Below are 57,671 nucleotides of genomic sequence, written 5' to 3' on the forward strand. Positions count from 1 at the left end.
ACCCGCCCGCGAAACGCGTCCCCTGGAATGGAAATCAACGGTTTTCATCAGTTAACTTTATTTTAAAACAAAAAAGACTGTAGGCAAACTCGAATTTCTTCGAGTTTGTCTACAGTCTGAAGCCATGTCATTCGAACATGGCTTTTTCCTATTATGAAATATTTTTCGTTAGTTTTGTGGAATAATATAAATCAGAAATTATTAAACGGGAAAGGAGGAGAATATTTGGACATTCTATTAGAACAAATTCATCGAGATTTGGATTATCTATATTCACAAGGTAAGCACGTAAAGAAAATTAAAATGAATCCCAAGGTTTACGAAAGGATGACAAATAAGCTTACTGGAGTTGAAATCATTAATGAAGCTGTTATTGTATTTGGTATTCCTATTGAGGCAGATGAAAATATCGAAAAATTTGCATTTATTTTAGACGAAGCCACTTAATTAAGGAGTGGCTTTTTTTATATGGAAGATTGGGGAATAAAAAGATGCCCATATTTTAATGCATTGAATTGCAAAAGTTAAGAGTGCTACTTTACAAAAACCTTCCTATTTCAATGTTTTTAAGATATTGGGGGCTTATCACAAAGCGTTTTTACTTGCCCTTCCAGTCTTTTTTTTATACCTTTGTATTATTGGTACGAAGAAAGGTGAGATTGAGATGTTATCAAAAGAAAAATTAGCTCGGATTAATGAGCTTTCAAAATTAGCAAAAGAAGGAAAGTTAACGGAAGAACTAGCAAAGGAACGTACGGCACTTCGCAAGGAATATTTAGACACATTCCGATCGACTATGCGGGATACGATAGAGCATATGAAAGTTATTGATGAAGAAGGCAATGATGTAACGCCTGAAAAACTAAAACAAATAAAATCGCAAAAAAACTTTCTAAATTAGAATGTTTAATAATATGACACATTTCTTATAAAGTATGACATAAATTAATAAACTCTTTAGAAATGATTGTTTTCTTAGGGGAATTTGTCTAAACTATAGGATGTAGAATTATCGTACGAGAAAGGATGTCACATAATGACACAACAGATGGATCAGTTAGCAATTAGCGCAATCCGTACATTATCAATCGACGCAATAGAGAAGGCGAACTCAGGCCACCCAGGTTTACCTATGGGTGCAGCTCCAATGGCTTATACTTTATGGACGAAGCAATTACGTCATAACCCACAAAATCCAAATTGGTACAATCGTGACCGCTTTGTATTATCAGCTGGACATGGCTCAATGCTTTTATATAGTTTATTGCACTTAGGTGGATATGGTTTAGAGATGGAAGAAATTAAAAATTTCCGTCAGTGGAATTCAAAAACTCCAGGGCATCCAGAATATGGCCATACTGTAGGTGTAGAAGCTACTACAGGTCCTTTAGGGCAAGGTATTGCGATGTCAGTAGGTATGGCAATGGCTGAGCGTCATTTAGCTGCAACATACAATAAGCCAGGTTTAGATATCGTAGACCACTATACATTTGCGCTATGTGGCGATGGTGATTTAATGGAAGGTGTTGCTGCAGAAGCGATTTCACTAGCAGGACACTTGAAATTGGATAAGCTGATTGTGCTATACGATTCAAATGATATTTCACTTGATGGTGATCTTGAAAAGTCATTCTCAGAAAACATCCAAAAACGTTTTGAATCTTACGGTTGGAATTATTTAAAAGTTCAAGATGGCACAGATATTGTTGAAATTAATACAGCAATAGAAAAAGCGAAACAAAATACTGGTGGACCAACTATTATCGAAGTTAAGACAGTGATTGGTTTTGGTTCTCCAAATAAATCAGGTAAAGCAGATTGCCATGGTGCACCACTTGGATTTGATGAAGTAGCTTTAACGAAAGCTGCATACGCATGGGAACACGAATCATTCTTCGTTCCTAATGAAGTGTACGAAACATTTAAAACAGCAAGCGAAGTACAAGGTGTACAGGCCGAAGCAACATGGAATGAATTATTCGAGAACTATAAAAACGAATATCCTGAGTTGGCTGCACAATTTGTGAACGCAATGGAAAATAAATTACCAGAACACTATGCTTCTGAGTTACCAGTGTACGAAGCTGGCACTGCAGTAGCAACACGTTCATCTTCTGGTGATGCAATCAATGCTATTGCAAAAACAACTCCGTCATTCTTTGGTGGTTCTGCTGACTTGGCAGGTTCAAACAAAACAACTATTAAAGGCGCAGGTGACTTCTTCGCTGATACTCCAGAAGGTCGAAATATTTGGTTTGGTGTTCGTGAATTTGCAATGGGTGCTGCAATGAATGGTATGGCATTACATGGCGGATTAAATGTATTTGGCGGAACTTTCTTTGTATTCTCTGATTATGTTCGTCCAGCGATTCGTTTATCCGCATTAATGGGCCTACCTGTAACATATGTGTTTACACATGACTCAATTGCAGTAGGTGAAGATGGTCCGACACATGAGCCAGTCGAACATTTAGCATCATTACGTGCAATGCCGAATCTTTCGGTAATTCGACCGGCAGATGCTAATGAATCTGTTGCGGCATGGAAATTGGCTGTAGAAAGCAAGTCAATTCCAACTGTATTAGTATTATCCCGCCAAAACTTACCGGTATTAGACGTAGCGAAAGATGCTGTATATGATGGTGTTGAAAAAGGAGCCTATGTGGTTGCAGCTTCAATAAAAGAAACACCGGATGCTATTTTAATTGCAACGGGTTCTGAAGTAGGCTTGGCTGTAGAGGCGAAAAAAGCGCTACTCGAAGAAGGAATTGATGCATCTGTTGTATCAATGCCGTCTATGGACCGCTTTGAAAAGCAATCTAAGGAATACAAGGAATCGGTATTGCCAAAAGCTGTTACAAAACGTTTAGCAATTGAGATGGGTGCTTCATTCGGTTGGCATAAATATGTTGGCTTTGAAGGTGACGTTCTTGCAATTGATAAATTCGGTGCATCAGCTCCAGAAAAAATTGTTATAAAAGAATATGGCTTCACTGTAGAAAACGTTGTTGCTAAAGTAAAAGCACTTTAATTCAAAGTTTAAATGTCACTTGTCTACTAGGGCAAGTGGCATTTTTTACTTATTTCGTATTCATGCCCACTTATTTAGAGTGCATTCAATTTAATAGCTTATTTTCCATGCAAACTCCCTGTTGAAATGTATTTGAAAACGTGCGATATTGTTGGAGGAATGGTACGATAGTAATTGGAAAACGAAGTAACAGAATAAGGAAGTGAATAATTATGACAGCCGTACAAAAGGACATTGCTACATATGTAGAAAAAGCACTATTTTTATTATCCAGTAAAGCAGATCCTCAAAAATTTCAAACAATGATTCAACAAAATATTAATGATAAACGAGAATCTTCCACTTCAACAATAGACTTTTATGACCGTCTAATGTTAAATATGGCCTACTTCGTTGAAAATAAAATGGCGTGGACAGAACTTGTTCGTTCTACATTTAATGGAGGCGAATTACCGACTGTATCATATATTGAAAACGAATTAATGGTACATCAAATGCAAATTCGTAACAGTGTTGCGGAAAAGATGGATGATTATACGAAAGCCTTCCACCAGCAATATGAAACTTTAAAAGTAGAAGATGAAGATGTAATTTATGATTATGCATATGCATCAGTAGAGCATGCATTACGTGTTGATTTTTTAACATTAGTCTGTGCAAATAAAGCGACAATTTTAGCACAAGGTAATATTGACGAAACGTTAAAAACGATGGACGGTTATGTTGCTTATTTTACCGACCAAATCGTCAATAAAATGACGCTTTCTTAAAAGGAGATACAACAAAATGAATACACCATTTACTTTTTTACACAAAGCCCCTGTAATGAATGCAGAGAAAAAACCTGCAATCTTTTTATTACACGGTTTAGGAAGTGATGAAAATGATTTATTACAATTAGTTAATTCATTTTCAACACAGTGCCATATTTTTAGTTTGCAAGGACCTATTAAACATCGACCTGGCTATGCCTTCTATACTTTCGAAGAGGAAGGTAAACCAAATCGCGCCATTTTTGATAAGGTATTAAAGGGAATTGAAGCATTTATTAATGAAGCCGTTCGAGAATACAATTTAGATGAACAACAAATTTATGTGGTTGGTTTTAATCAAGGCGCAGCATTGGCACAATCCCTTGCAATGGTTATGGGGGATGCTATTCGTGGGACAGCAGCGTTAAGTGGCTATTTGCCGGAGTTTGCTGCACTTGAGTATAGTAAAAAAACGATGAATCATTCTAAAATTTTCATTTCCCATGGTGAATATGACTACGATTACCCATTTGAATGGGCGGAGCATGCAGTGCGTTTCTTCAATGATTATGGCACGAATGTTACATTTAAATCATATCCGGTAGGCCATGGTGTAAGTGAGCAAAACTTACAGGATTTAATCGCATTTTTATCAGAGGATCTACCAAATAATTTAAACTAAAAAACAGCTGACGGGGATGGAAATTATTTCTCGTCAGCTGTTTTTTCTATGTCCAATAATTGTTCGGCATCGTTAATCGACATCGGTTTGTAGAAATAGTATCCCTGGCCAGCAGGGCAGCCGAGTTGCTGAAGCATTACCAGTTGTTCCTTAGTTTCAATACCTTCAGCAATCGCTCGCATTTTAATATTTTTTGCAAGTAGGATAATGGTTTGTACAATCGCATACATGCCGGGTTCATTCATTGAGCTAACAAAGCTACGGTCAATTTTTATTTCAGAAAAAGGCAATTGAGGTAAGTAGCTTAAGGAAGAAAAACCTACACCAAAATCATCAATGGAACATTCAATTCCAAGTGCATTTAATTGATTTAAAATTTCCTTTGCTCTACTCAAATCCACTAATTCAATGCTTTCTGTTACCTCAAGTTTAATATATTGTGGAGGAATATTAAATTGATTAAAAATATTCCTAATATTTTCTAAAAATAGAGGGTCGTAAAAATGATCCGGTGAAATATTAAGAGATACAGGTAATATTTTTTTCCCTTTATTCAAACGATTTTGTAGCCAACTCAAAATATGTTTAAAATTCAGCAAATCAATATCTTTTATTTTCCCGGTTTGTTCAGCTATTGGAATATATTTAATCGGTGAAATAAAACCGAGTCTGCTTGAATTCCACCGGGATAATGCCTCGAATCCTTCCACCTCAAGTGTTGTAAAATTTATTTTCGGCTGTAAATATACTAAAAATTCTTCGTGATGGAGCGCGTATGCCAATTGATTGAAAATCTCCATTTCCTCTATCAGTTGCTTTGTACTGTTTTCTTCATATGCTTCAAAACTATTTCCGCTTCTGTTACGAGCTTTAGATAAGGCAATATCCGACTGATGTATAATTTGATCTACTGTTAAGGATTGGTCGAAATTTGTATAGCCGATCTTTATAGTGATATAGGTTTCTTTATCATCAATTAAATAGGGAATAAGTGTAAGTAACTCAATCTGTTGATAATAAGAGGTAAAACTATCACTTTCTCCTTTTACTCCAAGAACGATGGAATTAGAAAATCGTGAAATGAGAACATCATCTACAGCTAAATACTCGCTCAATCGATTGGCCATTTGACTTAGTAGGTCAGCACCTGCACTACGCCCATATAAATCCACAATTTTGTTAAATTCGGCAGGGTGGATAATTGCAGCAAAACCTGAATCCCCTGTATTTAACCATTTTGAAAATTGCGTCTTAAAATAATGTAAATTCGGTAAATTAGTCTCTACATCATAAAAGGCTAAATGACGCAGTTGAATTTTTTGTTCCGCATATTTAATGGCAAGCTGAATAAGTAGCGTTAATCGATTTAAATAATTGATATCAATTTGCTTTAATTCGGTACTGTCTTGATTAAATAATGTTAAGATACCGCTTATTTCATTTTGTGGCGTCAAAATCAACTTTGTCCAGGAACCTTGAATCGTTCCTAATTCATAATTTTCTGAAATATCGTTATATAGTGGGGTGTCAGTAAAATCTTTTAAGTATATAGCGCTCTTATTGAAGTTGGAATTTGATTTGATTTCAAAAAAGGCAAGTTTATTAATTACGTGTACTGGTAATGTATAGGAACCGATAGATTTAATATCATAGTTTTCATTATATAAATGAATCGTACAATAGACATCCCGAATATAAAAGAGTTCAATTTTTTCCGAAATCAAATTCAATATTGACTGTAAATTACTTTCATGATCGATCGCTTGATATACTTCGTGCTCCAATTTATAAATCATTTTATTTAACGTTTCTTCTGTTGTATCTTCGCAGGTCAATAATATATATTGAATTATATTTTCATTATTCCTAATAGGATGCAATGTAATAGAATTCCAAAAGGCAGAACCTTCTTTATTGTAATGTAAAATCGTTAATTTTTTAGGGGAGCCGGATTTTAAATGTAAATTTAATGCTTCAATCGACTTTTTACTAGTACGTTTTCCGTTTAAAATGCTGATGTTTTGATTAATGATTTGTTCATTTTCAAAAGAAGTTAATTTAAAAAAATAAGGGTTTGCATGTAGAATTGATAGATTCTCATCGTTAATATCAATGATAAGCGTACCTTTCGAAAGTTGGTTACTTAAGGTTTTTAACCAATTAAATAATCGATCTTTTGATAGGGGTATAGATTGATCAATTGTCATAGTTACTGCCCCTTTTTAATTATAAGATTTACTAAAGTATAACAAATTCCCTATAAATAGGAAGTGGATTATTATAATATATAAAAAGTTCTTTTTGGTTGAGTCTTATTTGCTGTTAGAAATAAACTAAAGAATTTTTAACAAAAAAAACTAGTAACGATAGATTACTAGTTTTGGGGATTTGTATTTTATTATCTATTGTCCATTCTGTCGGAGATGTTTTTCTTAACATCGCCAATTTTTTCTTGTGCTTTACCTTTTACTTGATCACGTTTTCCTTCAGCTTGCAGGGATGGGTCGTTTGTATTTCGACCGACTGACTCTTTTACTTCCCCTTTTAGTTTGTTCCCAGTACCTTTTACTTTATCTGAAAATCCATTTGACATAGTATAACCTCCTAAAAGTATTTACATATGTCTATTTCCCTTAACAGGAAAGAATAAACAAAATTTCAATTCATCGTGTAGACCTTGTAAAAGTGGTGAAGGGATTCACTGCCTTTTTGATCAATAATTGTTTGTCCATTTTGATTCATGCTGACAGTTGTTTTTTTCTCCTCTAGCACCCCTTTATGGAAATACAGAACGACCTCAATTTTACTATTTTCAATCAATTGTTGCTTCTCGGCTTCTAAAAAATTCCCCTCTGCAAAAAGTCCATTATCCTGCCATGTACCAGTTATTTTTAATTGTTGCTCGTCCTCATTTTCGTCATAATACCACTGCACATCGCGTAATATAGTTTTAAATAAATCGTTAATTGTAAAAGTTTCATTGTCGAACTCAATTTCGACCGAACGAATGGAATGTACATCGGTAGAAATGGCGGTTGCCGCTTCATTAGCCTTGGAGTTAATACCAGCTGCTGCCTTTTTAACATCACCAATCGTTTCTCCGCAACCTGCTAACAAAATTGCCGTAATTAAAAATAATATAGAACTTCTCATTAGAGTCCCTCCAATGTTGTCATTACTATCATTTTACTAAAATGTGCAAAAGGAAACGCATGAATTTAGTAGTAGAATGTGAAATGTTTGTAACAGATTGGAATTCAAAATGAAGAAAGCGATTTTCCATTAAAAATGTTATTAATTTTTCATCTTGCTGTATCTGTTCATGTATACGATGTTCGATGTTGGGTCACAATAGTTTATAAGTGGATAGTATATGGAATAGAGAGTCGTGAAAAAAGTGGAAAGTGAGTGTTGGAGATGCGAATCGATGATGAGTTACTTGAAAAGCTTGGTAGTTATTTTGTATATCATGAAGTGTATAACCGGTACGGCATTACATTTGAGACTTTTGTAGATCGTTGGACGAGAGGGATTCTTGAATTATAATTTCAATTAAAGAAGTTTGATCAGATGTATAACATTTTGAATTAGTAATACACTCCTCAGTTAAAATTGAGGGGTGTGTTTTCATTTTTGCTGTCCTTTTTTGGGAATTACTATTACGATAGATTTATAAAACCCCCTAAACAAAGGAGCTATGATTATGAAAGTACGCGATATGGGCATTAAGATTGGACAATTACATACAGGAGACAAAAATTGCATTACGGACGTCGAAGGGGTAAAGGTTGGTCATGTTACACTGGATTATCCAATAAATGATTCTGGTGATGCAGCATGTACGGGAGTAACGGCAGTTTTACCGCATACAGGAAATTTATATCGGGAAAAAGTAACGGCAGCAAGCTATGTTTTAAATGGATATGGAAAAACGACCGGTCTAATTCAAGTGGAAGAGCTAGGCTTAATTGAATCCCCAATTATGCTTACAAATACTTTTGGCGTTGCAAATGTTACACAGGGCACGCTCCAATATTTGCTTGAGCAAAATGAAGAAATTGGAATAACGACCGGTACGGTGAATGTAGTAGTTGGTGAATGTAATGATAGCTATTTAAATTCGATTCGACATTTTCCTGTAAAACCTGAGCATGCCATAGAGGCGATTCATAAGGCCTCGAACAACAATCATGCCGAAGAGGGGGCAATCGGGGCGGGCAAAGGAATGATGTGCTTTGGTCATAAAGGGGGCATTGGCACTTCATCACGTGTCGTAAATGATAATGATGGAGAACAATATATAGTCGGTTGCCTCGTATTAAGTAATTTTGGAAAGGCAAATGAATTGCTAAAGGAACGCTACATTACTACTTCAAATAACAGTGAATCGACTATGAGTCCGACTGATGGTTCGATTATTATAATACTTGCAACAGATGCTCCGCTTAGCAGCCGTCAGTTAAAACGTGTGATTAAACGTTGCGGTATTGGATTAGGACGCACTGGTAGCCATTTCTCAAATGGAAGTGGGGATATCGTAATCGGATTTACAACAGCTAGAAAAATTCAGCATCATTACGATGATACTTTGGAAATACGCCAGCAATTGCGTGACGACCAAGAAGTAATGAACTCTTTATTTATGGCAGCAGCCGAAGCGACAGAAGAAGCGATTATTAATTCATTGTCACAGGCAGAAACAACAACTGGCAGACATAATCATATAGTACAAAAACTACTCTTTTAAATAATCAAATACAATTTTCTAAGTGGAAACCTTCTACAATGGCTTGTCTTTTACATTATTATTCTGTGAAAGACTTTTTTCATATAAAAATATAATAAATTTTACAAAAAATGTAACATTACAGAGGGTCATTACATTGATATTAAACTAATAGCAAATTTACAAGAAAAAAACTTCCACAATCGAAATATATGTGATATTTTAAATTTATACTTAAAAGATTGAAAAATCAAAATTTTTAGACATATTAATAATGTAAGTCACTTTTGTTTTTCAAACACATTAAAATTATGTTAGAAAATTATTTTGATGTTCGAATAGGTAGGAGGTATTCATCACTATAAAAAATTATTCTTTTCCCATATCCATAAACGCAACAGCGGAAAAGATTCCTGCTTTAATGGAAAACGGGGATCCTTTAGTGGAAATAAAGCCAATAGTAAATAAATTATATCTCAAGCCACAATATTTTTTTGAAGGTATCCCAAATAGTCTTAATAAAATATATTTGCGGCAGGAAGCTGCAAGTAAATTAATAAAAGCACTTCAGCTAATACCGGAAACGATGAGCTTTATTTTGTACGATGGGTTTCGCCCGCTGCAAGTTCAGTCGTTTTTATATAACGATATTAAAAATAAAATACGATTAAAATTTCCGCAATGGACAATTGAACAAATCGAATACGAGACGTTAAAGTATGTTGCATTTCCAAGCATAGAAAACAGTTCTCCATCGCCACATTTAACAGGAGGAGCAATTGATTTAACGTTAGGCGACGAGCGGGGATATCCGTTGGATTTAGGTACAGCATTTGATGCGACGGAGGAAAAATCGGCTACCGCCTATTTTGAAAAGCATCGTTCGGAAAATGAAGCAGCGCATATCAATCGGCGTATCTTGTTTCATTGCATGACACAAGCAGGATTTCAAAATTACGAAGCAGAGTGGTGGCATTATGATTATGGAAATAGAGCATGGGCGCGGAAATCAAATAAAGACCAATGCTTGTATGGTCCAATTATCGCCACAATTGAACAGAATGAACTAAAGGAGTATAAATTCAGATGAAAGTATATATAAGTGCAGATATTGAGGGAATTACAGGAACGACCGTATGGAGTGAAACCGAACTAAATACTTCTGACTATGTACAATTTCAGCAACAAATGACAAAAGAAGTGCTTGCTGCGATAGAGGGCGCATTTGCCGGTGGGGCTTCAGAAATATTACTGAAAGATGCTCATGATTCTGGGCGTAATATTTTAATCGAAAACTTACCGGAGAACGTTAAAATTATTCGTGGTTGGACACAAGAGCCAATGTGTATGGTTGCTGGATTGGATGAAAGCTTTGATCGCGCAATCTTTATCGGTTACCACAGTGAGGGGGGGAGTGAAAAAAACCCGCTTGCCCATACGTTAAGCCTGCTGGCAGATGTCAAAATCAATGGCGAATATGCAAGTGAGTTTCTAATTAATACATACGCAGCTGCACTGCATGGCGTGCCTGTAGCATTCGTTAGTGGCGATAAAGCATTAACAGAGCACATCTCCCGCCATAATGACGAAATCATAACGTTTGCAACAAAAGAAGGAATCGGTCATGCAACAATCAGTGTTAGCCCACAAACTACATTAAAAGAAACGAAAAGACTGATTGAAGAAGCAATGAAAATAGAACGCAGTAAGCTTCAAATCGAACTGCCCAAACAATTTAATGTAGAGATTATTTATAAAGACCATATAAAAGCATATCGAAACTCATTTTATCCCGGGGCTAAATTTAAAGCGCACAATACCGTGCAGTTTGAAACGACAGATTACTTTGAGGTACTTCGACTGCTGCAGTTTTTAACTTAAGGTGGGTGGTTTTATGAAAATTAAAAAAGTAGACGTTGGTTTAGTTGAAGCACCACTTATTACACCTTTTAAAACAGCATTGCGCACTGTAAATAATATACAAAATATCTTCGTAACTATTTATACTGACAATGGATATATTGGGATTGGGGAAGCGGCGCCTACACACGTTATTACAGGAGAATCGCTTCAATCAATTCGCTATGCAATTGAAGAGGTCATTGCACCGGTCATTATTGGAATAGAAATTGATGAAATTGCCCTGCTTTGTGAACGAATCGATAAATGTATGTATCAAAATACAAGTGCAAAGGCAGCGGTCGAAATTGCTCTTTATGACTTATGGGCCAAAAAATACGATGCTCCACTCTATAAATTGCTCGGTGGATATCGGAGCAAGATTACGACTGATATTACAATCAGTGTAAATGACGAAGAAGAAATGGTGAAGGACAGTATAGCAGCAGTTAAACGCGGGTTTTCTATTCTAAAAGTTAAAGTAGGAAAAAATCCACATAGTGATGTAAACAGTATATTAGCTATTCGAAACGCTGTCGGACCAGGCGTCGTTTTACGTGTTGATGCGAACCAAGGATGGACACCGAAAGAAGCTGTGAAAATTATAGGACAGCTGGAAGATCGTGGAGCTGATATTGAGTTGGTTGAACAACCTGTTCATTATAGTAATATTTCCGGCATGCAATACGTAACGAGTCAAACATATACAAATATTTTAGCAGACGAAAGTGTATTTTCGCCTAAGCAAGCAATCGAAGTTATCGAAAAGCGTGCAGCGGATTTAATAAATATTAAGCTTATGAAAACTGGCGGTATTTCAAAAGCCCAGCAAATTAACTCCATTGCAGAAGCTAATGGGGTGGAATGCATGATTGGCTGTATGCTTGAAACAAAAATTAGTGTTAGTGCAGCGGCACATTTTGCTGCAGCGAATAAAAATGTAACGATGGTTGATTTAGATGGACCGAGCTTATGTGTTAAGGATCCAATCGATGGAGGGCCGTTCTTTGAAGGGGAAAGCATTCAAATGAGCGATGATTCGGGAATTGGGTTTTTAATAGAGGCTTTTATAGCCAAATAAAAATAGAGAATTGGGGGAAAGTTCATGAAAAAATATTTATTTATTGTAGTGAGTATGTTTGCTCTATTATTGGCAGCATGCGGTGATTCTGCAGATTCAGGTGAAACGTCAGAATATAGAACTGTTTATTCTGGCGAAATTAAAACGTTAAACTATTTAAAAACTGCAGAAACTAATGAGTTCGCATTATCTGCAAATCTCGTTGAAGGTTTAATTGAGTACGATGAGTACGGAGTAGTAAAACCTGGCTTGGCTGAAAGTTGGGAATCAAATGATGATGCGACGGTCTGGACATTCAAACTACGCGATGATGTGAAATGGGTAGATCACGAAGGGAAAGAAGTGGCAGATGTTGTCGCTCAAGACTTCGTTGACGGATTAAACTACGTGCTTGATGCAAAAAATGAGTCATCGACGGCATGGATTGCAACTGTTGTTAAAAACGGTGATGCATTTTACAACGGAGAAGTGACAGATTTCGCTCAGGTTGGTATAAAAGCAATCGATGAAAAGACAGTGGAATATACGTTGGAAGGTCAAACGCCATACTTCTTATCAATGTTAAACTACGTATGTTTCTTCCCTGTAAGCGGTGAGTTTTTAGCTGAAAAAGGCGATGCTTTCGGTACAACTCGAGAAAATATTCTATACAACGGCGCATATATTTTAGATAAGTTTGAGCCTCAAAATGAACGTGTCCTTGTGAAAAATAAGAAATATTGGGATAAAGAAACTGTTAAAATCGACAGAATTCGTTATAAGTACAATAAAGAAGCAGCTACTGTAGCACCAGAACTATTTTTACGTGGTGAAATTGATGGTGCAGTTATTCCGACATCCATTTTAGATGAATGGTTAAATAGCGAAGACAAAAAGGATTTAGTACGTCAAAACAACAACAACTTCTATACTTACTTCTATGCATTAAACTTTGATCCACAATATGATGCAGAGTATGAACCGGAAAACTGGAAAGTGGTAGTAAATAACAAAGATTTCCGTAAGTCACTATACCATGCGTTAGATCGTGTATCAGCGATGTTAACGATTGAGCCATACAACCCTCAAGATCTATTGTCGAACACAATTACACCGAAAAACTTCGTAGACGTTGAAGGTGTTGATTACACATTATTAGAGCCTTTAAAAGCTATTACTGAAAATGATTCATTTGATAAAGATTTAGCATTGCAACATAAAGAAGCAGCTATGGCAGCTTTAAATGGTAAAGCAACATTCCCAGTAAAAGTTGTGCTGCCGTATAACTCGGGTTCGCCTGAATGGGCAAACCGCTCACAAGTTGTTGAACAACAGCTGGAAAACTTATTAGGTGCAGATTATATCGATGTTGAGCTTTATGCAGGTCCTGCAACAGGCTTCCTAGGTGAAATTCGTCGTCCAGGTAAGTTCTCTATGATTGAAGCGAACTGGGGTCCAGACTTTGCAGATCCATCCACTTATACAGATCCATTTACTGAAGGTGGATCGTATAACAAACCAGAATTGGCAGAAGGATACAATGGTCAGTACGATAAGCTGGTAGCAGCTGCAAAAGCTGAAGTAGATCCAGCGGTTAGATATGAACTATTTGCAAAAGCGGAAGCATTTTTAATTGAAGAAGCATTTGTAATTCCATACGCTGTTGGTGGCGGTGGCTATGTTGCTTCAAAATTAAATCCATTTGAATCACAATATTCACCATTTGGTGTAACATCCGAGAAATTTAAAGGTCAATCTATCCTAGAAAAGCCAATGAGTAATGAAGAATTTAAGTCTGCTAAGGAAGCATGGGAAAAAGCACGTGCTGAAGCTTTAGCAAATGCTTCTAATTAATTAATTTAGCGCTTTTTAAATGCATGAAGATTAGGAGATGACAGGAATATTTCTGCATCTCCTTTCTTATTTTATTGTAAGGAGGAGACATGTTTGATAAAGTATATCGCTAAACGTTTAGGACAATCAATTTTGACATTATTTATTATTGTTACGATTGTTTTCTCCCTGTTACGATTGATGCCGGATGAAGGCTATTTAGGAGCAGCAGCGGAAAAGATGTCGCTGGAGCAACAAGAAGTTTATTTAACAAATTTAGGTTTACGGGACCCTTTACTAATCCAACTTAAAAATTTCTATATCGGTCTATTTCAAGGGGATTTGGGAAAATCGGTTACATACCGTACTGATGTACCTGTCTTGGACATTATACAAGATAAAATGATGTATTCGATTGTGTTTGGGTTAGGAGCCGTAGCATTATCTCTACTTGTCGGTGTGCCCCTTGGTATATTTATGGCTCAGTTTAAGGGGCGTTGGCTTGACCGTCTCGGAACGGGCTATATTGTATTCGTAGTAGCCGTACCAGCAATGGTCTATTTCTTAATGATACAAATGTATATTTCCGATTGGTTTAATTTACCGATGCTATTTGATGAGTACAATCCTAAGAGCTTTATATTACCGTTATTCTGTTTAGCTTTGGGACCGATTGCTTCCTATGCCATGTGGATGCGTCGTTATATGGTAGATGAGCTTAATAAGGATTATATTAAACTGGCGCGCGCAAAAGGGGTTACAGAGCGTACAATTATGTTCAGTCACGTAATGCGAAATGCCTTTATACCAATGGCACAGTATTTACCTGCAACAATTTTATTTACAATCACAGGTTCGATTTATATTGAATCGTTATTCTCTATACCTGGTATGGGCGGTTTGTTAGTTGATGCGATTCAACGTCAGGATAACAACGTGGTACAAGGGCTCGTTTTAGTGTTCTCTTCGCTGGGAATTATCGGTTTAATTTTAGGGGACATTTTAATGGCGATTGTCGATCCTCGAATTAAGCTAGGGAAAGGAGATAGTGTACGCTAATGGGATTATTTACAAAAGAAATTCAGAATATTTCGGAAAAATCGAATAACCAATTAAATGATCACTTATTTGAATTTGCCACTGTTGATGATGCGAAAGCAGAAGAGACAGCGTATTCAAATTACTCCTATTGGCGATCTACTTTCCGTTCCTTTAGGAAAAATAAAATAGCGGTATTTTTATTAATATTTGTAATCGGTTTAATTTTATTTACATTTATTCAGCCGTATTTACCAGATCAAAAATCACCTACACAAATCTATATTAATGCTGAAACGGGAATGCAGGATCGAAATGTTGCACCGAACGACGAATATATATTCGGTACAAACTCAATTGGTCAAGATTTATGGTCACGTATTTGGGAAGGAACTAGAACGTCGTTATTTATCGGCTTTGCGGTTGCCATTATTGAAGTAATCATCGGCTTTTCAGTCGGGGCATTGTGGGGCTACTCTCGAAAGCTGGAAATGCCGATAACTCAGCTTTATAACATAGTGGACAACATTCCGACTACGATTGTCTTAATATTAATGGCCTACATTTTACGACCGGGCATTTCGACAATTATTATTGCAATGTGTATTACCGGCTGGGTTGAAATGGCGCGATTTTTACGGAACCAAATCGTTATACTACGAGATCGGGAGTATAATTTAGCTTCAAAAACATTAGGAACACCTGGCTATAAGATTATTATTAAAAACCTGCTTCCCTATTTAATTTCGGTAATTATGCTGCGTATGAGCTTAGCGGTACCAGCTGCAATTGGGGCTGAAGTATTTTTAACTTATATCGGTTTAGGTTTACCGGTAAGCGAGCCATCGTTAGGGAATTTAATTAACGAAGGTCGTGTCTTGATGATGTCACCAGATTTACGTTACCAGCTTATTTTCCCGAGTATTGTGCTGAGTGTAATTACAATTGCTTTTTATATTATTGGTAATGCATTTGCAGATGCAGCAGATCCGAAAAATCACGTATAGGGAGGAAGGCGTTAAATGGAACAGGAAAAAATATTATCAATCGAAAATTTAGTCATTAAATTTAAATTACGAGGTCAAACATTAACAGCCATCCGTGATATTTCACTGGATTTATATAAAGGGGAAAGCCTTGCGATTGTAGGGGAATCAGGATCAGGTAAATCCGTTTTAGTAAAATCCATTATGGGACTACTCGATAAAAACGGTTATATTGACTCAGGTCAAATCATCTTTGATGGGCATGATTTATCAAAATTCAAAACAGAAGCAGATTGGCTTAAAGTGCGAGGTAAAAAAATAGCAATGGTGACGCAAGATCCGATGACGTCACTTAATCCGCTAAAAACGATTGGCAAGCAAATTGAAGAAAGTGTTATTTTACATCAAGGATTAAAAGGAAAAGACGCCTATGAAAAAACGTTGCAGTTACTGCGCGATGTTGGGATTCATGAGGTAGAAAGACGCTATGGGCAATACCCGCACGAATTCTCAGGAGGCATGCGTCAACGTATTGTTATTGCAATCGCAGTTGCATGCAATCCCCAGATTTTAATTTGTGATGAGCCGACAACCGCTTTAGATGTAACCATTCAAGCGCAAATTTTACAGCTATTGACTAACTTGCAGGAGAAATATTTGTTGACGACAATTTACATTACGCATGATTTAGGTGTAGTCGCAAAAGTTGCCGACCGAATTGCGGTAATGTATGCAGGGGACATTATCGAAGTTGGCCAAACGAACGAAGTATTTTTCAATGCTAAACACCCGTACACGTGGGCACTAATTTCATCCTTACCCCAGCTAGGAATAAAAGGGCAAGAGCTTTATTCGATTAAAGGTACGCCTCCGAATTTATTTAAGGAAATTAAAGGGGATGCGTTTGCACCGAGAAATCAGTATGCCTTAAAAATTGATTTTGTTGAACGTCCTCCTTTCTTTAAAGTTAGCGATACACATTATGCAAGGACATGGCTTCTCGATCCAAAAGCGCCACAGGTAAGTCCTCCAGAAGTGTTGCTAGCATTTTTCAAAGGGGAGGGACAATAAGTATATGAGTAAAACTTCTAGAGAAAAACTAATTGAAATTAAAAATATTGATATCATTTTCGGTACAGGAAAAAAACAATTTAAAGCGGTTGATAATGTAAGCTTCGATATATATAAAGGAGAAACATTCGGTCTTGTAGGTGAATCAGGGTCAGGTAAAACAACGATAGGGCGAGCGATAATGCGTCTCAACTCAGTTGCAAACGGAGAGATTCTCTTTCATGGTAAACCAATCAATGGGCGCATAACAAAAGAATGGGATCGTGAAATTACACAAAAAATACAAATGATTTTCCAAGATCCTGGTGCTTCATTAAACGAGCGTGCGAAAGTTGATTATATCGTTTCGGAAGGATTAATAAATAATAAAAAGTATAGCAGTGAGCAAGAGCGTATTGAAAAAGTAAAAAAAGCATTAATGGAAGTAGGGTTACTCCCGGAATTCGCTTCTCGTTTCCCCCATGAGTTTTCTGGTGGTCAGCGTCAGCGTATCGGGATTGCTCGTGCGCTTGTGATGGAGCCGGAATTTATCGTAGCGGATGAACCGATTTCAGCTTTGGATGTTTCGATTCGTGCTCAAGTATTGAATTTATTATCTAATTTGCAGGAGGACCGCGATTTAACCTATTTATTCATTGCTCACGATTTATCTATTGTACGCTTCATTACAAATCGTACTGCTGTAATTTATAAAGGGAGAATTGTTGAGCTTGGAGAAACGGAAAAGCTGTTTAACAATCCGCTTCACCCGTATACTCAAGCACTTTTAACTGCTGTACCCGAGCCGAACCCTATTAAGGAACGCCAAAAAAAGCTGCAAGTTTACGATCCATCCGTTCATCAATATGAGATGGATCCACCTGAATTTGTTGAGATTGAAGAAGGTCATTTCGTATTGGCGAATAAAGAGGAACAAGAACAATACAAAGCTGTTCTTGTAGGAAAAGGAGTGTAATCGATGAGTATTGTGATCCCGAAGTCGTTAAAAATGGGGGACACCGTTGCGCTAATAAGTGCATCAGGTGCTACACCGACTGAGCGCTTGCAGCCTGCTATTGAAGCCGTAGAAAAGTTGGGGTTTCGTGTAGTAGTTGGTGAAACTTGCCGTACACGTCATGGCTATTTCGGTGGAGATGATGCATTACGCGCAAAAGAGGTAAATGAAATGTTTGCCAACGCTGAAATTGACGGTATTTTCTGTATTCGAGGTGGGTACGGGGCAACACGAATTTTACCGATGCTTGATTTGGAGTTGATTTCAAATAATCCGAAGGTTTTTGCTGGATATAGTGATGTAACTGCACTGCACACCGTTTTCAATCAGATATGTGGATTTGTTACTTACCACACGCCAATGCCATCGACAGAATTCATAAAGGAAAATATGGATGAATATACTTGGGAATATTTCATTAAAAGTGTTACCAATACCAATTGGAGCGACTATTTACTTGAAAATGCGAAAGACGATCCGCTGGAAACTCTTGTTTCTGGTGCTGCTACAGGGCAATTGGTAGGTGGTAATTTAACGCTTGTCACAGCATCTTTAGGAACACCTTTTGAAATTGATTTAAAGGGAAAGATATTATTTTTGGAAGATATCGATGAAAATGTACAACGTATTGACCGTATGTTAACGCAACTCTCAACGTCGGGGAAACTAAATGAACTGGCGGGTATTTTACTTGGTGGTTGGACAGATTGCGGACCAATGGATGCGAAAAATCCGGAAAATAATTTGGATTTAATTACTGTATTTGAAGAAATTTTGGCTCCATTAAATATCCCAATTTTAATGAATGTCACATGTGGTCATATGTTGCCGACAATGTCATTACCACTTGGAAAAACAATTACGATGGATGCAACGAATAAAACGATACGAGTAGTCGGGTAAACCGGATGAAAAATCAAATTGAGAAATTAATTGAGCAATGTCCTTACAAAGTACATATCGTTGTCGAGGACTATAAAACATCCAGCCCTGCATTTCAATTACGTGAGCAGGAAGTATTTAGTAGCGCAAGTATTATTAAAGTACCTATATTAATGGCTATTTTGGTACATTTACAAAAAACGAACGGTGACCTGCAGCAGATAGTGGAAATTGCAGACGAGAATGTCGTTGATTTTAGTGTCCTTACAGAACAAGAGCAAACGAGTGCTACACTGTATGAGTTATTGTTATGGATGATTATTACAAGTGATAATACTGCGACAAATGTATGTATCGATTTTTTAGGTATGGATACGTTGAATAATTACTTTAACGAATTCGGACTTAAAAATACGCGTGTGCAACGTAAAATGATGGATTTTCAACGGCAAAAGCTAGGAATGGATAATGTAACGAATGCTTCTGATATACAGCGTTTGTTCCAGCAAATTTATGAAGGTCATCTACTTTCAAAAAAATGGAATGATATAGCAATCGATATATTATGTCGTCAACGCAGTCATGAGTCACTTAAGCGTTATATTGTCGATCATGTAAAAATGGCTCATAAAACAGGTGGTCTTGATACAGTCGATCATGATGCAGGCATTGTCTTTACGAAAGAATGCGACTATTTTATAGGTGTGTTTATATCTGAAGTTGAAGATAACGATAAGGCAAAGCAATATATTGGAGCAATTTCGAAAGTTGTGTATGACCATTTTACGAAATAGTGGGGAGGGGAAATTTTGAACGCAGTAGTGAAAGTAATGATAGCAAATCTACACGAGAGTACAGATGTAAATTCGGAGTTAACCGATGAAGCACTTTATGGAATGCCAGTTCAGGTGTTGGAGGACATCGAAGAGACATGGGTAAAAATTCGAACGTTTTATCGTTATGAAGGCTATACTCTAAAAACGAATTTGCACATGGGAAGTGAAGATTTACTTTCATGGGTTGATGCGGATTATGTTGTAATTCAAAACTTTGCCGATGTGCTAGTTAGACCGAAAATTCAAAGCAGTAAAATTATTACGTTAACGCGCGGTTCGTTTATTCAGGTTGTGCTGGAAGCAGATTTGGATGCTACTTGGACAAAGGTAGTGTTAGTAACAGGTGAAGTTGGCTATGTCCGTTCCGAATGGATTCAAAAGCGTGTAAAAGTGTACACGACAGATGAATTGGCTTTCCGTGAGCAAGTTGTTCAGGATGCGTTTCGATATATTGGTACACCGTATCGCTGGGGTGGAAAATCTCCTTTAGGCATCGACTGTTCAGGTCTTGTATCCATGGCATATATGTTGAATGGTGCATACATTTACCGGGATGCAAAAATATTGGACGGTTTCCCAATACGTAAAATTGAAAAGGAAGGGCTAAAGCGCGGCGATTTAATTATGTTCCCAGGTCATGTTGCATTGTATATTGGGGAAGGCTTGTACATACATTCTTCGCTCGGTGGCAATGAAGTGAATGTCAATAGCTTAAACCCGCAGCATGCAGAGTACCGCCACGACTTGGCAACGACGATTACTGAATATGGGAGTATATTTTAAATCAACAAGAGGCGAGTTAAAAGTGTTTGCTTTTAACTCGCCTCTAATTTTGTGCTGATTTTTAAAAGTTCTTTTGAATCCATTCGTTTGCTTCTGTCCAATTATAAACACGAACAACGTTATTCGGTACGCTCATTTGATTGTAAGGCGTATCGAAAAGGATGACAGGGATTTTAAGTTCCTCAGCAATTTCCACTGCATTATCATGTTTATCCTCAAAAAAGGCCTCTACACGATGCTTTTTTGCCACTTCTATTTTGTTGTGACTACCGATACATTCGATATGATCGTAAGGTACTTTGTAGTTTTCGAACCATGTTTTCGTAATGTCAAAAACATTTTCCCCACGTGCCGAAATATAATAAAGCTCATATTGCTGTTGCCAAGCCGACAATATATGCTGTGCATCGGCAGCCAGTTCACTCACTTCATACAGGCGGGGTTCATTTTCTTTAAACCAAGCTTGAAATTGTGCGCGATCAACTGGATATGGAAACCCGCTTAAAAAATCATATTCCGTTACATCCTGTAGCGTCATATTAATATTGTATTGTTTATTAATATGTGGAATTAATGTAGCAGGACATGTAACTGTCCCATCAATATCAATACCAAATCGATGCTTTAAGTTTGTCATTTCCATTGCTCCATTTCTTTATACGTTTGCTTCTGCTTCGCGTTTTTCCGCCATTTCAGCCGCTAATTTATCGATTTCTTTTTTTAGTTCTTCCACCATTGTTTCTTCTGGTACTTTTCGAACTGTTTTTCCTTTCATGAATAACAGTCCTTCACCGCGAGCACCAGCTATTCCGATATCTGCTTCACGTGCTTCACCAGGTCCGTTTACTGCACAGCCAAGTACAGCTACTTTTAATGGAACACTTAGTTTTGAAATGTATTCTTCCACTTCATTAGCAATCGAAATTAAATCGATTTCAATACGACCACATGTCGGGCAAGAAATTAATGTTGCCATATTTGAAGCTAGACCAAATGATTTTAGTAATTCGCGCGCAACTTTAATTTCTTCAACAGGGTCAGCTGATAAAGAAATACGTAGTGTATTACCGATACCTTTAGATAAAATGGCACCTAACCCCGCAGCGGATTTTACTGTTCCGGCAAATAATGTACCAGACTCTGTAATTCCTAAGTGTAGCGGGTAGTTAAATGCTTTAGAAGCTTTTTCATAGGCTTCGATCGCAAGGTTAACGTCAGACGCTTTCATTGATACGATTATGTCATGGAAATCTAGATCTTCTAGAATTTTGATATGGTGTAACGCAGATTCAACCATACCATCTGCAGTAGGGTAGCCGTATTTTTCAAGGATATGGCGCTCTAAAGAACCAGCATTTACACCAATACGAATTGGAATCCCTTTCGCTTTAGCAGCATTTACTACGGCTTCTACTTTTTCGCGTCGCCCAATATTCCCCGGGTTAATTCGAACTTTATCGATACCACCTTCAATGGCTTTTAATGCTAATTTGTAATCAAAGTGAATATCTGCAACTAAAGGTATATTGATCTGTTTTTTTATTTCCGGTATTGCATCAGCTGCACGCTCATCTGGAACTGCAATACGTACAATTTGACATCCAGCTTCTTCTAAACGTTTAATTTCAGCAACAGTTGCTTCAACATCATGTGTTTTTGTCGTACACATACTTTGTATTATGACTTCGTTATTCCCACCAATTGTTAAGTTACCGACACGTACAGGACGTGTTTTCGTACGGTGAACGATTTCACTCATGAAAAATTCTCTCCTTCTCAGGCTTGTTAATGTTGTTACATCACCTAAAAGATATAACGATATGTAAGCCGTCACTGTTCCTTATTTTATCAGTGTATGAAAAGAAGAACAAGGAAGAAACGTTACGAATTCATTTTGTGCAATTTTCCTTCGCATGAGAGATAATTGGTACGAACACTGTGTCACCTGGAACAAGTGGCTGTAAATTCAAATGTGGGTTCAATTTATAGAATTGTGCAAGTCTTTCAGGGAAAGTTGTTTTAACTGGAGAGGGAGTTGCTGAGAATAGGCTGTAAATTGTATCATCTTGTTGGATTTTTACGACAACATAGCTTTCTTGCAGGATTTCATCACAGGACTGTGTAGAGGCGTAAAAGGATGTTAAAGGCAGAGTGCCTTCTTGTAAATCTACTTTAATGACAAATGCAATTAATAAAAGCACAATGGAAGCTATTAAAAAGCGCAAAAAAATCCTCCTTATCTCTACAATTTAACTCACAAACACAGGTAGTTAAACTATATGATTCATAAGGAGAATTTATTATTTTTCAATCGGATATTTCGTTAAGGCAATTATAATAAATAGCATCGTAATAAAAATACTAATAAGGGTAGCAACTGTTGATGAAATAGGAAATAAATTTCCGAACATCGTGATAAATGTTCCCCATGTACTTGCAAATACAGCGGTCCGCCATACTTGGCGATATTCTCCACGACGCTTCATCGGCTTAATAAAAAACTGCCCTGCAAGCGCAAATAAACTTACTTTCACAAAATAGATTGAAGTATTTAAAACGAATAAAAAAATAATGGCAATAGGATAAACAATCCATTGAATATCTTGAGCATACAGTTCGATTTCAGAGTAACTGAAAATCTCGTCTGTTCCACCATTAATAAATTGACCGAATGAAAATGCTGTTATTAGCGTAATCATTAAAAAGGCATATTGCATTACTTTTCCTATTGAAAGAATTCGATAAGGTCCAAGTTTTCTAGGGTTGGTTAAGCTATGAATAAATAGCTGCATGTGCGAAATTTTCATATGTATGTGGCTCCTTTAAACAGTAGTTTAACATGAACAAAATGTTATTTGAACTTGATAAGTTAAAATTGAATCTTTTCGTTGTTTTTTTCGTATAATTTGTGAATACGCTTTTAAAGGATGTGGAACATATAGATATCATTGCATGGGTACTAATTATAGCTTTATTTGTGATCGCGTTTATCGGTTTAGTCTATCCGATTATACCTTCTGTCATATTTTTACTAGGCGGATTTATTGTTTATGGTTTATTTTACGGCTTTGGAGAATTACCTTGGTGGTTTTGGGTAATTGAGCTTTTATTTGTAGTTTTGCTATTTGTTGCTGATACGATTTCCAATTTAATAGGTGTCAAGAAATTTGGAGGTTCTAAAGCAGGGATGTGGGGGAGCACTATCGGTCTATTAATTGGACCATTCGTCATTCCATTTGCGGGAATTATAGCAGGACCCTTTATTGGTGCTATCATTGGTGAATTGATAGTTACTCGCAGTAATTTACAGCAGGCCATTCAAGTAGGCATTGGCTCGGTAGTGGGATTTTTAACTTCTGTTGTGACAAAAGGAATAATACAGGTGGTCATGATTGTAATATTTATTATTGCGATTTAATAAGGAGCAAATATTTGTAAATCTTAACTTGTATCGCTTACACTAGTATTGAATAAGATTACAGACAACAGGCAATGCAAGAAATAGATGGTTGTCAGTCAAAAGACTGAAATGTTATTATTACAGTTTTTTTGATTGAATGACGAATCATTTTTTGATAACCTAGTATTGTAATCAACATTAATTATATGTTCCAGGGAGGAATAGAAACATGGCTTTCAAATTACCAGAATTAACTTACGCTTACGATGCATTAGAACCACATATCGATGCAAAAACAATGGAAATTCACCATTCAAAACACCACAATACTTATGTAACAAACTTAAACGCAGCGGTAGAAGGTACTGAATATGCTGACAAAGACATCAACGAGTTAATCGCTAACATTGATGCTTTACCAGCTGACAAACAAACTGCTGTACGTAACAACGGTGGCGGACATGCTAACCACACATTATTCTGGGAATTAATCGCTCCAGGCGGTTCAAACACTCCAGTAGGTGAAGTTGCTAAAGCAATCGACGCTAAATTCGGTTCATTCGACGCTTTCAAAGAAGAGTTTGCTAAAGCTGCAACAACTCGTTTCGGTTCAGGCTGGGCTTGGTTAATCGTTGAAGGTGACGGTGTAGCTGTTACTTCAACTCCAAACCAAGACTCTCCAGTAATGGAAGGTAAAACACCAATCCTAGGCTTAGACGTTTGGGAGCATGCTTATTACTTAAACTACCAAAACCGTCGTCCAGACTACATCGGTGCATTCTGGAACGTAGTGAACTGGGACGTAGTAGAAGCTAAATTCCAAGCTGCAAAATAATTAAAATTGAAATTCAATTTTAATTACTTCTGCACCGAAAGCAATGCGACAGGTGCAAAATAATTATCTGAAAGATACGCATGGGAAGTATTATCGCTTCCCATGCGTTTTTTTATTGATTTCTTCCACATTAGTTTATTTTATATTATCTTTTGCAATGTTTCTTTTAAGCGGGAAAAGTCATAAATATATTGATTTAAAGTTTCAGGTGAAAGTACATAATCTTCTTTATGCCACTGGAGGAGCAGGCCAATGATGGAGTTTGCAGTATAGCTTGCTAAGTATTCAAGCTGCTGGTCTGACATGTGCTCCGTCTCTTTGGTATGTGATTCGATAACGAATAAGCGAATCGTCTTTAATAATTTGTGATAGTAAAGCATAGGTGTTTTTTCATCAAAAACAATGCGGTAAAAAGCTTCATACTTTTTGACGTGGTGAAAAATTTGAATCATTTCAGGTGTTAGCATAGCTAAATTATCTTTAGTAACATCATATGGAAAATCATAAGAAAGTTTTAAATCTTTAACGATATCATTAAAGTAGCGTTCAAAGACTCCGTGTACGTTTTTATAATGCAAATAAAAAGTTCCACGATTAATTTCAGCAATGCGACATATTTCTGCAACCGATATATTTTCTAATGATTTTTGATTTAATAAAACTATTAATGCCTTTTGTAGGTTGTCGTGTGTTTTCTTTACACGTAAATCCAAAATATTTCCCCCTTTAATGAACATAAAATTAAAAAAGTGTTGAATAATAAACTAAAGTTCATATAACTGTCGTTTGTGCATTTTTTTTCTTTCAATTATAATTTTTATTGAACAGATGTACAATAACTTCGATTTAAAAGGAGAGATTTAATTGAAATTACAGAATAAAGTAGCGATCGTTACAGGAGCTGCATCTGGTATGGGGAAGGCAATTGCTGAAGCATATGCTAAAGAAGGTGCCAAGGTAGTTGTTTCCGATTTAAATGAAGAAGGCGCAAAAACTGTTGCAGATGAAATTACGGCAAATGGTGGCACAGCATTTGCAATCGGAACAAACGTAATAAAAGATGAAGACTTACAACAATTATTTGATACAACAATTGAAAAATTTGGTCAATTAGACATTTTAGTAAATAATGCTGGAATCATGGATGGTTTTGAGCCAGTAAATGAAATTACGGATGCTCGTTGGGATATGATTTTTGCTGTAAACACAACGTCTGTTATGAAGTCGATGCGTATAGCAACTGATATGTTCCTTAAACAAGGACATGGTATCATTGTAAACAATATTTCTGCAGGTGGTTTAAATGGAGGCCGCGCAGGCGCTGCCTACACAGCTTCAAAGCATGCAGTAGTTGGGTTAACGAAAAATACAGCATTCATGTTCTCGCAATCAGGCATTCGTGTAAATGGTATTGCACCGGGTGCTGTTATGACAAATATTCAACAATCAATGCAAAACATAAGCCAGTATGGTGCTGGGCAACAACAAAAAGGTTCTGCGTTGATTCCACGTGTTGGTAATCCGGAAGAAATCGCAAACTTAGCAGTCTTTTTAGGCTCAGAAGATTCAAGTTTCATTAATGGTCAGATTATTACAGCTGATGCAGGTTGGACAACTTACTAATAGTTTTTTTTAAGCAGTTTTGGAACTTCGGTTTCAGAACTGTTTTTTTTTGAATTTATATCCTCTTTTGAAGAGGATAGTACATATAAAGCAATCGTGTCTGAATAAAGTGTAAAGAGGTGAGGAATAAATGAGCATGACGTATAAAAATATATTGGTCGCTGTGGATGAGTCAAGTGAAGCGAAGATTGCATTTAAAAGAGCGGTGCAAGTTGCAATCAACAATGTCGGCAGTAGGCTATATATCATTCATGTAATTGATACTCGTTCCTTTGCGTTTTCAGAAGGATACAATTTTGATTTAGCGGATCAATATGCTAAAAGTAAGAAGGATATGCTGGATGGATATGAAGAAATTGCAGTACAATTAGGTTATGACAGTATATATAAAATAATGGAGTATGGGACACCTAAGGAAATCATAGCAAGGGATTTTCCTAAGCAAAAACAAATTGATCTAATAATTTGCGGTGTCACAGGTAAAGGAGAGCTAGCACGTTTTTTCCTGGGCTCTGTATCTGAAGCAATTGTACGAACTGCAAAATGCGATGTACTTGTTGTAAGAAATCTATAAATGATTTAACGGGTTGTAAGGACAGGGATTATCTTACCTAATCCTTAACTTATTAAATATTTTTTGCGAATGAAGGCTGTGTTAAATGTCATTTCGACCTTTAGCATAGCCTTCATCTTTCCTATGAAACTTTACGACAATAGAACCGTCTAAAAGATGAATGATATAAATCTGAACTCTTTTTTCAATAGGTTTTCAGTGTTATACTAAAAGGCATGACTAAGCATTCATGTACAATCTACATAAAGCAAGAGAGGGGAGTTTCAGTTGCGCAAAATTATGCCAAATCGTCAGCAAAATCCGAAGGCAAAGCAACGGTCAAGTTTAACGTTTCGAATGAACATCCTTTTCTTTTCCATATTTGTTCTGTTCTCTGTACTAATTTTTCGTCTAGGGTATTTACAAATTGTTAAAGGTGAGGATTATGTGCGTGAATTAGAACGTACTGAGGAAGTACGTGTTAATACAAGCGTACCGCGTGGGAGGATTTTTGACCGTTATGGTCGCATATTGGTTGATAATCAGCCTGAAAATGCAATTACTTATACAAAAATGCAAACGACAAAATCTGCTGAAATGCTTGAAATAGCAGAAAAGCTTGCACATTTGATCGAGCAGCCTACTGATAAAGTAACATATCGAGATAAATTAGACTTTTGGATTTTACGTAACCAAGAAGATGCATTAGCAAAAGTATCACAAGAGGAAATGACGAAGTTCAGAAACGAAAATGAAGAGCTGGAGACAAAAGAAATCAACCAAGAATTCGATCGTCGAATACGTGAACGAATTACAGATAAAGAGCTTGAGCAACTTACTGAGTTCGATTTAGAAGTTCTAGCGATTTATCGTGAAATGATGACAGGGTATAATTTATCTCCACAAATTATTAAAGGGGAAAGTGTTACACCTGAAGAATTTGCACGGGTTTCTGAACAATTGGCTGATTTACCTGGTGTGAATACAACAACGGATTGGAAGCGTGTCCGCCAATCACCTTTAGCCATTTTAGGACGTACAACCGTACCAAGTAAAGGTGTTCCGAAATCAAAACTAAACTTTTATTTAGCAAGGGATTATTCCCGAAATGATCGTGTAGGCGAGAGTTATTTTGAAGCCCAATATGAGGAAATTCTACAAGGTGAAAAGTCAGTTGTAAAAAATATTACGAACAAAAAAGGTCAAGTAGTTGAAACGGTGACGACTTTTGATGGTTTGCCAGGGAAGGATTTAGTAACTACATTAGATGTAGAACTTCAGCAAAAAGCAGATGAAATTTTAGAGCGTCAGCTACTGGATTTAAAATCGAAAAATGGGTCGGAATTATTAGATCGTGCCTTTTTAGTGGCAATGAGTCCAAAAACAGGTGAACTATTATCTGTTGTAGGCAAAAAAATAGAAAAAGATAAAGAGACAGGCAAACCTTATATTGTCGATTATTCATATGGTACATTTACAACTGCCTATGAAGCAGGGTCAACAGTAAAGGCAGCAACTGTATTAATGGGCTATAACGAAGGAGTTATAAAACCAGGAACAAGAATGCTCGATTCTCCAATGCGTATCGGGAATATTACATTAAATACACTATTTAATAAGCATGGTAGTGTCATATTAGATGATTTAACAGCATTAGAACGGTCTTCCAATGTTTATATGTTCAAAATTGCCATGGGTATTGGCGGTCGAACGTATTCACCTGGTATGCGCTTTAGTCTAGCTCCAGGAACGCTGCAAACGATTCGTAATGAGTATGCACAATTCGGTTTAGGCGTGCCAACAGGTCTTGACTTGCCAGGAGAAACAGTTGGTTATCAGGCAGAGCCGGATACAGATGTAAAATTGCTGAACTTAGCTATTGGACAGTTTGATACTTATACAACGATGCAGTTGGCGCAATATATTTCTACAATTGCAAATGGCGGGTACCGTATTCAACCACGAATGCTGAAAGAAATTCGTAACCCTTCAAAAGATGGGAAATATTTAGGCCAAGTGGTTGAAGAAGTTTCACCAACGATTTTAAACAAAATTGAAAATAGTGAAGCAGAAATTGCTCATGTTCAAGAAGGTTTGCGTCGGGTATACTTTGGAGTAAATGGCTCAGCTAAACGTCAGTTTGAAACAGCTGATTATACAGGAGCGGGTAAAACAGGTACAGCAGAGGTTGTTTATTATGGTCCACAACGAGATAAATGGAAAACAAATACGATTAATATCGTACACGTTGGCTATGCACCATTTGAAAATCCTGAAATTGCCTATGCCATCATTTATCCATGGGCAACTACAATCTTCAATAATAATTACTTGCCACATGCAAATTTAACAGCACGTGAATTAGTTGATTCCTATTTTGAGTTAAAAAACAAATATGCAGAAGAGGGTCTATCTACTAGTAAAGTAGAAAAATCAATTATTAAGCATTCAGATGAAAAACTGGATGAAGATGAAGAAGTAGAAACAGTAAATGAATAAAAAAGTTCCCGTAGTTTCATACTACGGGATTTTTTAAAGGAGAAATATAAAATGAAGAAAAAGATTTTGCACACAGTCGTCATTGTTGGTGCCTTAAGCAATGCAGTGATTTTAGCCATTATGGACATGCCACCTTGGTTAATCATTTTAATGTCAGTAATCTACGTCGTTATTTTTGAAGGACTTCTTCTATTATTAGAACCAAGACTAGTACGCGCAGAAAGAGAACGTAATGTAAAAGCATACCCTTATTTAAGGGAGCTGGTGGATGCAAAAAAAGCTACTGTCACGTTGCGAGATGGCACAGTTCTTTACAATGTAACATTTGAAGGGTATGCGAATCCGAAAGACGCAAAAACAATTTTATTACATGTACATACTGTAAAGACAAAAAAGGATAAATCTACATTTACGGAACATCCTGTTAAACTAATTAACATAAAGAGTGTAAAAAAAGTTCAATAATAAGAAAATGAGACAATTTGCAGAAAATAATGCAAATTGTCTTTTTTATTTACAAAGCTTTACGGTCAATTAACGAATGGAATATATTTGCTCAACAAATTTTCATTATAGTTGGAATTGTAAGAAAAAACATTTTTAAAACAAGCGGAGGAATTACAAATGAAAAAGTGGCAGTACTTAACATCAACAGCTTTACTTAGTTCAGCAATTCTTTTAGGAGCATGTGGCGGGGAAAAAGATGAATCTTCTACATCAGCAGAAACGCAAACAGAACAGGCTGAGTCAGGAAGTGCACAAATATCAGGTAATGTAGTAGGCGATGGCTCGTCAACAGTAGCTCCAATTACAGAAGCGTTAGTTGAAGAATACGCAGCAGTACAAAAAGATGTACGTGTAGCAGTTGGTGTATCCGGTACAGGCGGCGGATTCGAAAAATTCATTAATGGAGAAACGGACTTCTCTAACGCTTCCCGTCCAATTAAAGATTCGGAAGTGGAAGAGCTTAAAAATGCGGGTGTTGAATACACGGAATTTGAATTGGCTTACGATGGTTTATCGGTCGTAGTACACCCGGAAAATACATGGGCAAAAGATTTAACGGTTGATCAATTAAAGCAAATTTGGGTTGAGGACGGAACTACAAAAAAATGGTCTGATATCGATTCATCTTGGCCGGCAGAAGAAATTGTTTTCTATTCACCGGGCTCCGATTCAGGAACTTATGATTACTTTGATGAAGTTATTTTAGATGGGGAAGACATTGTAAAATCTGCAACATTATCTGAAGATGACAATGTATTGGTCCAAGGCGTAACAGCAGATAAAAATGCGATCGGTTACTTCGGTTATGCATATTACCTGGAAAACAAGGATAAATTGCAAGTTGTTACTGTGAATGGTGTCGAACCTACGAATGACACAATTGAAACTGGTGACTATTCTCCATTGTCCCGTCCACTGTTCATTTACGTGAAAAACAGTGCGATAAAAGATAATGAAGCAACTTATGATTTCATTAAGTTTACTTTAGAGAATGCCGGAGAAATGGCGGAAGTTGTTGGCTATGTAAGTTTACCGTCCGAAAAGTATGATGAGAGTTTAGAAGTATTGGAAGGCTTAAAATAAGAGAAGTGAGAAATAGTGTGGGGTGGCTCTCATGCCCCTCACGTTTTTTGATGAAAATAAACAGTAAAATGTATCATTGAATTTTGGAAGGAGTTTTCGCTCATGGCTCTTAAACAACAGGAGCAAGCAAGTGTCCAACAATTAATCGAGCGTTCGCGCAATCGCAAAGGAAAGAAAGTAATTGAAAAGTTAGTGCCGATAGGGTTATTTCTGGCAGCGACGATTTCGGTTCTTACAACGTTTGGGATTGTATTTACATTAATTTTTGAAACGATAGAGTTTTTCACGCGTGTGTCGATTATGGACTATTTATTTGGTACAGAGTGGCTACCATTCTCGGGAAAAGAGCCGTTGTATGGAATCTTGCCGTTAATAATAGGGACTTTTAAAATTACATTTATCGCTGTTTTAGTAGCAATTCCATTTGGTTTAGGTGCAGCAATTTATTTAAGTGAATATGCTTCAGAGCGTGTACGAAAAATCATTAAACCTATTTTGGAGGTGCTTGCAGGCGTTCCGACAATTGTTTACGGTTTCTTTGCTTTAACGTTTATTACGCCAATTTTGCAAGCACTTATTCCGAACCTTAAAATTTTCAATGCAATCAGTCCAGGCATTGTAGTGGGCATTATGATTCTACCAATGATTACGTCAATGTCAGAAGATGCGATGAGCTCGGTACCCCGTTCAATTCGTGAAGGAGCGTTAGGTTTAGGTGCAACAAAGTTCGAGGTAGCAATTAAAATTGTATTGCCTGCAGCATTATCCGGTATTATCGCTTCCATTGTACTGGGTATTTCCCGCGCAATAGGAGAAACAATGATTGTTTCCTTAGCAGGCGGATCTACACCAAAATTCGACTTTGGGTTTACAGATTCCATTCAAACTATGACAGCCTATATTGTTCAAGTAACTACAGGTGATGCAGGTTACGGAACGACAATTTACTACTCGATCTATGCAGTAGGATTCACATTATTTATATTTACATTGATGATGAATCTACTTGCATCCTACATTTCAAAACGCTTCAGAGAGGAGTATTAAAATGCGCTATATACAGGAAGACCTAGTCATGAAGCGAATGAATAAACGTCTCATTTCAAATAAAGTGTGGAAGTTCATTTTTTTTATTGCCACAAGCTTTGCTCTTGTGTCATTAGGGATGCTGCTGTATCGGATTATATCGCAAGGAATAGGCTTTTTGGATTGGGAGTTCATTACAAACTTTGCTTCTCGAATCCCTGAAAATGCAGGAATTAAAGCCGCTTTAATCGGTTCACTCTGGCTAATGAGTGTTGTGGCACCTGTATCAATTATTTTAGGCGTGAGTACAGCCATTTACTTGGAAGAATATGCGAAGCAAAATAAACTAAATGATTTTATACGAATGAATATTTCCAATTTAGCGGGTGTCCCTTCCATTGTATTCGGTTTACTTGGATTGACAATTTTCGTACGATTGTTTGGTTTTGAAAAAAGTATTTTAGCGGCTGGGTTGACGATGAGTTTATTAATACTGCCGGTTATTATTGTAGCGGCTCAAGAAGCGATCCGAGCAGTACCGAACGAGCAGCGGGAAGCTTCATTTGGAATGGGAGCGACAAAGTGGCAAACTATTGTCCGTGTTATAATTCCAGCGGCGATTCCTGGTATTTTGACAGGTAGTATTTTGGCATTATCCCGTGCAATTGGGGAAACGGCCCCATTAGTCGTAATTGGAATCCCAGTAATTTTACAATTTTTGCCGACTGGCTACCTGGATACTTTTACGGCATTGCCGATGCAAATTTTTGACTGGGCAAAGCGTCCACAGGAAGCATTTCAATATGTTGCATCAGCAGGCATTATCGTATTGATGGTTGTGCTATTGACGATGAACTCGATAGCAATCTTTATTCGAAATAAGTTCCAAAAACGTTACTAGGAGTGAAATGGAATGGTACAAATTTTAACTGAATTTAATGGAACGAGGCATGCTGTGCATGAAATTAATAGTAAATCCATTGTTATGCAATCAAATAATTTTAACTTATGGTACGGGAGTAACCATGCTTTAAAAGATATTAATTTAAATATGCAGGAGAATGAAGTGACAGCCATTATCGGTCCTTCAGGCTGTGGGAAATCTACGTATATCAAAGCTTTAAATCGCATGGTGGAACTTGTACCTATCGTACGTACAGCGGGTGAAATTAGTTATAGAGGACGTAATATTTTTGCAAATGGTTATGAGGTGGAAGAACTACGAACAAAAGTCGGCATGGTTTTCCAAAAGCCAAACCCATTTCCAAAATCGATTTATGATAACATCGCTTACGGTCCGCGGATCCACGGTATTAAAAACAAGAAAATTTTAGATGAAATTGTGGAAAAGTCATTACGGGGGGCAGCCATCTGGGATGAAGTGAAAGACCGTTTAAACGAAAATGCATATGGTTTATCGGGTGGTCAACAGCAGCGTATTTGTATCGCGCGGTGTTTAGCAATTGAACCTGATGTAATTTTAATGGATGAACCGACGTCAGCGCTTGATCCAATTTCGACTTTGAAAGTAGAGGAACTTGTGCAGGAAATGAAAGAACAATATTCGATTGTAATTGTCACACATAATATGCAACAAGCTGCTCGTATTTCGGATAAAACTGCATTCTTCCTAAATGGAGAAGTGATTGAATTTGATCAAACAGATACGATTTTCTCGACGCCGTCAGATCAGCGTACAGAAGATTATATATCAGGTCGATTTGGATAGGGAAGGGGTTTTGTGAATATGATTCGGGAGCGATTTGAACATGATTTAATTGCGGTACAACAAGATTTAATGGAAATTTGTGATTTAAGTATAGATTCGTTGCAAACTGCATTTAAAGCGTTTGTTAACAAAGATATTGATTTAGCTCTTCAGGTAATAAAGACGGATTTAAAAATTAATCGGTTGGAAGAAACAATTAATGACCGTGTTATTTTACTTATAGCAAAGCAACAGCCTGTTGCTACGGATTTACGAAGATTAATCGTAGTAATTAAAGCAGCTACCGATATGGAACGCATAGGAGATCATGCGGTAAATATTGCAAAGGAAACAATTCGAATCGGAAAAGAACCATTTGTATCGAGTATTGAGCCAATTGAGGAAATGTTCCATAAATCGATATTAATGTTACGTCAAATTGTCGAGGCATTTTTGGAAGAAAATACGACAAAAGCAAAAGAAATTGCACAGCTTGATGACGAGGTTGATGAGTTGACCGGCAATACAATCAGTAATTTAATGAAATTAACGGTTTCCAATGAGCAGGTGTCACAAATAACGAGCTTATCTTATGTATGCCGTTGCATCGAACGCTCAGCAGACCACGCGACAAATATTGCAGAGCATTTATTCTATCTCTTAAAAGGCAAGCACTATGAATTGAATAACTAATTTTTAAAGTATAGGGGGGTGACTTCTTATACTTTTCTTTTTATGCAGAAAATAGTCAGGAATAGAGTTTTATCCTGCAATTCATAGCTAAATAATTCATGTATTACTTGGATACATGTTACAATAAAGGTAATACGATAAGCGTCTGTTATGCTTATAAATTCAAAGGAGTCTGAAACATGTTAAAAACAATTGTATTTGATCAGTTAAAACTAGCAATGAAAAATAAGGACACATTGGCTAAAGGTGTCTTAACACTTGTAAAATCTGCATTGGATTCAGCCGAAAAAGAAAAAGGCTCTGAATTAACACCGCTAGAGGAAACGGCAATCATTAACCGTGAGATTAAACAGACGAATCAGTCACTGGACGGGGCAAAGCAAGCGGACCGTGCAGACTTAATCGAAAAAGAAGAAGCAAAATTAGTGATCTTAAAAAGCTTCTTACCAAAACAGCTAACTGAAGAAGAGATTGTCGCAGAACTTCAGGCAGCCGGTATTGTAACTGGCATGAATATGGGGGATGCAATGAAAATTGCAAAGCCATTATTGGACGGCAAAGCAGATGGCGCAACAATTTCAAAAGTTGTAAAATCACTGATTTCTTAATTTGAATTATATGTTGGAGTGTCTAAAGTTTTATTTTAGGCGCTCCTTTTCGCTATGTTTTTATATTTCCATCCCTTACAATATAAAAAAGGGAAACTGATAGGGGGAAAATCATTTTGAATTTACATGATCAAATACAATTATACGTACCTTTTAATGAACAGGAAGAAACAGATAAGGATATTATGTTGCGTGCAATGGTAACTTTATCGGATGTACTTACACGAAATAATGAAGTGCTGCACTTTACTGCTTCAGCCTTTGTATTTAATCCTGCCCGTACACATGTTTTAATGGTTTACCATAATATTTACAACTCATGGGGGTGGACTGGCGGTCATGCAGATGGGGACCCGAATCTATTTAATGTAGCAAAAAAGGAACTTATGGAAGAAGCAGGACTTACAGAAGTAAAGCCTATTCAAAAAGAAATGATTTCCCTAGATATATTACCGGTTATCGGACATATGAAAAATGGGAAATATGTCGCTGCGCATTTGCATTTTAATGCAACATATGTGTTTGAAGTTGCGGATGACGCATCTCTTAAATCAAAACCAGATGAAAATAGCGCGGTAGGATGGATTGCCATCGATGAAGTAGCTCAAAAATGTTCGGAGCAGCATATGATACCGATTTATGAAAAGATAATTGAAAAAGTTAAAAAAATAGAAGGTTAAATGCAAATAGATGTGTTGATTGTTCATACAATCAGCACATCTTTTTCTATACCGTGCCATTGTATGACGGTTTTAAATTAAATCAACAGGTCTAGTTCTTAGGAATTCCTGGAATCTGCGAACTTCACGATAGGGTAGTAACCGTTGCTGATTTCGATAATCCTCTACATCCATTTGGAATGGTTCAATTCTTCCTTTTTGAAAATAGATGAGACGCTGGAAGGGATTAATCGCAATTGCTTTCGAATATTTTCCAAATAAAGTCAAATTATGGCCCTTCATAAAATAGAGATTTAAAATAGCGCGATTATGAGCGATGGCGTGTGGGGTATCACATCGATACCAAACATCTTTAAAGGTTATTCCCAGCAATACCGCATACTCAATATTATCATCATTAGGAACTTCGATATAACCTGTTGGATGATTGTTTAATAATTTGTATATTGTTATTGTGGGATCGAAGGCATTCAATTCATAATATATGATTGGAATAGGTGTTGATTTACTGCGATTTCTTACCATTAAGTTTGATGGAGGACGTTTTGAACATAAAAAAAGATTATTTTTCGCATAATAGGAAATATCTTTTCCAATTACTTGTTGGTGCTGCGAATTTTCATAAACAACAGCATAATATTGATTATAAAATTTAACGATACGATATAATTCGTTGTCATAGCTCGTCGAGTAGATGTATGATAGACAATCTTCCATTGTCTCAAAACCATCATAAAATGAATAACTTTTATAAATGGATAATAACCAATCCCGGCATAAGCTATCTTCTGTTACAAAGCCATACGTATCGTCTGATATGGCACGGGAAGTTGCCAGCTTTCCGTTAAATGGACGTAAAAAACGGATGGCTAGTAACTGTGTCACTAACCGAATTTCGTAGTCCACTTGAGAAATATTTGGTAGCAAATCAATCTTCCTTTCATCGAGCTAATGCTGATTAATAGAAATGCCTATTTAATAGGTAAAAATAATTATAACACATGTATAAATATCATAAGGAATAATTTGCCTATGTATTGTTTGCTGTAAAATTACTAAAAATGTCTGAATGGCTCTATGATTTTGAAAAAAATTCACAAAATCAAACTACATATGCTAAAATAACGTTGTATAAACAAAAGGGAGGCTGTTTTTAAATGGCAAAAAAAGTGAAAGAATATACAATTAATCCTGATCGTGTGGAAGAAGCATTATTAGTTCAAAATCGTATGCTTCTTGAATTATTAGTTCAAGTGTTAGATGAGCAATTGGTAATTGAGCGTCCAATTTTGCATGAACGCTTAGCTAACCTAGTAGAGCTTTCAAACCATGACCGCGAGTTAAAAGATACATTACACGGTTTAACTCAAAAATTATAATTACATACTAAACGGTATGGTACGGCATCCTTAATTATGGATGTCGTTTTTTTATTCAAATTTGCATTGTTCTTAACACAAGTTAGTTGGACTTTGTCAGTTAAAATTACTACTTTTTCATTTTATTTTTCGCTATACTATCGATATTGATTTGAAAAACAGGTGGAGGAGTTTCGCATGACAAATGATAGGACTGTTTTAACAGATGAAATTCTTCATTTTCTATATCGTAATGCATCATTTCAGGCTTTAGAAGAAGAGCAGCAACAAATACTTTTAGCTAAATTTAAGCATGAACCATTGTTTAAAGAAGTAGTTGAAATTTCCATTGCTCTTGAAGAAATGATTGAAGAAGTAGAGGCAACGCTGCCCAAAATACAGGATAAGGACTTTTTATTTCCACAAGAACAGCAAAAACTATTACTGAAGAATCGAACAGTAACGTGTGGAAATGTATTGTACGTTCCTTTTGATGAAATGGAAAATCTATACTCACCTATGATTGTGATTGTACAGCAATCTGACTCAATGAGTGAGTATGAAAGCTTTAGTAAAGGAACAATTCTGCCCTTGTTTAACCTTTGTGCTTTGCAAAAGAGGGATCTAATTATTCTTCCGTTTAGTCATACAATAGCTGAACCTCTTATCTTTAAAAAGGGAGCTCTGCAGATTACATTGTTTGAACGCTTCTTATACAAACATTTAAATGGTAATGCACAAATTGTCCCAGCTTTACAGAAGGCACTTGATCTATTTGACCAGGACAAAATCAATAATCAACGCGATTTAATGATCATTACGGACAATCAGTTTAACGATTTCCAACCATTAATTGAATCGGATTTCACGGAGCGTTTACGCGAACTGTCCATAGATATATCTGTTATAGCAATGAGTGAAACTGACTTTGAAGTACAGCCTATACCATTTGCAGATAAAGTATTTTTTGCAAATGAATAAGTATTGAAATGACGAATCCGAAATGGGTTCGTTTTTATTTGGGTATTTTTATGTGAAGCAAGGAATTTCCAGCAGATATGCGGAATATTAAATGGAGGGGTACATAAATAGAGAGAAATGGAGTGTTACGATGTATACAGCTTATTGTAGAACATTTCAAAGTTCGATGCGTAATGGTATGAAGCTGATGAACTGGAGAAAGCCTGATTTACTGCAAGGCGAAAACAGTATATTGAAATTACCGGTACTTATCCAGAAGTTAAATTTGAAGACTGTCCTGATTATTACAGATGAAGGGATTAATAAGCTCCAATTGATGGATTCATTATTAGTAGAACTGCATGAGCAAAATATTGAGTACGTCATCTACAGTAAAACTGTGCCAAACCCGACATTCACTAATATTGAGGAAGCATTGGCACTTTATTATTTGCATGATTGTGAGGGGATTATTGCCTTTGGAGGGGGATCGCCGATAGATTGTGCAAAAGCGGTCGCGGCTCGTATCGCACAACCTACAAAATCTATTCCTGATTTAAAAGGCTTATTTAAAGTAAGAAAAGAAATACCGCCCTTCTTTGCAGTTCCTACAACGGCCGGTACTGGAAGTGAGGGAACGATTGCAGCAGTTGTTTCAAATAGTGATACACATGAAAAGTTTGCCATTATGGATCCTGTACTTGTACCGCATTATGCTGTTCTAGATCCTGTATTGACTGTTAATTTACCGCCACACATCACTTCTACAACAGGAATGGACGCATTAACACATGCTGTAGAAGCCTATATAGGAAAAAGCAATACTGAAGAAACAAGAAAATATGCCAGAGAAGCTGTTATTCTTATTTTTAAGCACTTGTTAAGGGCATATGAGGATGGGTCCGATATGAAAGCGAGGGCTGAAATGCAACGCGCCTCTTATTTAGCAGGGCTTGCATTTACACGCGCCTATGTTGGTTATGTTCATGCAATCGCGCATACGTTAGGTGGCTTTTATCAAATTCCCCACGGCTTTGCAAATGCTGTAATTTTACCGCATGTCCTGCGTTTTTACGGGGATAGTGCAACAAAGCCATTAGCCGAACTTGCCAATATTGTAGGAATCGGGAATATTAATGATAATGACGAAAGAAAAGCTCAGCTATTTATAGAGGAGATTGAAGCATTAAATCTAAAAATGAATATACCTTCGAAAATAAAGGGAATCACCAACCGAGATGTGCCATTAATGGTCGAGCGTGCTATACAGGAGGCGAATCCGTTGTATCCTGTCCCACGAATTTTAAATGAAGATGAATTGTTTTATTTGTATCAAATAATCCAGGAATAATTAAAAAGGGCTGTGTTAAAGTCAATTTGGACTTATAACACAGCTCATTTTTCTTATTGTTCAAGTTGGGCATCAAAGTAGTTGAGTAAACCTTGATAAATTCCAAGTGTTGCTTGTTCTCGGTAGTAATCTGTAGTAATTGCTCGTTCTTCAGATGGATTACTTAAATAGCCTAGCTCCAATAAAATAGCGTTTTGACGGTTTTCACGCAATACTAAATAATCACCAAAGCGTGCTCCGCGGTCTTTAAGGTCAACTTTGGATGCGAGTCCTGCATGAACATATTCGGCAAGTTCCTGCTGATAGCTATTCGTATAATAAGTTGTAAAGCCACTAACAGAACTATCTTCAATTGCATCATAGTGAATGCTGATGAATGCATCGGCATTTGTCTGATGCGAAACAGCGACACGTTTTCGCAAGTCGACAAACACATCGGACTCACGTGTCATCACAACATTTGCACCAGCAGCTTGCAGTTTAGATCTGAGCAATTCTGTTGTCATGATGTTAATATCTTTTTCATCTGTCCCACGAGCTCCTGTAGTCCCACGATCATTTCCGCCATGACCGGCATCCAGTACGATCGTTACGCCTTTTAAAGTCCCTTTTTTTCGATCTTCTAACTGTTTTGTATTGTTTTGATAAGTTTGGCCTGTTGCACTACTCTCAGTTACAACCCAGTTTGCAACATAGGCTGTTCTCCCATCATTTAATTCGATTTTATACCAATCGCCTTCATTTCCCACAATCGGATATGTATTACCAGCATCTGCACGAGTCGCGACATTTGAAGAAGTGGATGCAGATTCACGTAAATTTGTCCCGTTATAAATTACTGTGACAAAGTTATTCGCCTCTTCTTGTTCTTTTTCAGAAGATTGTTCAGATTTCAGCTGTTTTGTAAATGTTCCATAAAAGCTATAAATCCAACCCTTATCTCCTTTTTTATATTCAATTTCAACCCAGTTATGATCCCGGCTAATTACTTTAAATTGCTGGCCATTTGTTGCCACGCCAAGTTTTTTTGCGGTTAAATCAGGTTTTTTCCGAATGTTTACGGCATTTACATTAATGGTGAATGTATTTGGATCAAATTGCTGAGGTGATACACTCGACTCTTCATTGTTGGTGTTCGAAGGTGTAGAGGGTGTTTCCAATATCGTCTCTTCTTTAATCGTCACATATTTTTCAAATACCCAACCGACCAGTTCTCCATTTTGAATTTGAATCCAATCTTGTTCTTGATGTAAAAATTTACTCTCCGTCCCGGAAGAAAGCTTTGTTAATACCGAAGAAGATAATGACGGACCAGCACGAAGATTTAAATCATTTACTTGAGCAATGACCGTTTTTTCGGATTTAGCAGCCGATTTACTTTCGACTGATTTGACTAGCCATGCTGCAACCCATCCTTCAACGTCACCATATTTGACATGTTGCCAATCTCCTTCTTTTTGTATCGACAGCAACTCTGTTCCTTCTTTTAATGTCTCAAGCACAGGGTAGGAAAGTCCAGGACCTTCACGCAAATATAATTTTTCTGCTTTTACAAATAAGTGCTCGCCATTTGCCGATACTTGGTTATTGGAAAAATTATACGGGAGAATGTTTGTAAATAATAATAAAAGTGATAGACCTATTAATATTTTGCTTTTATTCATAGCTTCCTCCTTTTAATTGGTTTGTACTTTTACAATGCTAAAAATATATACTCCTCTATTATAAAAGTAAATATGACAAAAAATATAGCGTTTTATTGAAAATGGTTGACAACTTGACATGACATCATTAAGATTAGTGTTAATTTAACAAAAGTAACATTGCCAATGACCAAAAAAGTAGCGGTTGCCAATGCTGAAAAGAGAGGGAAAGACATGGGCTGTAATCTTTCCTACAGTATGTAACAGGTGAACAACAGTTGAGAGGCGTTTCCTCGAAAAAATTTCTAGTAGGGGAAGACGGAATCGGCCGTTATCCGAATACGAGAGGATGTAGAAATACATCAATTAGGGTGGAACCGCGGAAGATGATAATAGCTTTCGTCCCTTGCATTTTTTGCAAGGGGCGGAAGCTTTTTTATTTTCCCCGAATGTTTGGTCAAATAAGAGAGGAGTCCTTTTCATGAATTTTAAAGTACCTAAAGGAACACAAGACATTTTACCTGGTCAATCAGAAAAATGGCAGTATGTAGAGCGTGTCATTAGAGATTTATGCGATAAATACCGTTATAACGAAATTCGTACACCGATGTTTGAATCCACTGAGCTATTTCAACGTGGCGTAGGTGATACAACTGATATTGTCCAAAAAGAAATGTACACATTTATGGATAAGGGAAATCGTTCGTTAACATTACGTCCGGAAGGCACAGCATCGGCAGTACGTGCCTATGTCGAACATAAAATGTTTGGTCAAGTAGACCAACCTGTAAAACTTTATTACACAGGACCAATGTTTCGCTATGAACGTCAACAAGCGGGCCGCTACAGACAATTTGTACAGTTTGGTGTTGAGGCAATCGGTTCAGCCGACCCTGCAATTGATGCCGAGGTAATGGCACTTGCAATGGATGTTTATACAACACTCGGTTTAAAAGATTTAAAATTAGTTATTAATTCATTAGGTGACAAAGATACACGTGATGCACACCGCAGTGCATTAATCGCGCATTTCACACCAATAGTGGGGGAGCTTTGCAGTGATTGTCAAAGCCGTCTGGAAAAAAATCCTTTACGCATTTTAGATTGTAAAGTTGATTCAAAGCATCCAGCGATGGCAACGGCTCCGGCATTAACGAATTATTTAACGGAAGGATCTGCCGAATACTTTACTAAAGTAAAACAATATTTAGATGTATTAGGGATTTCCTATGAAGTGGATCCAAACTTAGTGCGCGGCTTGGATTATTATAACCATACAGCATTTGAAATAATGATTACTGGAGATGGTTTCGGATCAATTACAACACTTTGTGGTGGTGGCCGCTATAACGGGTTAGTGGAAGATATAGGCGGACCAGAATCACCAGGTATTGGTTTTGCCCTTTCAATTGAACGCCTATTATTGGCGCTTGAAGCGAAAAACATTGAATTGCCTACTGAAAATGAGTTAGATATGTACGTAGTAGCAATGGGTGAAGAGGCGAAATTAAAAGCTGTAGAGCTCGTAAGTACATTCCGTGCAAAAGGCATTTCAGCAGATATGGATTATTTGGACCGCAAGATGAAAGCACAAATGAAAGCTGCTGACAGAGCCCAAGCAAAGTTTGTCATTGTGCTAGGTGAGACAGAGCTGGAAGAACAAGTAGTAAATGTAAAAGCAATGAAAACAGGTGATCAGACGAAATTGGAATTCGGTCAGCTTGTACATTACGTTTTAGAAAACAAATAGTTGGAGGAATTATAATGGCACAAAGAACACATGCATGTGGCTTAGTAACTGCTGCGGAAGCAGGGCAGGAAATTGTTTTAAAAGGTTGGGTACAAAAACGACGTGATTTAGGTGGATTAATTTTCGTGGATATGCGTGACCGTGAAGGAATCGTACAAGTAGTTTTCGGTGATCAAGCGAAGGATGCATTGGAGATAGCGGAAAAAATCCGTAATGAATATGTAATTGAAGTAAAAGGTAAAGTTGTTTTACGTGATGCGTCACAAGTAAATAAAAATATGCAAACAGGCGAAATTGAAGTGGTGGCTTCTGAGTTAACAATTATTAACGAAGCAAAGAATCCTCCGTTCGCAATTGATAACAATGTTGAAGTTTCGGAAGAGTTACGCTTAAAATATCGTTATTTAGATTTACGTCGTCCAGTAATGTATGACACATTTAAAATGCGTTCAGATGTAACACGTACGATTCGTAACTTCCTGCAAAATGAAGGTTTTCTTGAAGTGGAGACACCAATCTTAACTAAGTCGACTCCAGAAGGTGCTCGTGACTATTTAGTTCCATCTCGTGTTCATGACGGTGAATTTTATGCGTTGCCACAATCACCACAGTTATTTAAACAGCTACTAATGGTAGGTGGATTCGAGAAGTACTTCCAAATTGCCCGTTGTTTCCGTGATGAGGACTTGCGTGCTGACCGTCAACCTGAATTTACACAAGTGGACATCGAAACTTCATTCTTATCAATGGATGAAATTATTGAGATGAACGAACGTCTTTTAACACAAGTTATGAAAGATGTGAAGGGAATTGATGTTGTAACGCCATTCCCACGTATGAGTTATAAGGAGGCTATGGATCGTTTCGGTTCAGACAAGCCAGATGTACGTTTCGGATTAGAGTTAAAACAACTTTCTCATATCGTAAAAGACTCAGCGTTCGGTGTATTTGCAAATGCTGTAGTTAATGGCGGAGAAGTGAAAGCAATCAACGTAAAAGGCGCGGCGGCAAATTACTCTCGTAAGGACATTGATGCATTAGGTGAATTTGCAGGACGATATGGCGCGAAAGGTTTAGCCTGGTTAAAAGTGACAGAAGAAGGCTTAAATGGCCCAATCGTAAAGTTCTTTGAAGGTGATGCAGCGAACGGGATTATCGAAGCAACTGAAGCACAAGCAGGCGACTTATTATTATTCGTTGCAGATAAATCTTCTGTAGTAGCAGATGCACTTGGTGCATTACGTTTAAAATTAGCAAAAGAATTAGGCTTAATCGATGAGTCGAAATTCGAATTTTTATGGATTGTTGATTGGCCATTATTCGAATACGATGAGGCGGAAGGTCGCTATTATGCAGCGCACCACCCATTCACTCGTCCATTCGATGAAGATTTAGAGTTAATGAATACAAACCCTAAAGAAGTTCGTGCACAAGCATATGATATCGTATTAAACGGTTATGAGCTTGGTGGGGGATCATTACGTATTTATGAGCCTGATTTACAAGCGAAAATGTTCGAACTTCTAGGATTCTCTGAAGAAGAGGCACGTGCACAGTTTGGTTTCCTATTGGAAGCGTTTGACTACGGTGTTCCTCCACATGGTGGTTTAGCAATGGGTCTTGACCGTTTAGTGATGCTACTTGCTGGCCGCACTAACTTACGTGATACAATTGCATTCCCTAAAACAGCAACGGCAAGCTGTTTATTAACAGAGGCTCCATCACAAGTTTCAGATGCACAGCTAGAAGAGTTAAGTCTTCGCGTCGCTTTGAAAAAATAATAAAACAAAGGACTCGACAGCTTGAAAAGAAGTTTAAAGCTGTCGAGTTTTTCTAAATATTTCAAGTGAAATAGTACATTTTTATTATTTTGAACTAAAAATGATATTTTAATTGAATTATCAGAAATTTGATGTTAATATCTATTTAACACGAATCCTAAAGTGTTCGTCGCTAAATTTGTTACTTAACACTTTTGACCGAACATTAAATCGTTGGGAGCTACTTATTACCGTAGCGGCAAACATGCCCCATTTGGAGCGGGACGTTTAAAGTTACGACTAGTGCACCCCCTTGCTATTCATGCGGGATCAAAACGATGTTGTTTAGCAAGACGGCACATTTGGGATTCGTATTTAATTTCTCTACTCTTCGACTAATAAGTTAGAAGGGTATTTTTTTTGTTGAAAAATACACTATTTTATTTAACTGGAAGATTAAATTAAAACTTTATCAACACTCGAATACTTTTAATATGTTGCTTGCATATAAGAATTGTTGTCGTTATAATGCCTAGTAGAATGATAAAGATTGAGGGGTAAAATTAAATGTTACATCAATTTTCACGAAATGAGCTAGCTATCGGTACAGAGGGCTTACAAAAATTAAAAAATACAACAGTCGCAATTTTAGGTGTAGGAGGGGTGGGCTCTTTTGCAGCTGAGGCATGTGCACGCAGTGGTATCGGTCGAATAATTTTAGTCGATAAAGATAATGTCGATATAACAAATGTAAACCGTCAGTTAGTTGCGTATTTATCAACAGTAGGGAAGTCAAAATCAGCAGTTATGAAAGAACGCATTGCAGATATTAACCCAGAATGTGAAGTAATTGATATGCATATGTTCTATACGGAAGAGACATATGAAGAGTTTTTTGCACAGGGGATTGATTATGTTATTGATGCATCCGATACAGTCATGTACAAAATTCATATTATGAAGGAATGTTTAAAGCGTGATATTCCAATTATCTCAAGTATGGGTGCAGCTAATAAGATGGACCCAACACGTTTCCAAATTGCCGATATTTCGAAAACACATACTGATCCACTTGCAAAAGTAATCCGTACTAAGCTCCGTAAAGAGGGTATCAAAAAGGGTATTACAGTTGTGTTTTCTGATGAATCACCTATTGTTGTACGTCCAGATGTCGCGCAATATGTAGGGAAACCTGAAGCAGAAATTCGTAAAGCAAAATTACCGCCTTCTTCAAATGCATTCGTACCATCTGTTGCTGGTTTAATTTCAGCAAGCTGGGTAATCAATACCATTTTAAAAGATGTGGAAATTAACCGCGTTCAAGGATAGTATAAGGAAAAAGCTGTGTAAAAAGTCAAAATGACTTTTTACACAGCTTTTTTTCGTAAAGGATGTCTACTGAGATGTCCTTTCGGATACCTATATATTTATTGAATTATTTTTAATGCTTGTTGATAAGTTTCTTCAATATTTTTCGTCACATCGTCTTGATCTTTAGAAATTCTCTCTAAAACGTTGCATAGTTCATCAATGGAGCTAGTACTTTGCTCAATAATTGCAGCGAATTCGTTTGTTGCAACTTGTACTGATTCGCCATTTTTTTCTATCGATTTTACGCTTGTTGAAAACTGAGTTAAATTTTGCTGTAAATTATTCATAGCTTGAAATAAATTCGTGAAAGTATTATTAGAATTTTCAATCATTTGAACTTGGATTTCGACATGATTTAATCCATACGTTAATCGATCAAGAGCAAGTTTATTATACGAATTGACCTGTGCTAAATTTTCATCAATCTTTAGTACAGTATCATCTGTCAAGCTTGCCAATTTACGGATTTCCTGTGCAACTACCGCAAATCCTTTTCCATGTTCGCCTGCACGCGCAGCTTCTATAGAGGCATTCAATGCCAATAAATTGGTTTGTTCCGTAATTTTATGAATTGAATAAGCAAACTGATTCGTTTCATTTATTTTATCTGATAAGGACATAAATGTCATATTAAGGTCATTGAAAAATGCAGTAAACTGATCAATTTCCTGCTTGAGCTTTGTCATGGAATTGACTCCATCTACAGCACTCACACTTCCATCTTCCGCTTCAGTGACAATTTTATTAAGCTCTGTAACGATGGAGTGTAGCTCTCTATTCGTTAAATCGGTGTTTTGAACAATGGATTGTACGTGATCGGATTGTTTATGTGCCCCGGTTCTCACTTCTTTTAGAGAAGCCAACATTTGTTGATGTGCAGCACTCGATTGATTAGTACTGTCTGTTATAAGTTCAAGTTTCGAAGTGATACCTTGCACGGAAGATTCCAGAAGCTGATGCAATTGTTCTTCATGAACAGCGCGCTCGTTTGCCTGAATCATATAATTCTCAATATTGCTGAACATTTTTTTATTTTGTCTCACTTGTAGAAGAATAGCGACAAACATTAAGGTTTGAACTACGAAAACATTTGCTGGATCAACGGCAAAACCTTCAGTATCCATAGTGAAATTAAATACCAAACCAAGAGTAGAGGCAATATATCCTGCGCACAGAACTTTTATTCGATTGTGGACACTACTTAAAATTAGTACAAAAATACTTAAAATAATTGTCGCTAATGTTACTTTATTGGTAATGATTGTACCGTACACAGTCAAGACTGACGCGATGATAACGACGTATGGAAAATAAGGATGCAATACTACTACTTTTCGTTGGATAAAGTAACATATAAGTGTAATAGTCAAAGGGATAATTAACGATAGAGCGACTCCGATGGGACGATCAATAATAAGTTGGGCAACGCTGCCTAAAAAAGCGGCCATCCCGTAGACAATCATTAAAATTGTGTTTTTTTCTTGTAAATCTTTTGCATTTAATTGATGAATCATAATATCACCTTTCCATAAAATGTCGTTATTTTACAACAAATTACATGCTTTTATTAATTTATACAGTATTTTCCTCACATTGTCACGTCTTTTTGAATGACTATTCATTTCATTTTTTTGGTTATTATTATTGTGATAAAATAATAAGAAGAGTGTGAAAGGGGACTACCACAATGCCAATTCTACAGTTGGAGTACCGGGGGCTTAATCTATACGATTTGGTGGATACAGTAGAAATCGCGATTGATGCCGATTTACAAATGATTCACATTTATGATACGCAGCAAATTGTAGAACCTGAGTATGATTTTTCAACGAAAAGTTACATGTTAAGTGAAGGGTTTTGGAAGATGGCTAAAACGATAAAAGAAAAACAATTTTTTCTTGAAAATGAAGAAAGTAATCTGGAAATGTGGATTACACCTTTTAAATGGGTTTTTTATAGTTCTAATCAATTAATTAAAGTTTTTGAAGATGGAAAGATTAAAGTACACTCTATAGCCACATGTTCTGAAGATATGCTATTGTACGAAAAGTACTTTTCTCGTCTGAAGGGCGAATTTTTCAATGGCAAATGACATAATATTCTATTAAAGGGGTTAATAATGGCAAAAATATGGCAGGATTTAAGTTAATTCTTCGTTTTTGCAGTATAATACCTTTTTTTTGTTATAGTAAAGATACGTATTGATTATAATGCATGGGGATGCAAGGAGGACAATAGAATGACAATTGAAATGAAAAATGATTTATTGAATTTACCTAGTCTACAATTGAAAATGGATAATATCGTTTTTGATAATATTGATACAAAGCCTAATTGGTCAAAAGCTTATGAACAGCTTGACGAGCTATTGCAGAAGGTAGCTTTCAATTTTATTAATTATATTGCAAAAAGCAATGGAGAAATGCCACCATCAACTACTTACTGGACTTTATATATGGACATTACTTCAAAACTTCTTTATTTTACTGGTTTAGCTCATTCGAATTTAATTGCAGAAGATGATGCGGATGCACGTGCACATATTATTGAGCTTTATCATATTAGCGCAGGCTGCATTCCAAATGCCCTTTTGGAAAATAATGAAGAATTAATTTCTGAAATTAAAAAGAGTATCCAGCAATTAAGTGGTCAAGAAGAAGTAGAGTTGCAAGTTGCAGAAAATTTAGAAAACTGCATGGAAAAATTTTATGCTTTTACGAAGTCCTACGAATAAAATAATGAAAGAGCCATTTTCTTAAGCTGAAAATGGCTCTTTTTATAATTATGAGTTAGAATACCGCAGATTAACTTTTTGTTTCATTGCGGAATGATTTTAATTTTTCATAAATTGCAGCCATTCTTTTTTCTTCCCCAGCAATGACAGGTTGATAAAATTCCAACCCTACTAGTTCATCCGGTAAGTATTGCTGTTGAACCCAGCCTCCAAATGTTCCAATTGGGGAATCGTGTGGGTATTTGTATCCGACATGACCGAGGGTTGCCGCTCCCGCGTAGTGTGCATCTTTAAGATGGTTCGGAATAGCACCTGTTTTTCCATCATGGATCGCAGCTATTGCTTTGTCGAGCGCTTTATAGGCTGAATTTGATTTGTCAGAAAGACACATTTCCACTACAGCCGTTGCGAGGGGGATACGGGCTTCAGGTAAACCGAGCTTTACGGCTGCCTCAGTTGCTGCCTGTACATTTGCACCTACACTTGGATTTGCAAGACCGATATCTTCATACGCCATGACGAGAAGTCGCCGGCATACTGCAATTAAATCTCCACTTTCCAATAAGTGGGCTAAATAATAAAGTGCTGCATTTGGGTCACTGCCGCGGACAGACTTTTGAAGGGCTGATAATAAATTATAGAAATTCGAACCCCCTTTACCCCCGAAAACACCAATCCGTTTAGCGAGTGCCTCTATCGCATTATCATTTAATTCAGTAACTCCATCCACTTCATCTGAAGCATAATATACAGATTCAAGCAATGTTAAAGCTTTCCTCGCATCGCCGTTTGAAGCATTTGCAATATTTTCGATTTGTGTAGTTGTTGCTTCTATTTTTTCATTCCCTAATCCACGTTCTTTATCTTTTAATGCCATGTGAAGTAACTGTTTTACATCTTCTATTGTGAGCCGTTCCAACTGTAAAATTTCCCCACACCTTGAACGAATGGCTGGGTTGACATCGTGAAATGGATTTTCAGTTGTTGCACCAATAAGGATAATTGAGCCGTTTTCAACATGCGGCAGCAATGTATCCTGCTGTAATTTGTTGAAGCGATGTATTTCGTCGAGAAACAAAATGACCTTTCCGCTCATCCGTGCATCCATCACAACTTGTTCAATGTCTTTTTTTCCGGCATGAGTTGCATTTAAAGCGAAAAAAGGGAGCTTTGTACTACCAGCAATGGCATTTGCGATTGAAGTTTTTCCTACTCCTGGAGGACCATATAGCAGCATTGACGGAATATGGTCTTTTTCAATCATTTTAAAAAGTGGTGTATGTGGGCCAATAATATTCTGTTGTCCGACAATTTCCCGAATGGTACGAGGTCTCATTTTATAGGCGAGCGGTTCGTTCTGCACAATTGTTCGCTCCTTTACTTTTTTATAGAACATAAACTTTATATCATTTATAATAAAGTATTTCCGAGTGGTTTAAAAGGAGTTATGGTATAATAGATGTTATAAATGGACTAGAAAATAGAGGTGTTACAATGAAAATTTCAACAAAAGGTCGTTACGGTTTAACAATAATGATAGAACTTGCTAAACAATATGGAGGAGGACCAATTCCTTTGCGTCAAATTGCAGCAGACAAAGAGTTATCTGAAGCATACTTGGAGCAGTTAGTTTCTCCACTCCGTAATGCAGGACTTGTAAAAAGTGTACGTGGCGCTTATGGCGGTTATATGTTAGCACATAAGCCAAACGAAATTTCAGCTGCAGATGTTATTCGCGTATTGGAAGGTCCGATTCAACCGGTCGAAGGAATTGAAAATGAAGAGGCTCCTCAACGTGAATTGTGGATGCGCATCCGGGATGCAGTAAAAAATGTTTTGGACACAACTACAATTGAAGATTTAGCGAAATATACAAATAATGAAGTATCTGACGGCTATATGTTTTACATTTAGTGTTATTTAAAGGAGTTAGTTAGTTTGAAAAATACAATTTACCTCGATCATGCAGCCACGTCACCAGTAGCACCTGAAGTCATTGAGGTGATGGCCCGTGCAATGGCGGAGGAAAGTGGAAATGCATCAAGTATTCATACAGTAGGACGCCGTGCACGTAAAGCACTGGATGAGGCGAGAACAAGCTTGGCTCAAAAAATCAACGCGAAATCGTCTGAGATAATTTTCACAAGTGGAGGTACAGAAGCCGATAATATGGCTATTTTTGGTACTGCCTATGCCCGCCAACATGAAGGGAAGCATATTATTACCACTCAAATTGAACACCACGCCGTTTTACATGCATGTGAAAAGCTTGAAAAAGAAGGCTTTACGGTGACTTATTTACCTGTCGATCGCACAGGCCGAGTAAGTGCAGATCAAGTAAAGGCTGCTTTACGTGAAGATACGATATTGGTAACGATTATGTATGGCAACAATGAAATTGGTACGATTCAGCCAATCGCTGAAATTGGAGAGGTTTTAAAAAACCATATAACAACATTCCATACTGATGCCGTCCAAGCTTTTGGCTTAGAGAAGATTGATGTTGAAGCACTTCATATTGATTTATTAAGTGTTTCTGCGCATAAAATAAACGGTCCAAAAGGCATCGGTTTTTTATATGCAAAAACAGGTGTAAAAGTTTCAAGCTTACTGCACGGTGGTTCTCAAGAAAAAAAACGACGCGCAGGAACGGAAAATGTACCGGCTGTTGTAGCATTTTCAAAGGCTGCAGACTTAGTCGAAGAAGAGCTTCAGCTGCGCAAAGAAAAATATAATAATTTTAAAAATATTTTAATTGAACAGTTCAGAGTGGCAAATATCGATTTCCATATAAATGGTCATCAAACAGACGTGTTGGCACATGTGTTTAACGTGACATTCCCAGGAACAGATGTAGAGTCATTTTTAATCAATCTGGATATGGCTGGAGTACTTGTATCGAGTGGTTCTGCATGTACAGCAGGTTCGATCGATCCATCCCATGTATTAGTGGCAATGTTTGGACAAGATGCGCCTGAGCTTCGTAGTTCCATTCGTTTCAGTTTTGGGTTAGGATTAACAGATGAGTTAGTGCGAGAAGCAGGTAAGCGTACTGCTGAAATTGTGAAACGTCTAACTTCGTAAATATATAAGGAAGACTTCGCGCCTTTTACGCGATTTGTCTAAGAAAAGGTGAATAGTAAATGGTAGAAACAAGAGATCCATCTCAAATCAGAGTTGTAGTCGGTATGAGTGGTGGAGTAGATTCATCAGTTGCCGCTTATTTATTAAAGCAACAAGGCTATGATGTAATCGGTATTTTTATGAAAAACTGGGATGATACAGATGAATTTGGCGTATGTACAGCGACAGAAGATTATGATGATGTAATCGCAGTATGCAACCAAATCGGCATTCCATATTATGCGGTCAATTTTGAAAAACAATATTGGGACAAAGTATTTACGTACTTCCTGGAAGAATATAAAGCAGGTCGTACACCGAATCCGGATGTTATGTGTAATAAAGAAATTAAATTTAAAGCCTTCTTGGAGCACGCACTGGCACTTGGCGCGGATTATTTAGCGACAGGCCACTATGCACGTGTAGCACATGACGAAAACGGTGTGAAAATGCTTCGAGGCATTGATAATAATAAAGATCAAACGTATTTTCTGAATCAGTTAACTTCAGATCAGCTTGAAAAGGTCATGTTCCCAATCGGACATTTACCGAAGCCTGAAGTTCGTAAAATTGCGGAAGAAGCAGGTTTAGCTACAGCGAAGAAAAAAGATTCAACAGGTATCTGTTTCATCGGTGAACGTAATTTTAAAGAATTTTTAAGCCAATACCTTCCTGCACAGCCAGGCAATATGGAAACATTTGATGGTGAAGTAAAAGGTACACACGATGGTTTAATGTACTATACATTAGGTCAACGTCACGGCCTTGGAATCGGCGGAGACGGCGAACCATGGTTTGTTGTAGGTAAAGATTTAACACGCAATGTATTATATGTTGGCCAAGGCTTCCATCACGATGCACTGTATTCCGATGCATTGACTGCCGTAAAAATGAGTTTTACAGGGGAAGCGAAAACGGGCACATTTAACTGCACGGCTAAATTCCGCTATCGTCAGGAAGACTCACCGGTAACCGTAACAATGCGTGAAGACGGTACAGCTTATATTGAATTTGCCGAGCCGGTTCGAGCAATCACACCAGGACAAGCTGTTGTTCTGTATGATGGAGAAGAGTGCCTAGGTGGCGGTACAATCGATGGCGTGTTTAAAAATAGCGAAAAGTTAACATATGTAGGGTAATTTACGGTAGACGTTCATAATAATTGAGCGTCTATACTTTTGTTTTGAGGTGGAATAATGGATACAAACTATAATGAAATTGGAATTAAAGCATTTCAGGAGAAGCGTTATGAAGAAGCTGCACAAGCTTTTACCCAAGCAATTGAATCAAATCCAAATGATGCAATAGGTTATGTGAATTTTGGTACACTCCTTGCAGCTATGGGAGATATCGAAAGATCAGAACGATTTTTCCAAAAAGCGATAACGGTTGATGAAAAAGCGGCCACGGCATATTATGGCTTAGCAAATCTATATTATGAAGCAGAGCGTTATACGGAAGCTGCAAAACTGTATCAAAAGTCGATTGATTTTGGTATAGAAGGAGCAGATGCGTATTATATGTTGGCGAAATCCTTTGAGCGTGAGCAACATTTTAAATTGGCATTGCCATATATGCAGCGTGCTGCAGAGCTTGCGCCAAAAGATCTGCAAATTCGTTTAGCTTACGGCATATTACTTTGTACAATGGAAATGTTCGATTTTGCAAAACCAGAATTGGAGTTTGTAATTGAAGAGGATTGGAATAATGCAGATGCACACTACAATTTGGGTGTATTATATGCAGTTTCCACGACAGATACAGACAAAGCAAAATATCATTTAAAACAAGCTTATACATTACAGCCAGAATTCGAACAGGCGAAATATTTATATGATATGATTTGCCAACGTTCAAATTAAATAGTGTCTATTTCTATAAAAAATATAAAGGAGTGGTGATTGAAGATTATTTTTCATTCATCACTTTTTTTGACTTAATAATGATAAAGAAATGAAATATATATTATGAAAACATTATGATATGATGGATTAAACTGACAATTGTTTGAGGTGATAACATGCAAGCTAAATTAGATAAATCAGACTGTATGTTTTTAATTTCGGATGAGAAGTTAAATCAATTTCAACAAATGATTGATGAACTTGATTTATTTACACTTGTACTTCCATTTGTTGAAGAATCTTACCAACGTTCTATTTGGATATTGGATATTTGGTATTCAATATCTAATGAAGAAATCAATCGTATATCCAATCCGGAAAATACAATGATCTATCCATATAGGAATTCAATATTAGGGATTATTAAAACTTTACCAATAAAACGTTATATACAGCTTGCTCTTTATGAGAATGAAAGGTTAGCATTTTTATGTGCTATTTATATTTATAATGAGTTAGATGATTTTATTTCTAAGAAAATGGCTATAAAAGAAGAAGTTAAGGAAAACTTTGATGCACTAAAGAAATATAGCAATAAAAGTTTAAGACCCTTTTTTGACTCGAAATATATTGAATATGAGAATTATCCCAAAAAATTAGCTATGTTGCAGAATACTGTCGTAAATGAATTGCACGAAATACATAAAAAATATGAAATACCATTGTCTTGGACTTTCGAAAAAGCAATTGATGATGCAAGCAAAGTTTATGAAGCGGTGTTCGGGCTAATAAATGATTGGGGTGGACGTGTTCCATGATTATTTCAAATCAAATAGAACATTTAAAAAATTTGTATAAAGACCTGAAATTTTTGGAAGTTATCCAATTTGGAACAATTACGTTACCTATTACGCTCCAAGAAAAACGGTATGATGATGCACTGATCTGTTATCAGTATCTAGCTTCTGCTTACTATGAAAACGGAAGCTATGAAAATTTCCACGTTGTTATGACAGAGTATGAAAAGTTATGTTTAACATATGGGAAAGATGAAAATAAAATGTATTTTTATTATTTATATAGCCTTTTACAAGTTATTGTTAGAGACTTTGATGCAGCGGTAGAAGCAACAAAAAAATCAATCAAATATGCACATTTTTTAAAGTATCATGACCTAATTGTGGTGAATTATTATAATATTGCTGCCCAATTAGTCCATAAAAAGGAATTGGAAAAAGCAAGAATAGGAATGAGCTTGGCGAAGTTTTATAAAAATAACATTTGCGAATCAAATATCACGATTGTTAGAGGGTATATAGGGGCGCTCTATTATTTTGCAACAATGGGCAACAATGAGGAATTTCAAGAAGTAAAGCAGGTTTTTTTAAAACTTATAAAAGATAGACAAACATTTTATGATGCAAAGATTTCGTTTGCAGAAGCAATCTTAACATTAAACTTAGGGCAACTAGAGGAAAGTGTTATATTTTTTGAATATGCATACCTTCGATTTAAAGAGCAACAAAATATTATGTTTTTAATAAATATAGAAGAATATATTAATAATTTTAATCTAGGTGAAAAATTTCAATATACAAAAGAGCTAAGAGAAATTATTAAAAATTCACATCGAAAACCGTTGGATATAAATAATGTTAAAAGTGTATTGTCAGATTTATTTGAAGATGATGCTTCCACCTTATCTATCAAGTATCCAAATGTCATTTCGAAAGAGCTAATCGTACAGCATGTTGAACATGCCCTTCAAAATAATGAAACACTGTATTGTTTCCATTGGTGTTTTATTACGGATGAAATTGAAGAGTTATTTGGTAAGTTATTCGTAGAACAGTTGTTGTTTACATTATTTGAAACGGTTTATCACTTCATTTTTAAACATAATGCAGAAGTTAATGTCCTATCCAAAAATGAAGGAGAGGCATTTATAAGGGGTATATCAGAATCGGAATTTTTCGAACTGTTAATGGAGTTAGAAGAGAAGCTACAATCAAAAGTAGTACATTCTAAAATGGGGATTTTGGAAGTACCGATACATTTTGGTTTTATACATTCAAATCAATTGCCAGAAAAGCAAGCTTCTTATGAACAATTAACAGCTCATGCTGATGCAAGCCTGTATTATGCAAAGTCACACGGGCAACTTTATATTTATAATTAATTCGAAATAGTTTGAAAAAAATATATTTAAGCTTTACAATATAACGTATAGTAAAAGCAATGATGAAAGAAGAGTAGTAAAGTTTCGTTTTCTAGAGAGCTAACGGTCGGTGGAAGTTAGTAAACACACTTTATGAATGGAATTTCTAGCTGCACGAAGGAAATGTCGTGCCGTAGCTCTCACGTTACGAGATTTGAGTGGACTAATTTTTTTAGTCAATAAAGGTGGCACCACGGCTCTTTCGTCCTTTAATAACGAAAGGGCCTTTTTGTATGCATTTTTAGTTGAGTTGAGGAGAGATGAGCATGGTAGTTGAGATGAGAAGTTATGTAGTAAAGCAAATAAATGGAGATACGTATACACCGATTTCTATTTATGAATCAGTGCAGGGGACAAAAAAAGTATTATTTGAATCGAATGCTAAATTTAAACATAATGGGCGCTATTCATTTATTGCATTTAATCCTGTAGGGGAGTTAAAAGGTGATGCAACAACGAGCACATTCCGTATTCATGACGAGCCTTTAGCAACCGAGCAACTCCCTGTTCTGGCAAAGTTAAAAGAATTACTGCCGATTTGTAATGAGCAATTTCCGTTTGCCTTTTTCGGTGGAGCAATTGGCTATTTCGGCTATGAAACAGCCTTCCACTTTGAAAATATAGGGGAAATTGTAGGCGACAACTATAATATGCCAGACGTTCATGTATATTTTTATGAAACATTTATTGTAATTGATCATTTATTGCAGCAAATTTCGATTGTTGCACTCGATCTTTTTGAAAAAGGCTATTCCGCTGAACAAATGCAGCAGAAAGTGGATGTAATTGAACAGATGCTTACTAAAGCAACACAGTTAATACCTAATAACCCTGTTGAAGTGAAATTTTCGCCAACGATTAAAAAGGGCAGCTTTATCGAAATGGTAGAAACTGCGAAAGAACATATACGTAAAGGTGATATATTTCAAGTTGTTTTATCACAAACTTTTGAAGCGGATTATAGTGAAAATCCATTTTCGCTTTATCGGAAATTACGTACGTCAAATCCATCTCCTTATATGTTTTATATTGATTTTGACGATTATACGATTTTAGGAACATCACCTGAAAGCCTAGTAAAAGTTCAGGATGGTATTGTGACGACGAATCCGATTGCAGGAACGAAACCTCGTGGGAAAACACCACAAGAAGATGAAGCATTGGCGACATCGCTTTTACAGGATGAAAAGGAAATTGCCGAGCATAAAATGTTAGTCGATCTTGGACGAAATGATGTCGGTCGCGTTGCACAAATCGGAACGGTGCAAGTGACGAAATATATGGAAATCGAAAAATATAAATTCGTTATGCACATCGTGTCGGAAGTGTCTGGCAAATTGCGAGATGATGCACATTTAGTCGATGTTCTTGCATCAAGCCTGCCTGCTGGAACTGTTTCAGGAGCGCCGAAAATTCGAGCGATGCAGATTATTAATGACTTGGAGCGTCGCAAACGCGGCATATATGCTGGGGCAATAGGTTATTTATCCACTTCAGGCAATATGGATTTAGCACTTGCGATTCGGACGATGATTGTAAAAGATGGGAAAGCCTATGTTCAGGCGGGTGCCGGTATAGTGTATGACTCAGTGCCGGAGAAAGAATACGAAGAAACGTTAAATAAGGCAAAGGCATTGCTGGAGGTGCGCTCATGATTTTACTCATCGATAATTATGATTCGTTTACGTATAATTTGTATCATCAAATTGCAGAGTTTGGTGAAGAAGTAAAGATTGTTCGGAATGATACTGTAACAGTTAATGATATTCGT

General features: G+C 36.7%; 59 protein-coding genes, 1 other RNA gene and 2 other annotated features (1 of these 62 running past the window's edge). Of the genes, 48 read left to right on the forward strand and 12 right to left on the reverse strand.

Annotated elements, in window-relative coordinates:
• The first annotated feature begins 225 nt into the window (after positions 1-225).
• From SNE38_RS15055 to SNE38_RS15075, 5 genes are all read left to right on the forward strand, one after another.
• The gene (locus SNE38_RS15055; RefSeq protein WP_191704961.1) at positions 226-447 is read left to right on the forward strand and encodes a lactate dehydrogenase; all 222 of its coding nucleotides are present in this window, start codon (positions 226-228) and stop codon (positions 445-447) included.
• Positions 448-664: 217 nt separating this feature from the next.
• A complete protein-coding gene (locus tag SNE38_RS15060; RefSeq protein WP_191700270.1) occupies positions 665-901 on the forward strand; it encodes a DUF896 domain-containing protein in 237 nt (78 codons plus the stop codon).
• Positions 902-1,036: 135 nt separating this feature from the next.
• Positions 1,037-3,031 carry a transketolase gene (gene tkt, locus SNE38_RS15065; protein WP_336046813.1) on the forward strand — a complete coding sequence of 665 codons (1,995 nt, stop codon included), beginning with the start codon at positions 1,037-1,039 and terminating at the stop codon, positions 3,029-3,031.
• A gap of 212 nt (positions 3,032-3,243) precedes the next feature.
• Entirely contained in the window at positions 3,244-3,801 is a 558-nt protein-coding gene (locus tag SNE38_RS15070) for a DNA helicase (RefSeq protein WP_225223876.1), read from the forward strand.
• Positions 3,802-3,817: 16 nt separating this feature from the next.
• On the forward strand, positions 3,818-4,465 hold the full coding sequence (locus tag SNE38_RS15075; RefSeq protein ID WP_191704963.1) for an alpha/beta hydrolase: 648 nt from the start codon (positions 3,818-3,820) through the stop codon (positions 4,463-4,465).
• A 23-nt stretch (positions 4,466-4,488) separates the two neighbouring features.
• Here SNE38_RS15075 and SNE38_RS15080 read toward each other — a convergent pair whose 3' ends face one another.
• From SNE38_RS15080 to SNE38_RS15090, 3 genes are all read right to left on the reverse strand, one after another.
• Positions 4,489-6,672: an EAL domain-containing protein gene (locus SNE38_RS15080; protein ID WP_336046814.1), complete on the reverse strand. Its 2,184-nt coding sequence runs from the start codon at positions 6,670-6,672 to the stop codon at positions 4,489-4,491.
• Between the two features lie 191 nt (positions 6,673-6,863).
• Positions 6,864-7,058 (reverse strand): CsbD family protein, encoded by a 195-nt coding sequence (locus SNE38_RS15085; protein ID WP_191704965.1) that lies wholly within the window; start codon positions 7,056-7,058, stop codon positions 6,864-6,866.
• Between the two features lie 65 nt (positions 7,059-7,123).
• Entirely contained in the window at positions 7,124-7,618 is a 495-nt protein-coding gene (locus SNE38_RS15090) for a 23S rRNA methyltransferase (protein WP_336046815.1), read from the reverse strand.
• A gap of 264 nt (positions 7,619-7,882) precedes the next feature.
• Between SNE38_RS15090 and SNE38_RS15095 the strand changes: the two genes are divergently transcribed.
• The 13 genes from SNE38_RS15095 to SNE38_RS15155 all read left to right on the forward strand — a co-directional run bounded on the left by SNE38_RS15095 (position 7,883) and on the right by SNE38_RS15155 (position 20,573).
• Positions 7,883-8,011: a hypothetical protein gene (locus tag SNE38_RS15095; RefSeq protein WP_263617074.1), complete on the forward strand. Its 129-nt coding sequence runs from the start codon at positions 7,883-7,885 to the stop codon at positions 8,009-8,011.
• Between the two features lie 157 nt (positions 8,012-8,168).
• Positions 8,169-9,212, forward strand: a complete 1,044-nt coding sequence (locus SNE38_RS15100; protein ID WP_404829037.1) for a P1 family peptidase — start codon at positions 8,169-8,171, stop codon at positions 9,210-9,212.
• Positions 9,213-9,612: 400 nt separating this feature from the next.
• Positions 9,613-10,281, forward strand: a complete 669-nt coding sequence (locus tag SNE38_RS15105; protein WP_225223877.1) for a M15 family metallopeptidase — start codon at positions 9,613-9,615, stop codon at positions 10,279-10,281.
• Positions 10,278-11,072 (forward strand): M55 family metallopeptidase, encoded by a 795-nt coding sequence (locus tag SNE38_RS15110; RefSeq protein WP_191704969.1) that lies wholly within the window; start codon positions 10,278-10,280, stop codon positions 11,070-11,072. The genes SNE38_RS15105 and SNE38_RS15110 overlap by 4 nt, the downstream gene beginning before the upstream one ends.
• A gap of 13 nt (positions 11,073-11,085) precedes the next feature.
• A complete protein-coding gene (locus tag SNE38_RS15115; RefSeq protein WP_191704970.1) occupies positions 11,086-12,171 on the forward strand; it encodes a dipeptide epimerase in 1,086 nt (361 codons plus the stop codon).
• Between the two features lie 24 nt (positions 12,172-12,195).
• Complete coding sequence (locus tag SNE38_RS15120) at positions 12,196-14,004, forward strand: peptide ABC transporter substrate-binding protein (protein ID WP_336046817.1); 1,809 nt, start codon at positions 12,196-12,198, stop codon at positions 14,002-14,004.
• A gap of 93 nt (positions 14,005-14,097) precedes the next feature.
• On the forward strand, positions 14,098-15,042 hold the full coding sequence (locus SNE38_RS15125; RefSeq protein ID WP_191704972.1) for an ABC transporter permease: 945 nt from the start codon (positions 14,098-14,100) through the stop codon (positions 15,040-15,042).
• Positions 15,042-16,028, forward strand: coding sequence for an ABC transporter permease (locus tag SNE38_RS15130; RefSeq protein WP_191704973.1), 987 nt, complete (start codon positions 15,042-15,044; stop codon positions 16,026-16,028). Before SNE38_RS15125 ends, SNE38_RS15130 begins: the two co-directional genes overlap by 1 nt.
• A 15-nt stretch (positions 16,029-16,043) precedes the next feature.
• Positions 16,044-17,078, forward strand: a complete 1,035-nt coding sequence (locus tag SNE38_RS15135) for an ABC transporter ATP-binding protein (RefSeq protein WP_191704974.1) — start codon at positions 16,044-16,046, stop codon at positions 17,076-17,078.
• A 4-nt stretch (positions 17,079-17,082) separates the two neighbouring features.
• On the forward strand, positions 17,083-18,033 hold the full coding sequence (locus SNE38_RS15140; RefSeq protein ID WP_191704975.1) for an oligopeptide/dipeptide ABC transporter ATP-binding protein: 951 nt from the start codon (positions 17,083-17,085) through the stop codon (positions 18,031-18,033).
• Positions 18,034-18,036: 3 nt separating this feature from the next.
• Entirely contained in the window at positions 18,037-18,975 is a 939-nt protein-coding gene (locus tag SNE38_RS15145) for a S66 peptidase family protein (RefSeq protein ID WP_191704976.1), read from the forward strand.
• Positions 18,976-18,980: 5 nt separating this feature from the next.
• Positions 18,981-19,748, forward strand: a complete 768-nt coding sequence (locus SNE38_RS15150) for a serine hydrolase (RefSeq protein WP_191704977.1) — start codon at positions 18,981-18,983, stop codon at positions 19,746-19,748.
• Between the two features lie 15 nt (positions 19,749-19,763).
• Positions 19,764-20,573: a C40 family peptidase gene (locus SNE38_RS15155; RefSeq protein ID WP_191704978.1), complete on the forward strand. Its 810-nt coding sequence runs from the start codon at positions 19,764-19,766 to the stop codon at positions 20,571-20,573.
• 61 nt (positions 20,574-20,634) lie between these two features.
• On the opposite strand, the gene SNE38_RS15160 is transcribed toward SNE38_RS15155, so the two are convergent.
• The 4 genes from SNE38_RS15160 to SNE38_RS15175 form a co-directional block, all read right to left on the reverse strand.
• Positions 20,635-21,210 carry a hypothetical protein gene (locus tag SNE38_RS15160; RefSeq protein ID WP_191704979.1) on the reverse strand — a complete coding sequence of 192 codons (576 nt, stop codon included), beginning with the start codon at positions 21,208-21,210 and terminating at the stop codon, positions 20,635-20,637.
• An 18-nt stretch (positions 21,211-21,228) separates the two neighbouring features.
• Positions 21,229-22,332, reverse strand: coding sequence for a flavodoxin-dependent (E)-4-hydroxy-3-methylbut-2-enyl-diphosphate synthase (ispG, locus tag SNE38_RS15165; protein ID WP_191704980.1), 1,104 nt, complete (start codon positions 22,330-22,332; stop codon positions 21,229-21,231).
• 130 nt (positions 22,333-22,462) lie between these two features.
• Positions 22,463-22,798 carry a hypothetical protein gene (locus tag SNE38_RS15170; protein WP_191704981.1) on the reverse strand — a complete coding sequence of 112 codons (336 nt, stop codon included), beginning with the start codon at positions 22,796-22,798 and terminating at the stop codon, positions 22,463-22,465.
• Positions 22,799-22,873: 75 nt separating this feature from the next.
• Positions 22,874-23,380 carry a DUF1189 family protein gene (locus SNE38_RS15175; protein ID WP_191704982.1) on the reverse strand — a complete coding sequence of 169 codons (507 nt, stop codon included), beginning with the start codon at positions 23,378-23,380 and terminating at the stop codon, positions 22,874-22,876.
• A gap of 131 nt (positions 23,381-23,511) precedes the next feature.
• Between SNE38_RS15175 and SNE38_RS15180 the strand changes: the two genes are divergently transcribed.
• Both SNE38_RS15180 and SNE38_RS15185 read left to right on the forward strand, forming a co-directional pair.
• On the forward strand, positions 23,512-23,991 hold the full coding sequence (locus SNE38_RS15180) for a DUF456 domain-containing protein (protein ID WP_191705030.1): 480 nt from the start codon (positions 23,512-23,514) through the stop codon (positions 23,989-23,991).
• A 211-nt stretch (positions 23,992-24,202) separates the two neighbouring features.
• Positions 24,203-24,808 carry a superoxide dismutase gene (locus SNE38_RS15185; protein ID WP_191704983.1) on the forward strand — a complete coding sequence of 202 codons (606 nt, stop codon included), beginning with the start codon at positions 24,203-24,205 and terminating at the stop codon, positions 24,806-24,808.
• Between the two features lie 140 nt (positions 24,809-24,948).
• Here the strand turns inward: SNE38_RS15185 and SNE38_RS15190 are convergent, their stop codons facing one another.
• Positions 24,949-25,521: a TetR/AcrR family transcriptional regulator gene (locus tag SNE38_RS15190; protein ID WP_225223878.1), complete on the reverse strand. Its 573-nt coding sequence runs from the start codon at positions 25,519-25,521 to the stop codon at positions 24,949-24,951.
• Positions 25,522-25,672: 151 nt separating this feature from the next.
• Between SNE38_RS15190 and SNE38_RS15195 the strand changes: the two genes are divergently transcribed.
• The 11 genes from SNE38_RS15195 to SNE38_RS15245 all read left to right on the forward strand — a co-directional run bounded on the left by SNE38_RS15195 (position 25,673) and on the right by SNE38_RS15245 (position 35,788).
• Complete coding sequence (locus tag SNE38_RS15195) at positions 25,673-26,431, forward strand: SDR family oxidoreductase (protein WP_191704985.1); 759 nt, start codon at positions 25,673-25,675, stop codon at positions 26,429-26,431.
• Positions 26,432-26,561: 130 nt separating this feature from the next.
• Positions 26,562-27,005, forward strand: coding sequence for a universal stress protein (locus SNE38_RS15200; RefSeq protein WP_191704986.1), 444 nt, complete (start codon positions 26,562-26,564; stop codon positions 27,003-27,005).
• Positions 27,006-27,272: 267 nt separating this feature from the next.
• Positions 27,273-29,483 carry a peptidoglycan D,D-transpeptidase FtsI family protein gene (locus SNE38_RS15205; protein ID WP_191704987.1) on the forward strand — a complete coding sequence of 737 codons (2,211 nt, stop codon included), beginning with the start codon at positions 27,273-27,275 and terminating at the stop codon, positions 29,481-29,483.
• 51 nt (positions 29,484-29,534) lie between these two features.
• A complete protein-coding gene (locus tag SNE38_RS15210) occupies positions 29,535-29,948 on the forward strand; it encodes a response regulator (protein WP_191704988.1) in 414 nt (137 codons plus the stop codon).
• Between the two features lie 159 nt (positions 29,949-30,107).
• Positions 30,108-31,073 (forward strand): PstS family phosphate ABC transporter substrate-binding protein, encoded by a 966-nt coding sequence (locus SNE38_RS15215; RefSeq protein ID WP_336046818.1) that lies wholly within the window; start codon positions 30,108-30,110, stop codon positions 31,071-31,073.
• A gap of 102 nt (positions 31,074-31,175) precedes the next feature.
• Complete coding sequence (gene pstC, locus SNE38_RS15220; protein ID WP_191704990.1) at positions 31,176-32,120, forward strand: phosphate ABC transporter permease subunit PstC; 945 nt, start codon at positions 31,176-31,178, stop codon at positions 32,118-32,120.
• A 1-nt stretch (position 32,121) separates the two neighbouring features.
• Entirely contained in the window at positions 32,122-33,000 is an 879-nt protein-coding gene (gene pstA / locus SNE38_RS15225) for a phosphate ABC transporter permease PstA (RefSeq protein ID WP_191704991.1), read from the forward strand.
• A gap of 84 nt (positions 33,001-33,084) precedes the next feature.
• Positions 33,085-33,828: a phosphate ABC transporter ATP-binding protein PstB gene (gene pstB / locus SNE38_RS15230; protein WP_225223881.1), complete on the forward strand. Its 744-nt coding sequence runs from the start codon at positions 33,085-33,087 to the stop codon at positions 33,826-33,828.
• Positions 33,829-33,846: 18 nt separating this feature from the next.
• Complete coding sequence (gene phoU / locus SNE38_RS15235; protein WP_191704993.1) at positions 33,847-34,500, forward strand: phosphate signaling complex protein PhoU; 654 nt, start codon at positions 33,847-33,849, stop codon at positions 34,498-34,500.
• A 179-nt stretch (positions 34,501-34,679) separates the two neighbouring features.
• Positions 34,680-35,108 carry a GatB/YqeY domain-containing protein gene (locus tag SNE38_RS15240; RefSeq protein ID WP_191704994.1) on the forward strand — a complete coding sequence of 143 codons (429 nt, stop codon included), beginning with the start codon at positions 34,680-34,682 and terminating at the stop codon, positions 35,106-35,108.
• A 116-nt stretch (positions 35,109-35,224) separates the two neighbouring features.
• Complete coding sequence (locus SNE38_RS15245) at positions 35,225-35,788, forward strand: NUDIX hydrolase (protein ID WP_191704995.1); 564 nt, start codon at positions 35,225-35,227, stop codon at positions 35,786-35,788.
• Between the two features lie 72 nt (positions 35,789-35,860).
• On the opposite strand, the gene SNE38_RS15250 is transcribed toward SNE38_RS15245, so the two are convergent.
• Complete coding sequence (locus SNE38_RS15250) at positions 35,861-36,715, reverse strand: hypothetical protein (protein ID WP_191704996.1); 855 nt, start codon at positions 36,713-36,715, stop codon at positions 35,861-35,863.
• A 230-nt stretch (positions 36,716-36,945) separates the two neighbouring features.
• Here SNE38_RS15250 and SNE38_RS15255 point away from each other — a divergent pair, with 230 nt between their 5' ends.
• From SNE38_RS15255 to SNE38_RS15265, 3 genes are all read left to right on the forward strand, one after another.
• Complete coding sequence (locus SNE38_RS15255; protein WP_191704997.1) at positions 36,946-37,167, forward strand: phosphate-starvation-inducible protein PsiE; 222 nt, start codon at positions 36,946-36,948, stop codon at positions 37,165-37,167.
• A 177-nt stretch (positions 37,168-37,344) separates the two neighbouring features.
• Complete coding sequence (locus SNE38_RS15260) at positions 37,345-38,127, forward strand: vWA domain-containing protein (protein WP_191704998.1); 783 nt, start codon at positions 37,345-37,347, stop codon at positions 38,125-38,127.
• A 130-nt stretch (positions 38,128-38,257) separates the two neighbouring features.
• A complete protein-coding gene (locus SNE38_RS15265) occupies positions 38,258-39,457 on the forward strand; it encodes an iron-containing alcohol dehydrogenase (protein WP_336046819.1) in 1,200 nt (399 codons plus the stop codon).
• Positions 39,458-39,510: 53 nt separating this feature from the next.
• Here the strand turns inward: SNE38_RS15265 and SNE38_RS15270 are convergent, their stop codons facing one another.
• The gene (locus SNE38_RS15270) at positions 39,511-41,121 is read right to left on the reverse strand and encodes an N-acetylmuramoyl-L-alanine amidase (protein ID WP_191705000.1); all 1,611 of its coding nucleotides are present in this window, start codon (positions 41,119-41,121) and stop codon (positions 39,511-39,513) included.
• Between the two features lie 156 nt (positions 41,122-41,277).
• Positions 41,278-41,510: a binding site (T-box leader), on the forward strand.
• Positions 41,511-41,581: 71 nt separating this feature from the next.
• Between SNE38_RS15270 and hisS the strand changes: the two genes are divergently transcribed.
• The 4 genes from hisS (at position 41,582) to SNE38_RS15290 (ending at position 45,939) form a co-directional block, all read left to right on the forward strand.
• Complete coding sequence (gene hisS, locus SNE38_RS15275) at positions 41,582-42,850, forward strand: histidine--tRNA ligase (RefSeq protein ID WP_191705001.1); 1,269 nt, start codon at positions 41,582-41,584, stop codon at positions 42,848-42,850.
• 14 nt (positions 42,851-42,864) lie between these two features.
• Positions 42,865-44,631: an aspartate--tRNA ligase gene (aspS, locus tag SNE38_RS15280; RefSeq protein ID WP_336046820.1), complete on the forward strand. Its 1,767-nt coding sequence runs from the start codon at positions 42,865-42,867 to the stop codon at positions 44,629-44,631.
• Positions 44,632-44,782: 151 nt separating this feature from the next.
• A non-coding RNA gene (ssrS, locus tag SNE38_RS15285) (6S RNA) lies at positions 44,783-44,983 on the forward strand.
• Between the two features lie 194 nt (positions 44,984-45,177).
• Positions 45,178-45,939: a tRNA threonylcarbamoyladenosine dehydratase gene (locus tag SNE38_RS15290; RefSeq protein ID WP_191705003.1), complete on the forward strand. Its 762-nt coding sequence runs from the start codon at positions 45,178-45,180 to the stop codon at positions 45,937-45,939.
• Between the two features lie 98 nt (positions 45,940-46,037).
• On the opposite strand, the gene SNE38_RS15295 is transcribed toward SNE38_RS15290, so the two are convergent.
• The gene (locus SNE38_RS15295; RefSeq protein WP_191705004.1) at positions 46,038-47,495 is read right to left on the reverse strand and encodes a methyl-accepting chemotaxis protein; all 1,458 of its coding nucleotides are present in this window, start codon (positions 47,493-47,495) and stop codon (positions 46,038-46,040) included.
• A gap of 173 nt (positions 47,496-47,668) precedes the next feature.
• Between SNE38_RS15295 and SNE38_RS15300 the strand changes: the two genes are divergently transcribed.
• Together SNE38_RS15300 and SNE38_RS15305 are read left to right on the forward strand one after the other, a co-directional pair.
• Positions 47,669-48,073 carry an aminopeptidase gene (locus tag SNE38_RS15300; protein WP_191705005.1) on the forward strand — a complete coding sequence of 135 codons (405 nt, stop codon included), beginning with the start codon at positions 47,669-47,671 and terminating at the stop codon, positions 48,071-48,073.
• Between the two features lie 147 nt (positions 48,074-48,220).
• The gene (locus SNE38_RS15305; protein WP_191705006.1) at positions 48,221-48,715 is read left to right on the forward strand and encodes a GTPase; all 495 of its coding nucleotides are present in this window, start codon (positions 48,221-48,223) and stop codon (positions 48,713-48,715) included.
• A 70-nt stretch (positions 48,716-48,785) separates the two neighbouring features.
• Here SNE38_RS15305 and SNE38_RS15310 read toward each other — a convergent pair whose 3' ends face one another.
• Positions 48,786-50,078: a replication-associated recombination protein A gene (locus SNE38_RS15310; protein WP_336046821.1), complete on the reverse strand. Its 1,293-nt coding sequence runs from the start codon at positions 50,076-50,078 to the stop codon at positions 48,786-48,788.
• 131 nt (positions 50,079-50,209) lie between these two features.
• Between SNE38_RS15310 and cymR the strand changes: the two genes are divergently transcribed.
• The 8 genes from cymR to SNE38_RS15350 form a co-directional block, all read left to right on the forward strand.
• Positions 50,210-50,629: a cysteine metabolism transcriptional regulator CymR gene (cymR, locus tag SNE38_RS15315; protein ID WP_191705008.1), complete on the forward strand. Its 420-nt coding sequence runs from the start codon at positions 50,210-50,212 to the stop codon at positions 50,627-50,629.
• 24 nt (positions 50,630-50,653) lie between these two features.
• Positions 50,654-51,799, forward strand: a complete 1,146-nt coding sequence (locus tag SNE38_RS15320; RefSeq protein WP_191705009.1) for a cysteine desulfurase family protein — start codon at positions 50,654-50,656, stop codon at positions 51,797-51,799.
• A gap of 59 nt (positions 51,800-51,858) precedes the next feature.
• Positions 51,859-52,977 (forward strand): tRNA 2-thiouridine(34) synthase MnmA, encoded by a 1,119-nt coding sequence (gene mnmA, locus SNE38_RS15325; RefSeq protein WP_191705010.1) that lies wholly within the window; start codon positions 51,859-51,861, stop codon positions 52,975-52,977.
• A 57-nt stretch (positions 52,978-53,034) separates the two neighbouring features.
• Positions 53,035-53,700: a tetratricopeptide repeat protein gene (locus SNE38_RS15330; RefSeq protein WP_191705011.1), complete on the forward strand. Its 666-nt coding sequence runs from the start codon at positions 53,035-53,037 to the stop codon at positions 53,698-53,700.
• Between the two features lie 158 nt (positions 53,701-53,858).
• Entirely contained in the window at positions 53,859-54,500 is a 642-nt protein-coding gene (locus SNE38_RS15335; RefSeq protein WP_191705012.1) for an ATPase, read from the forward strand.
• A complete protein-coding gene (locus SNE38_RS15340; protein ID WP_336046822.1) occupies positions 54,497-55,861 on the forward strand; it encodes a hypothetical protein in 1,365 nt (454 codons plus the stop codon). Before SNE38_RS15335 ends, SNE38_RS15340 begins: the two co-directional genes overlap by 4 nt.
• Positions 55,862-55,911: 50 nt before the next feature.
• Positions 55,912-56,113: a binding site (T-box leader), on the forward strand.
• A 53-nt stretch (positions 56,114-56,166) separates the two neighbouring features.
• On the forward strand, positions 56,167-57,555 hold the full coding sequence (gene trpE / locus SNE38_RS15345; RefSeq protein WP_336046823.1) for an anthranilate synthase component I: 1,389 nt from the start codon (positions 56,167-56,169) through the stop codon (positions 57,553-57,555).
• Positions 57,552-57,671 carry the 5' end (the start) of an anthranilate synthase component II gene (locus tag SNE38_RS15350; RefSeq protein WP_336046824.1) on the forward strand. Its footprint extends 462 nt past the window's final position, so only the first 120 of its 582 coding nucleotides appear in the window; its start codon is at positions 57,552-57,554; the stop codon falls past the right edge of the window. Before trpE ends, SNE38_RS15350 begins: the two co-directional genes overlap by 4 nt.

Source organism: Solibacillus ferritrahens (assembly GCF_037027585.1).
Taxonomy (GTDB): Bacteria; Bacillota; Bacilli; order Bacillales_A; family Planococcaceae; genus Solibacillus; species Solibacillus ferritrahens.

Excerpts from the sequence above, each read along its gene's own strand:
- SNE38_RS15060 (WP_191700270.1), top strand. The coding sequence starts at position 665 with ATGTTATCAAAAGAAAAATTAGCTCGGATTAATGAGCTTTCAAAATTA.
- tkt (WP_336046813.1), top strand. The coding sequence starts at position 1,037 with ATGACACAACAGATGGATCAGTTAGCAATTAGCGCAATCCGTACATTA.
- SNE38_RS15070 (WP_225223876.1), top strand. The coding sequence starts at position 3,244 with ATGACAGCCGTACAAAAGGACATTGCTACATATGTAGAAAAAGCACTA.
- SNE38_RS15075 (WP_191704963.1), top strand. The coding sequence starts at position 3,818 with ATGAATACACCATTTACTTTTTTACACAAAGCCCCTGTAATGAATGCA.
- SNE38_RS15080 (WP_336046814.1), bottom strand. The coding sequence starts at position 6,672 with ATGACAATTGATCAATCTATACCCCTATCAAAAGATCGATTATTTAAT.
- SNE38_RS15085 (WP_191704965.1), bottom strand. The coding sequence starts at position 7,058 with ATGTCAAATGGATTTTCAGATAAAGTAAAAGGTACTGGGAACAAACTA.
- SNE38_RS15090 (WP_336046815.1), bottom strand. The coding sequence starts at position 7,618 with ATGAGAAGTTCTATATTATTTTTAATTACGGCAATTTTGTTAGCAGGT.
- SNE38_RS15095 (WP_263617074.1), top strand. The coding sequence starts at position 7,883 with ATGCGAATCGATGATGAGTTACTTGAAAAGCTTGGTAGTTATTTTGTA.
- SNE38_RS15100 (WP_404829037.1), top strand. The coding sequence starts at position 8,169 with ATGAAAGTACGCGATATGGGCATTAAGATTGGACAATTACATACAGGA.
- SNE38_RS15105 (WP_225223877.1), top strand. The coding sequence starts at position 9,613 with ATGGAAAACGGGGATCCTTTAGTGGAAATAAAGCCAATAGTAAATAAA.
- SNE38_RS15110 (WP_191704969.1), top strand. The coding sequence starts at position 10,278 with ATGAAAGTATATATAAGTGCAGATATTGAGGGAATTACAGGAACGACC.
- SNE38_RS15115 (WP_191704970.1), top strand. The coding sequence starts at position 11,086 with ATGAAAATTAAAAAAGTAGACGTTGGTTTAGTTGAAGCACCACTTATT.
- SNE38_RS15120 (WP_336046817.1), top strand. The coding sequence starts at position 12,196 with ATGAAAAAATATTTATTTATTGTAGTGAGTATGTTTGCTCTATTATTG.
- SNE38_RS15130 (WP_191704973.1), top strand. The coding sequence starts at position 15,042 with ATGGGATTATTTACAAAAGAAATTCAGAATATTTCGGAAAAATCGAAT.
- SNE38_RS15135 (WP_191704974.1), top strand. The coding sequence starts at position 16,044 with ATGGAACAGGAAAAAATATTATCAATCGAAAATTTAGTCATTAAATTT.
- SNE38_RS15140 (WP_191704975.1), top strand. The coding sequence starts at position 17,083 with ATGAGTAAAACTTCTAGAGAAAAACTAATTGAAATTAAAAATATTGAT.
- SNE38_RS15145 (WP_191704976.1), top strand. The coding sequence starts at position 18,037 with ATGAGTATTGTGATCCCGAAGTCGTTAAAAATGGGGGACACCGTTGCG.
- SNE38_RS15150 (WP_191704977.1), top strand. The coding sequence starts at position 18,981 with ATGAAAAATCAAATTGAGAAATTAATTGAGCAATGTCCTTACAAAGTA.
- SNE38_RS15160 (WP_191704979.1), bottom strand. The coding sequence starts at position 21,210 with ATGACAAACTTAAAGCATCGATTTGGTATTGATATTGATGGGACAGTT.
- ispG (WP_191704980.1), bottom strand. The coding sequence starts at position 22,332 with ATGAGTGAAATCGTTCACCGTACGAAAACACGTCCTGTACGTGTCGGT.
- SNE38_RS15175 (WP_191704982.1), bottom strand. The coding sequence starts at position 23,380 with ATGAAAATTTCGCACATGCAGCTATTTATTCATAGCTTAACCAACCCT.
- SNE38_RS15185 (WP_191704983.1), top strand. The coding sequence starts at position 24,203 with ATGGCTTTCAAATTACCAGAATTAACTTACGCTTACGATGCATTAGAA.
- SNE38_RS15200 (WP_191704986.1), top strand. The coding sequence starts at position 26,562 with ATGAGCATGACGTATAAAAATATATTGGTCGCTGTGGATGAGTCAAGT.
- SNE38_RS15210 (WP_191704988.1), top strand. The coding sequence starts at position 29,535 with ATGAAGAAAAAGATTTTGCACACAGTCGTCATTGTTGGTGCCTTAAGC.
- SNE38_RS15215 (WP_336046818.1), top strand. The coding sequence starts at position 30,108 with ATGAAAAAGTGGCAGTACTTAACATCAACAGCTTTACTTAGTTCAGCA.
- pstC (WP_191704990.1), top strand. The coding sequence starts at position 31,176 with ATGGCTCTTAAACAACAGGAGCAAGCAAGTGTCCAACAATTAATCGAG.
- pstA (WP_191704991.1), top strand. The coding sequence starts at position 32,122 with ATGCGCTATATACAGGAAGACCTAGTCATGAAGCGAATGAATAAACGT.
- pstB (WP_225223881.1), top strand. The coding sequence starts at position 33,085 with ATGCAATCAAATAATTTTAACTTATGGTACGGGAGTAACCATGCTTTA.
- phoU (WP_191704993.1), top strand. The coding sequence starts at position 33,847 with ATGATTCGGGAGCGATTTGAACATGATTTAATTGCGGTACAACAAGAT.
- SNE38_RS15240 (WP_191704994.1), top strand. The coding sequence starts at position 34,680 with ATGTTAAAAACAATTGTATTTGATCAGTTAAAACTAGCAATGAAAAAT.
- SNE38_RS15255 (WP_191704997.1), top strand. The coding sequence starts at position 36,946 with ATGGCAAAAAAAGTGAAAGAATATACAATTAATCCTGATCGTGTGGAA.
- SNE38_RS15260 (WP_191704998.1), top strand. The coding sequence starts at position 37,345 with ATGACAAATGATAGGACTGTTTTAACAGATGAAATTCTTCATTTTCTA.
- SNE38_RS15265 (WP_336046819.1), top strand. The coding sequence starts at position 38,258 with ATGTATACAGCTTATTGTAGAACATTTCAAAGTTCGATGCGTAATGGT.
- SNE38_RS15270 (WP_191705000.1), bottom strand. The coding sequence starts at position 41,121 with ATGAATAAAAGCAAAATATTAATAGGTCTATCACTTTTATTATTATTT.
- hisS (WP_191705001.1), top strand. The coding sequence starts at position 41,582 with ATGAATTTTAAAGTACCTAAAGGAACACAAGACATTTTACCTGGTCAA.
- aspS (WP_336046820.1), top strand. The coding sequence starts at position 42,865 with ATGGCACAAAGAACACATGCATGTGGCTTAGTAACTGCTGCGGAAGCA.
- SNE38_RS15290 (WP_191705003.1), top strand. The coding sequence starts at position 45,178 with ATGTTACATCAATTTTCACGAAATGAGCTAGCTATCGGTACAGAGGGC.
- SNE38_RS15295 (WP_191705004.1), bottom strand. The coding sequence starts at position 47,495 with ATGATTCATCAATTAAATGCAAAAGATTTACAAGAAAAAAACACAATT.
- SNE38_RS15300 (WP_191705005.1), top strand. The coding sequence starts at position 47,669 with ATGCCAATTCTACAGTTGGAGTACCGGGGGCTTAATCTATACGATTTG.
- SNE38_RS15305 (WP_191705006.1), top strand. The coding sequence starts at position 48,221 with ATGACAATTGAAATGAAAAATGATTTATTGAATTTACCTAGTCTACAA.
- cymR (WP_191705008.1), top strand. The coding sequence starts at position 50,210 with ATGAAAATTTCAACAAAAGGTCGTTACGGTTTAACAATAATGATAGAA.
- mnmA (WP_191705010.1), top strand. The coding sequence starts at position 51,859 with ATGGTAGAAACAAGAGATCCATCTCAAATCAGAGTTGTAGTCGGTATG.
- SNE38_RS15330 (WP_191705011.1), top strand. The coding sequence starts at position 53,035 with ATGGATACAAACTATAATGAAATTGGAATTAAAGCATTTCAGGAGAAG.
- SNE38_RS15335 (WP_191705012.1), top strand. The coding sequence starts at position 53,859 with ATGCAAGCTAAATTAGATAAATCAGACTGTATGTTTTTAATTTCGGAT.
- SNE38_RS15340 (WP_336046822.1), top strand. The coding sequence starts at position 54,497 with ATGATTATTTCAAATCAAATAGAACATTTAAAAAATTTGTATAAAGAC.
- trpE (WP_336046823.1), top strand. The coding sequence starts at position 56,167 with ATGGTAGTTGAGATGAGAAGTTATGTAGTAAAGCAAATAAATGGAGAT.